Annotated in this window: 46 protein-coding genes; 17 read left to right on the top strand and 29 right to left on the bottom strand. The window is 69.3% G+C overall.

Features of this window, described 5'->3' with window-relative positions:
• Nucleotides 1-23: 23 nt before the first annotated feature.
• Together ligK and P1J78_RS14180 are read right to left on the bottom strand one after the other, a co-directional pair.
• A complete protein-coding gene (gene ligK / locus P1J78_RS14185) occupies nucleotides 24-716 on the bottom strand; it encodes a 4-carboxy-4-hydroxy-2-oxoadipate aldolase/oxaloacetate decarboxylase (RefSeq protein ID WP_275568034.1) in 693 nt (230 codons plus the stop codon).
• The gene (locus P1J78_RS14180; RefSeq protein ID WP_275568033.1) at nucleotides 713-1450 is read right to left on the bottom strand and encodes a PIG-L deacetylase family protein; all 738 of its coding nucleotides are present in this window, start codon (nucleotides 1448-1450) and stop codon (nucleotides 713-715) included. Before P1J78_RS14180 ends, ligK begins: the two co-directional genes overlap by 4 nt.
• Before the next feature lie 148 nt (nucleotides 1451-1598).
• Between P1J78_RS14180 and P1J78_RS14175 the strand changes: the two genes are divergently transcribed.
• From P1J78_RS14175 to P1J78_RS14155, 5 genes are all read left to right on the top strand, one after another.
• Nucleotides 1599-2810: a LysR family transcriptional regulator gene (locus P1J78_RS14175; protein WP_275568032.1), complete on the top strand. Its 1212-nt coding sequence runs from the start codon at nucleotides 1599-1601 to the stop codon at nucleotides 2808-2810.
• Between the two features lie 186 nt (nucleotides 2811-2996).
• Nucleotides 2997-3392, top strand: coding sequence for a protocatechuate 4,5-dioxygenase subunit alpha (gene ligA / locus P1J78_RS14170; protein WP_275568031.1), 396 nt, complete (start codon nucleotides 2997-2999; stop codon nucleotides 3390-3392).
• Nucleotides 3392-4246 (top strand): class III extradiol dioxygenase subunit beta, encoded by an 855-nt coding sequence (locus tag P1J78_RS14165; RefSeq protein ID WP_275568030.1) that lies wholly within the window; start codon nucleotides 3392-3394, stop codon nucleotides 4244-4246. Before ligA ends, P1J78_RS14165 begins: the two co-directional genes overlap by 1 nt.
• A gap of 44 nt (nucleotides 4247-4290) precedes the next feature.
• On the top strand, nucleotides 4291-5235 hold the full coding sequence (locus P1J78_RS14160) for a Gfo/Idh/MocA family oxidoreductase (protein ID WP_275568029.1): 945 nt from the start codon (nucleotides 4291-4293) through the stop codon (nucleotides 5233-5235).
• 188 nt (nucleotides 5236-5423) lie between these two features.
• On the top strand, nucleotides 5424-5717 hold the full coding sequence (locus P1J78_RS14155) for a hypothetical protein (protein ID WP_275568028.1): 294 nt from the start codon (nucleotides 5424-5426) through the stop codon (nucleotides 5715-5717).
• A 34-nt stretch (nucleotides 5718-5751) separates the two neighbouring features.
• Here P1J78_RS14155 and P1J78_RS14150 read toward each other — a convergent pair whose 3' ends face one another.
• The 5 genes from P1J78_RS14150 to P1J78_RS14130 form a co-directional block, all read right to left on the bottom strand.
• A complete protein-coding gene (locus tag P1J78_RS14150) occupies nucleotides 5752-6504 on the bottom strand; it encodes a FadR/GntR family transcriptional regulator (protein ID WP_275568027.1) in 753 nt (250 codons plus the stop codon).
• Complete coding sequence (locus P1J78_RS14145) at nucleotides 6497-7456, bottom strand: ABC transporter ATP-binding protein (protein ID WP_275568026.1); 960 nt, start codon at nucleotides 7454-7456, stop codon at nucleotides 6497-6499. The genes P1J78_RS14150 and P1J78_RS14145 overlap by 8 nt, the downstream gene beginning before the upstream one ends.
• Nucleotides 7453-9339 carry a dipeptide/oligopeptide/nickel ABC transporter permease/ATP-binding protein gene (locus P1J78_RS14140; protein ID WP_275568025.1) on the bottom strand — a complete coding sequence of 629 codons (1887 nt, stop codon included), beginning with the start codon at nucleotides 9337-9339 and terminating at the stop codon, nucleotides 7453-7455. The genes P1J78_RS14145 and P1J78_RS14140 overlap by 4 nt, the downstream gene beginning before the upstream one ends.
• The gene (locus P1J78_RS14135) at nucleotides 9336-10283 is read right to left on the bottom strand and encodes an ABC transporter permease (protein ID WP_275568024.1); all 948 of its coding nucleotides are present in this window, start codon (nucleotides 10281-10283) and stop codon (nucleotides 9336-9338) included. The genes P1J78_RS14140 and P1J78_RS14135 overlap by 4 nt, the downstream gene beginning before the upstream one ends.
• A 142-nt stretch (nucleotides 10284-10425) precedes the next feature.
• Entirely contained in the window at nucleotides 10426-12006 is a 1581-nt protein-coding gene (locus P1J78_RS14130) for an ABC transporter substrate-binding protein (protein ID WP_275568023.1), read from the bottom strand.
• 94 nt (nucleotides 12007-12100) lie between these two features.
• Between P1J78_RS14130 and P1J78_RS14125 the strand changes: the two genes are divergently transcribed.
• Both P1J78_RS14125 and P1J78_RS14120 read left to right on the top strand, forming a co-directional pair.
• The gene (locus P1J78_RS14125; protein WP_275568022.1) at nucleotides 12101-12757 is read left to right on the top strand and encodes a DUF1028 domain-containing protein; all 657 of its coding nucleotides are present in this window, start codon (nucleotides 12101-12103) and stop codon (nucleotides 12755-12757) included.
• A 44-nt stretch (nucleotides 12758-12801) separates the two neighbouring features.
• Nucleotides 12802-13248, top strand: coding sequence for a PPC domain-containing DNA-binding protein (locus P1J78_RS14120; protein ID WP_275568021.1), 447 nt, complete (start codon nucleotides 12802-12804; stop codon nucleotides 13246-13248).
• Between the two features lie 3 nt (nucleotides 13249-13251).
• Here P1J78_RS14120 and P1J78_RS14115 read toward each other — a convergent pair whose 3' ends face one another.
• From P1J78_RS14115 to P1J78_RS14080, 8 genes are all read right to left on the bottom strand, one after another.
• A complete protein-coding gene (locus P1J78_RS14115) occupies nucleotides 13252-14307 on the bottom strand; it encodes an acetate/propionate family kinase (protein WP_275568020.1) in 1056 nt (351 codons plus the stop codon).
• Nucleotides 14307-15260 (bottom strand): phosphate acyltransferase, encoded by a 954-nt coding sequence (locus P1J78_RS14110; RefSeq protein ID WP_275568019.1) that lies wholly within the window; start codon nucleotides 15258-15260, stop codon nucleotides 14307-14309. The genes P1J78_RS14115 and P1J78_RS14110 overlap by 1 nt, the downstream gene beginning before the upstream one ends.
• A 137-nt stretch (nucleotides 15261-15397) precedes the next feature.
• A complete protein-coding gene (gene xsc, locus P1J78_RS14105; protein ID WP_275568018.1) occupies nucleotides 15398-17176 on the bottom strand; it encodes a sulfoacetaldehyde acetyltransferase in 1779 nt (592 codons plus the stop codon).
• Nucleotides 17177-17292: 116 nt separating this feature from the next.
• The gene (locus tag P1J78_RS14100) at nucleotides 17293-18612 is read right to left on the bottom strand and encodes a hypothetical protein (protein ID WP_275568017.1); all 1320 of its coding nucleotides are present in this window, start codon (nucleotides 18610-18612) and stop codon (nucleotides 17293-17295) included.
• Nucleotides 18613-18791: 179 nt separating this feature from the next.
• Complete coding sequence (locus P1J78_RS14095; RefSeq protein ID WP_275568016.1) at nucleotides 18792-19586, bottom strand: outer membrane lipoprotein-sorting protein; 795 nt, start codon at nucleotides 19584-19586, stop codon at nucleotides 18792-18794.
• Complete coding sequence (locus P1J78_RS14090; protein WP_275568015.1) at nucleotides 19586-21853, bottom strand: efflux RND transporter permease subunit; 2268 nt, start codon at nucleotides 21851-21853, stop codon at nucleotides 19586-19588. Before P1J78_RS14090 ends, P1J78_RS14095 begins: the two co-directional genes overlap by 1 nt.
• A gap of 202 nt (nucleotides 21854-22055) precedes the next feature.
• On the bottom strand, nucleotides 22056-22730 hold the full coding sequence (locus P1J78_RS14085) for a hypothetical protein (RefSeq protein ID WP_275568014.1): 675 nt from the start codon (nucleotides 22728-22730) through the stop codon (nucleotides 22056-22058).
• 94 nt (nucleotides 22731-22824) lie between these two features.
• Nucleotides 22825-26100, bottom strand: a complete 3276-nt coding sequence (locus tag P1J78_RS14080) for a chemotaxis protein CheB (RefSeq protein WP_275568013.1) — start codon at nucleotides 26098-26100, stop codon at nucleotides 22825-22827.
• 252 nt (nucleotides 26101-26352) lie between these two features.
• Between P1J78_RS14080 and P1J78_RS14075 the strand changes: the two genes are divergently transcribed.
• Nucleotides 26353-26535: a hypothetical protein gene (locus P1J78_RS14075; RefSeq protein ID WP_275568012.1), complete on the top strand. Its 183-nt coding sequence runs from the start codon at nucleotides 26353-26355 to the stop codon at nucleotides 26533-26535.
• A gap of 104 nt (nucleotides 26536-26639) precedes the next feature.
• On the opposite strand, the gene P1J78_RS14070 is transcribed toward P1J78_RS14075, so the two are convergent.
• A complete protein-coding gene (locus tag P1J78_RS14070) occupies nucleotides 26640-27680 on the bottom strand; it encodes a cytochrome c3 family protein (RefSeq protein ID WP_275568011.1) in 1041 nt (346 codons plus the stop codon).
• Between the two features lie 270 nt (nucleotides 27681-27950).
• Between P1J78_RS14070 and P1J78_RS14065 the strand changes: the two genes are divergently transcribed.
• Genes P1J78_RS14065 through P1J78_RS14025 form a run of 9 tightly spaced genes read left to right on the top strand, consistent with a single transcriptional unit; the run spans nucleotide 27951 to nucleotide 34800 of the window.
• Nucleotides 27951-29222, top strand: a complete 1272-nt coding sequence (locus P1J78_RS14065; RefSeq protein WP_275568010.1) for a Na(+)-translocating NADH-quinone reductase subunit A — start codon at nucleotides 27951-27953, stop codon at nucleotides 29220-29222.
• Nucleotides 29219-29995, top strand: a complete 777-nt coding sequence (locus P1J78_RS14060; protein WP_275568009.1) for an RnfABCDGE type electron transport complex subunit D — start codon at nucleotides 29219-29221, stop codon at nucleotides 29993-29995. The genes P1J78_RS14065 and P1J78_RS14060 overlap by 4 nt, the downstream gene beginning before the upstream one ends.
• On the top strand, nucleotides 29988-30791 hold the full coding sequence (locus tag P1J78_RS14055; protein ID WP_275568008.1) for an FMN-binding protein: 804 nt from the start codon (nucleotides 29988-29990) through the stop codon (nucleotides 30789-30791). Before P1J78_RS14060 ends, P1J78_RS14055 begins: the two co-directional genes overlap by 8 nt.
• 3 nt (nucleotides 30792-30794) lie before the next feature.
• The gene (locus tag P1J78_RS14050; RefSeq protein WP_275568007.1) at nucleotides 30795-31448 is read left to right on the top strand and encodes an NADH:ubiquinone reductase (Na(+)-transporting) subunit D; all 654 of its coding nucleotides are present in this window, start codon (nucleotides 30795-30797) and stop codon (nucleotides 31446-31448) included.
• Nucleotides 31445-32056, top strand: a complete 612-nt coding sequence (nqrE, locus tag P1J78_RS14045) for an NADH:ubiquinone reductase (Na(+)-transporting) subunit E (protein WP_275568006.1) — start codon at nucleotides 31445-31447, stop codon at nucleotides 32054-32056. The genes P1J78_RS14050 and nqrE overlap by 4 nt, the downstream gene beginning before the upstream one ends.
• Entirely contained in the window at nucleotides 32053-33276 is a 1224-nt protein-coding gene (gene nqrF, locus P1J78_RS14040) for an NADH:ubiquinone reductase (Na(+)-transporting) subunit F (protein WP_275568005.1), read from the top strand. Before nqrE ends, nqrF begins: the two co-directional genes overlap by 4 nt.
• A 3-nt stretch (nucleotides 33277-33279) precedes the next feature.
• Nucleotides 33280-34242 (top strand): FAD:protein FMN transferase, encoded by a 963-nt coding sequence (locus P1J78_RS14035; RefSeq protein ID WP_275568004.1) that lies wholly within the window; start codon nucleotides 33280-33282, stop codon nucleotides 34240-34242.
• A 2-nt stretch (nucleotides 34243-34244) separates the two neighbouring features.
• Nucleotides 34245-34415 carry a hypothetical protein gene (locus tag P1J78_RS14030; protein ID WP_275568003.1) on the top strand — a complete coding sequence of 57 codons (171 nt, stop codon included), beginning with the start codon at nucleotides 34245-34247 and terminating at the stop codon, nucleotides 34413-34415.
• Nucleotides 34408-34800, top strand: a complete 393-nt coding sequence (locus tag P1J78_RS14025; RefSeq protein ID WP_275568002.1) for a CBS domain-containing protein — start codon at nucleotides 34408-34410, stop codon at nucleotides 34798-34800. Before P1J78_RS14030 ends, P1J78_RS14025 begins: the two co-directional genes overlap by 8 nt.
• Before the next feature lie 10 nt (nucleotides 34801-34810).
• On the opposite strand, the gene P1J78_RS14020 is transcribed toward P1J78_RS14025, so the two are convergent.
• The 13 genes from P1J78_RS14020 to P1J78_RS13960 form a co-directional block, all read right to left on the bottom strand.
• Complete coding sequence (locus P1J78_RS14020) at nucleotides 34811-35704, bottom strand: dihydrodipicolinate synthase family protein (protein WP_275568001.1); 894 nt, start codon at nucleotides 35702-35704, stop codon at nucleotides 34811-34813.
• 17 nt (nucleotides 35705-35721) lie between these two features.
• Nucleotides 35722-36126, bottom strand: coding sequence for a Na+/H+ antiporter subunit G (locus tag P1J78_RS14015; RefSeq protein ID WP_275568000.1), 405 nt, complete (start codon nucleotides 36124-36126; stop codon nucleotides 35722-35724).
• Nucleotides 36127-36135: 9 nt separating this feature from the next.
• Nucleotides 36136-36405, bottom strand: a complete 270-nt coding sequence (locus P1J78_RS14010) for a K+/H+ antiporter subunit F (protein ID WP_275567999.1) — start codon at nucleotides 36403-36405, stop codon at nucleotides 36136-36138.
• Entirely contained in the window at nucleotides 36402-36896 is a 495-nt protein-coding gene (locus tag P1J78_RS14005; RefSeq protein WP_275567998.1) for a Na+/H+ antiporter subunit E, read from the bottom strand. Before P1J78_RS14005 ends, P1J78_RS14010 begins: the two co-directional genes overlap by 4 nt.
• 3 nt (nucleotides 36897-36899) lie before the next feature.
• A complete protein-coding gene (locus P1J78_RS14000) occupies nucleotides 36900-38600 on the bottom strand; it encodes a monovalent cation/H+ antiporter subunit D (protein ID WP_275567997.1) in 1701 nt (566 codons plus the stop codon).
• Nucleotides 38597-38965 (bottom strand): Na+/H+ antiporter subunit C, encoded by a 369-nt coding sequence (locus P1J78_RS13995; protein ID WP_275567996.1) that lies wholly within the window; start codon nucleotides 38963-38965, stop codon nucleotides 38597-38599. The genes P1J78_RS14000 and P1J78_RS13995 overlap by 4 nt, the downstream gene beginning before the upstream one ends.
• 1 nt (nucleotide 38966) lies before the next feature.
• On the bottom strand, nucleotides 38967-41855 hold the full coding sequence (locus P1J78_RS13990; RefSeq protein WP_275567995.1) for a monovalent cation/H+ antiporter subunit A: 2889 nt from the start codon (nucleotides 41853-41855) through the stop codon (nucleotides 38967-38969).
• Between the two features lie 226 nt (nucleotides 41856-42081).
• On the bottom strand, nucleotides 42082-43185 hold the full coding sequence (locus P1J78_RS13985; RefSeq protein WP_275567994.1) for an NAD(P)/FAD-dependent oxidoreductase: 1104 nt from the start codon (nucleotides 43183-43185) through the stop codon (nucleotides 42082-42084).
• Nucleotides 43182-44207 (bottom strand): histone deacetylase family protein, encoded by a 1026-nt coding sequence (locus tag P1J78_RS13980; RefSeq protein ID WP_275567993.1) that lies wholly within the window; start codon nucleotides 44205-44207, stop codon nucleotides 43182-43184. Before P1J78_RS13980 ends, P1J78_RS13985 begins: the two co-directional genes overlap by 4 nt.
• A complete protein-coding gene (locus P1J78_RS13975; protein WP_275567992.1) occupies nucleotides 44204-44686 on the bottom strand; it encodes a GNAT family N-acetyltransferase in 483 nt (160 codons plus the stop codon). The genes P1J78_RS13980 and P1J78_RS13975 overlap by 4 nt, the downstream gene beginning before the upstream one ends.
• Nucleotides 44683-45609, bottom strand: a complete 927-nt coding sequence (gene kce / locus P1J78_RS13970) for a 3,5-dioxohexanoate:acetyl-CoA acetone transferase (protein WP_275567991.1) — start codon at nucleotides 45607-45609, stop codon at nucleotides 44683-44685. The genes P1J78_RS13975 and kce overlap by 4 nt, the downstream gene beginning before the upstream one ends.
• A gap of 3 nt (nucleotides 45610-45612) precedes the next feature.
• The gene (locus P1J78_RS13965) at nucleotides 45613-46950 is read right to left on the bottom strand and encodes an aminotransferase family protein (protein WP_275567990.1); all 1338 of its coding nucleotides are present in this window, start codon (nucleotides 46948-46950) and stop codon (nucleotides 45613-45615) included.
• A 1-nt stretch (nucleotide 46951) separates the two neighbouring features.
• On the bottom strand, nucleotides 46952-48025 hold the full coding sequence (locus P1J78_RS13960) for an ABC transporter ATP-binding protein (RefSeq protein ID WP_275567989.1): 1074 nt from the start codon (nucleotides 48023-48025) through the stop codon (nucleotides 46952-46954).
• Between the last annotated feature and the right edge of the window lie 50 nt (nucleotides 48026-48075).

Here is a 48075-nt window from a genome sequence, read left to right as displayed (position 1 = left end):
CGCGCGCAGCGCGGCGAAACCCCTCAGACGTATTTCAGCCCCGCCTTCTCCAGCTTCTCGCGCATGCCGTAGATGTCGAGCCCCAGTTCCCCGGCCTCGAACCGCTTGCGCTTCTCCGCCTCGTTGGCCTCCCGTGCCCGCGCCTTCTCCAGCACCTCGGCGGCCTCCTCGCGGCGCACCACGCAGACCCCGTCGTCGTCGGCCACGATCACGTCGCCCGGGTTCACATGCGCGTCGGCGCAGATCACCGGCACGTTCACCGAGCCCAGCGTCTCCTTGATCGTCCCCTGCGCATGCACCGCCTTCGACCACACCGGAAAGCCCATCTCGGTCAGGTCGCGCACGTCGCGCACGCCGCCGTCGATCACCAGCCCCTTGCAGCCGCGCTGCATCGCCGAGGTCGCCAAGAGGTCGCCGAAATAGCCCGCATCCGACGGCGTGATCGTGCCCAGCACCATGATGTCGCCTTCCTGCAGCTGCTCGATGCAGACATGGATCATCCAGTTGTCGCAAGGCGCCGCCAGGATGGTCACGGCAGAGCCCGCCACCCGCGCACCGGTGTAGATCGGCCGCATGTAAGCCGCCAGAAGCCCCTTGCGCCCCTGCGCCTCGTGCACCGTGGCCACGCCGCATTCCGCCAGCCCGTCGATCACCGCCCGGTCGGCGCGCTCGATGGACTGGACGACGATTCCGGTCGTTCCCGGCTGATAGCTCATGACAGCTCGTCCACGGTCTGCGGGAACACCATCTGGAAGCCCTCGGCATAGCGGCAGTCGCGGCCGCCCGCCTGCCCGCCGGAGTTCCGGCGGAAATGGTTGCCCCGGTTCTCGGCCACGTTCTCGTAGAAATGCCACAGGTGCTCCTGCCCCTGCATGCACTGGATCGCGGCCCATTTCTTGTCCCAGACCGGCGTGATGTCGAGGAAGACGTTCGGTTTCCACTCCATCTGCTCGGTCTGGTGCGGCTCGAACAGGTAAAGCTGCGGCGCGCCCAGCACCTTCTGGCCGGGGTTGTGGCCCCAGGCCTGCGCGACCATGCGGGCCTCCAGCGCGAAGTCGGTCGTGCGCATGTGGTCGGTGTTGTAGGGATCCCACTTGGAGTGGCTGAACATGAAGTTCGGCTGCACCTCGCGGATGATGTCGACCATCATGTCCAGCGTCTCGCGGCCCAGATCCAGCGGATAGTCGCCCCGGTCCAGAAACCGGATGTCGGACACGCCCAGCGCGGCGGCGGCGTTGCGCGCCTCTTCCTCGCGCGCGGCCTTCACCTTGTCCAGAGTCATGCCCTCCTGCTTCCACAGCTTGGCGCTCTCGCCGCGCTCGCCGTAGGACAGGCAGACCACCGTGACCTCGTAGCCCCGCGACTGGTGCAGCGCGATGGCGCCGCCCGCGCGCCAGACGAAATCGGCGGAATGCGCGCTGATCACCAGCGCCGTCTTGTTGTCGGCCATGGAGTCCTCCCGGTGTGGTCTTCGGCGCCGTTATTGCCCAGCGGGCCCGGATTGCCTATTTCGAATGGCATCGCCAGGATAAGATTTCGCTATACCCAGCCCCGCGAGTCGCCGGACAATGGACGCCGCTTTTCCGAACATACGTCACATGCGCGTCTTTGCCGAGGCCGTGCGCGCGGGCTCGGTCTCGGTCGCCGCCGGGCGCTGCCACCTGTCGCAGCCCGCCGCCACCCAGGCCATCGCCGGGCTGGAGCGCGATCTCGGCGTCCCGCTGCTGATCCGCCGGGCACGGACGCTGGCGCCGACGCCGGCCGGCGCGCTCTTTGCCCGCCGGGTCCGCACGGCGCTGGACCACCTGGCGCAGGGCGCCCGCGCGGCGCTCAAGACCGGCCGCAGCACCGCGCGCAAGGAGGGGTTCGACCGGCTCGTCACCGCCGCGCAGCTACGCGCCCTGATCGCCATCGCCAATGCCGGCAGCTTCACCGTGGCCGCCCGCACCCTGGGCGTGTCGCAACCCACCATCCACCGCGCCGCCCGCACGCTGGAGGCGCTGTCGGGCCTCACCCTGTTCACCGCCACGCCGGTCGGCGTGGAACTCACCGCCGCGGCGCAGGCCTTCACCCGCGGCGCCAAGCTGGCGCAGGCCGAGATCCGGCAGGGCACCGACGAGATCGCCCACAGCCAGGGCGCGGGCGCGGGCAGCTTCACCATCGGCAGCCTGCCGCTGGCGCGGACCACCATCCTGCCCCGCGCCGTCAACGCGCTGGTCGGCACCGACCCCGGCATGCAGATCCGCGTCGTCGACGGCCGCTACCCACAGCTCTTGCGCGCCCTGCGCGAGGGCGATCTCGACTGCCTGATCGGCGCCCTGCGCGACCCGTCCCCGGCCGAGGACATCGTCCAGGAGCCCTTGTTCGACGACGCGCTGGCGCTCGTCGCCCATCCGTCGCACCCGCTGTTCTCCTACCGCGCGCCGAGCGTCGAGGACACGCTCGCCTACCCCTGGGTCGCCCCGCCGCGCGACACGCCCGCCGGCGGCTACCTGTTCGAGACGCTGCGCATCCAGGAGCGCCCGGCGACCCCGGTGCGCGTGGTCTCCTCGTCGCTGGTCTTCCTGCGCGGGTTGCTGGCGCAGGGGCCCTATGTGTCGATCATCTCGCGCCACCAGATCGCCGAGGAGGAGAAGCGCGGCGATATCGCGCCGCTGCCGATCCCGCTGGAGGGCGGCGCGCGGACCATCGGCCTGACCTATCGCGACGGCTGGCGGCCGACCGAGGGACAGGCCCGATTCATCGAACTCCTGCGCCGCCACGCCCCGCGCGACGCCGCGGAGCCGACCGCGCCCGGCCCGTCGATATAGCATTTTCCAATATCGGCCGGCGGATTCGAATTACAGCCCCCCGCGCGTGCCTGCTAGACAGCGTCGCGTGGCCGGGCGTCCTCCCGGCTGCCGTGTCATGCGTGCGCGCGGCTTGTTCTCGCCCGCGAAAAAGACACATAACAGACAGGCGCCACGCCCGGCGCGCCCGATCCATGGGAGGATGCGATGCCCGAAAAGGACTATGAGGACATTCCCGGTACTTTCGTGTTCGACGCCGACCGCTCGCGCGAAGGCTACCACCTGAACCAGTTCTGCATCTCGCTGCGGCTCCAGAAGAACCGCGACGAGTTCAACGCCGACGAGGAGAAATACCTCGACAAGTACCCGATGACCGCCGAACAGCGCGACGCGGTGCTCAAGCGCGACTGGAACCGCCTGCTCGCGCTCGGCGGCAACATCTACTACACCTCGAAGCTCGCCGCGAATGACGGCATCAACTTCCAGAACCTCGCCGGCCTGATGACCGGCATGGGGGTCGAGAAGTACCGCGAGATGATGCTCCACGGCGGCCGGCCGATCGATGGCAACCGCTACAAGACCGAATGGGGAGACGAAGACTGATGGCCCGTATCACCGCAGGCGTGGGCTGCTCCCACGTGCCCGCCATCGGCGTGGCGATGGACACCAAGATCACCGACCAGCCGTACTGGAAACCCGTGTTCGACGGCTTCGAGTTCTCCCGCAAGTGGATGAAGGAGAACAAGCCCGACGTGATCTTCCTGGTCTACAACGACCACTGCACCGCCTTCGACGCCTCCTGCATCCCGACCTTCGCGCTGGGCGCGGCGGCGGAATTCCAGCCGGCCGACGAAGGCTGGGGCCCGCGCCCCGTGCCGGTGGTGAAGAACCACCAGAAGCTCGCAAGCCACATCGCCCAGTCGCTGATCCTGGACGAGTTCGACATGACCATCATGAACGAGATGGAGGTCGATCACGGCCTGACCGTGCCGCTGTCGGTCATGTTCGGCGAGGTCTCGCCTGAGGACGAATGGCCCTGCCTCGTCATCCCGCTCGCCGTCAATGTGGTGCAGTACCCGGCGCCCACCGGCAACCGCTGCTACCAGCTGGGCAAGGCGGTGCGCCGCGCGATCGAAAGCTACCCCGTGGATCTGAACGTCATGGTCTTCGGCACCGGCGGCATGAGCCACCAGCTGCAGTACAAGCGCGCCGGCCTGATCAACCGCGAATGGGACCAGCGGTTCCTCGACCTGCTGACCGAGGACCCGGTCTTCGCCAGCCAGATTCCGCATGTGGAATATCTGCGCGAGGCCGGCTCCGAAGGCGTCGAGATGGTCATGTGGCACGTCATGCGCGGCGCGCTGGACGACGAGGTCAAGGAAGTGCACCGCCACTACCACGTGCCCGCCTCCAACACCGCCGTCGGCCACATCATCCTGGAAAACGTCGCGGCCTGACCGCGGCGTTTCCCTGCCGAACCAACGACTGAGGGAGTGAAGACATGCGTATCTGTGTCGCCGGCGCCTATGGCGCGTTCGGCAAGAAGCACCTGGAAGCGCTGAGCGCCATCGACGAGATCGAGGTCACCTCCGTCATGGGCCCGACCAAGGAAAAGATCGACGCGCTGGCCGCCGAGCAGGGCATCGGCCACGCCACGACCGACCTGGGCGAGAGCCTGGCCCGCGACGACGTCGACGCCGTCATCCTCGCCACCCCCACGCAGCTCCATGCCGAGCAGGCGATCCAGTGCATGGAGGCCGGCAAGCCGGTGCTGATCGAGATCCCGATGGCCGACAGCCTGGCGGATTCCGAGGCGATCTGCGCCAAGCAGAAGGAGACCGGCGTGCTGGCGATGGCCGGCCAGGTCCGCCGCTTCAACCCGTCGCATCAGTGGATCAACAACAAGATCCAGGCGGGCGAGCTGAAGATCCAGCAGATGGACGTGCAGACCTACTTCTTCCGCCGCGAGAACAAGAACGCCAAGGGCGAGCCGCGCAGCTGGACCGATCACCTGCTGTGGCACCACGCCTGCCACACGGTCGACCTGTTCCAGTACCAGACCGGCGGCCAGGTGAAGGAGGCGTTCGGCCTGCAGGGGCCCAAGCACCCGGAACTCGGCATCGCCATGGACATGGCCATCGGCATGAAGGCGGCCGACGGCGCCATCTGCACCCTGTCGCTGTCGTTCAACAACGACGGGCCGTTCGGCACCTTCTTCCGCTACATCTGCGACAACGGCACCTACATCGCCCGCTACGACGACCTCGTCGACGGCTACGAGAATCCGGTGGACCTGTCGGACGTGGCGGTGTCGAACAACGGCATCGAGCTGATCGACCGCGAGTTCGTCTCGGCCATCAAGGAGGGGCGCGAGCCGAACAGCTCGGTCCACGACGTGCTGTCGGCGATGCAGACGCTGGACCGGATCGAGAAATCCTTCGACTGACGCGCCTGCACAGTCAGACCCTTACCGCGCCGTCCCGCCCCGGGGCGGCGCGCTGCGTTTGGGCCCCTGGTCCGCGCCCGGGCCGAAAGTGACTGGCCAGGCTCCGGCGTGCCGGCTAACGTAGGGGAAGTTATTTCCACCCGCGTCTTCAGCGAAGGCGTTTCATTTCCCCGACAAAGGTCTCTTTCATGCGCCGCTTCCTCCTTGCCCCGTTTCTCGCCCTCGCACTCGCCGCGCCGGCCGCCGCCCTGCCGCAATACGCCAACGACACCGGCGCGCAATGTTCGTTCTGCCATGCCGGGCCGCCCGCGAACCGCAAGTTCACGCGGCAGGGGGTCGAATACTACAACTACCTCAAGGGCCAGAACGCCGGCGGCGGCGGGTCGGAATGCGCGCAGGCCAAGGCGCAATGCTCCGGCGGCAACGACGCGGCCTGCGTCGCCTATATCGCCTGCGAACTGGCAAAGGAGCTGGCCAAGTAGCGGCGCCGGCCGCCGGCCGGGGCGGGACAGCGCGTCACCGCCCCTCCAGGAACCGCCGCTCCATCTCGGCTTCCTGCCGGACCATGAAGTCGCGCGCGGCCTCCATATGCTCTTTCATGATGGCATGGGCGGCCGCCCCGTCGCCCCGCCGCAGCTCGGACAGCAGCGCCTCCTGATGGTCGCGCCCCATGCGCCACAGGTCATAGTTCCGGGGTTCGTAGAGCCGCCGATAGACCGTCAGGTCCGACAGCATCTGCGCCATGAAGCCGATCACGAAACTCAGAAGCGGGTTCTCCGCGTAGCTCGCCAGCAGCGCGTGGAATTCCAGCGACGCCACGTGCTGCGCCCGCTCCTCCTCGGCGCTGCCCGGCGGGTTCTCGTAGTCGGCCAGCTTGTCGGCCAGCGCTCGAAGCTGCTCCTGGTCCAGATTGCCTGCCAGCCCCGCCGCCATCTCCGGCTCCAGCGCGATGCGAAGCTGGTAGATGTCCGAGACGGTCAGATCCTTGAAATAGAAATAGTTCGCCAGAAGCGCCCGCGCCCGCACCTCGCTGACCGCGTGGACGAACGAGCCGCCCCCCGGCCCGGTCCGCGTCTTCACCAGCCCCTGCGCCTCCAGGATCCGCATCGCCTCGCGGATGGTGCCCTTGGCCATGCCGAACCGCTCGATCAGCTCGCCCTCGTTCGGCAGCCGGTCGCCGGGGCCCATGTTCTGCTCGACCACCCAGGTCTTGATCGCCTCGGCCACCTGCGCGGGCCGGCTCAGCCGGTCCGGGCCGGGTTCAGGCATCGAGCGGGTGGTGACAGGCGGCAAACTGATCCTCTCCCATTTGTTCGAGCGGCGGGTCCACGTCGCGGCAGATCTCCGTCGCCTTCGGGCATCGCGGCGCGAAGGGGCAACCGGGCGGCGGATTGAGCGGGTCGGGAAGCTCCGTGCCCTTCGCCTCGGGCGGCGTCAAGGGCCGACCGACCACCGGCGCCGAGCCGGCCAGCAGGTTGGTGTAGGGATGTCGCGGCGCGGCGAAGATCTTTTCCGCCTTGCCGACCTCGACCACGGCGCCGAAATACATCACCGCCACCCGGTCGCTGACCGCCTCCACGACGGCCAGGTCATGGGAGATGAACAGGTAGGTCAGTCCGAACTCCCCCTTCAGCCGCGCCAGAAGGTTCAGCACCTGCGCCTGCACCGACACGTCCAGCGCCGAGACCGGCTCGTCCAGCACCATGATCCGCGCGTTGGCCGCCAGCGCCCGGGCGATGCCGATGCGCTGCGCCTGCCCGCCCGAGAATTCGTGCGGGTAGCGCTCCAGGAATTCCTCGCGCAGGTTGACGGAGGCGAAGATCTCGCTGATCCGCGCGCGCCGCGCCTCCGCGTTCATCCCGTGCAGCCGCTTCAGAGGCACCTCCAGGATCGAGCGGATCGACTTGCGCGGGTTCAGCGAGCTGATCGGGTCCTGGAACACGTACTGGATCGAGCGCCCGAACTCGGCCGGATTGGCGTTGTTCAGCCGATGCCCCTCGATCTTGATCTCCCCGGTCGAGGGCGGCAGCAGCCCCACCAGCATCCGCGCCAGCGTGGACTTGCCGCAGCCGGACTCGCCCACGATGCCCAGCGTCTCGCCCGTCTCGACCTGCAGCGTCACGGGCCGCACGGCGCGCACATGGGCCTTGGCCGGCCCGAACAGCGGCTTGCCGACCGGAAAGGTCTTGGACAGGTCGTCCAGTTGCAGCGCGAGGCTCATGCCGGCTCCTCCTCGACGAGCTTGGTCTCGGGATAGAGGCACCGGACGGCCCGGCCGCCCCCACGGGTCATCTCGATGGGCGCCTTCGTACACTCCGCCTGCGCCTTGTGGCAGCGCGGGGCAAAGGCGCAGCCGGGCGGCAGGTCGTCCACCGCCGGCGGCAGGCCCGGGATCGCCGCAAGCTCGCGCCGGCCGGCGCCCAGCTCGGGCACGCATTCCATCAGCTTCCTGGTGTAGGGATGCGCCGGGTTGGCGAGGATGTCGTCGGTCGTCCCCTGCTCGACGATCTGGCCGCCATACATCACCGCCACGCGGTCGCAGAGCTGCGCCACCACGCCGAAGTCGTGGGTGATGAACATGATCGCCACGTTATGCTCGCGCCTGAGGTCGTCCAGCAGCGACAGCACCTGCGCCTGCACCGTCACGTCCAGCGCCGTCGTGGGCTCGTCCGCGATGATCACCTCCGGCTCGTTGGCCAGCGCCATGGCGATCGCCACCCGCTGCCGCATCCCGCCCGACATCTCGTGCGGATAGCTGTCCACCCGGCTTTCGGCATTGGGGATGCGCACGTCGTTCAGCAGGTCGATGGCCCGCTGCCGCAGCTCCGCCTTGCCGACCGGATGGTGCACCCGGATCGCCTCGGCCAGCTGCTCGCCGACGCGGATCAGCGGGTGCAGCGTCGACAGCGGATCCTGGAAGATATACGCCACCTTGTCCCCGCGCAGCCGCCGCAGCGTCGAATACCGCGCGCCGACGAGGTCCTGCCCGCCATGGAACACCGCGCCGCCGGTGATGACCCCGGGTGGCGAGGCCACCAGTCCCATCACCGACAGCGCCGTGACCGACTTGCCCGAGCCGCTCTCGCCGATCACGCCCAGGCATTCGCCGGGCTCGATGTTCAGGCTCACCTGGTTCACCGCCTTGAACACGCGCTTGCCCACGTGGAACTGCGTCTCCAGCTCGCGGATGTCCAGCACCCCCTCGCCCGGCCCGTGCGGCGGCGAGGATTGCCGCGCCACGGTGGTCGTCGGCTTCGGCCGGCTCAGCGCGCCCGAGCGCAGCCGCGGGTCCAAAGCGTCGCGCACGCCGTCGCCCAGCAGGTTGATCGACATCACGATGATGAAGATCATCAGGCCCGGCACGACCGAGGTATGCGGGTTGGTGATCAGCGCCGAGCGCGCCTCGCCCAGCATCGAGCCGAGATCCGCCTGCGGCGGCTGCGAGCCCAGCCCGAGGAACGAGAGCCCCGCCGTCTCCAGGATCATCCAGCCGATGGTGGTCGACATGGCGATCACGATGACCGGCACCACGTTCGGCAGGATCTCTGTCGTCAGGATCGTCAGGTGCCCCTTGCCCGCGAGCTTCGCCGCGTCCACGAATTCCTTGTGCGCGATGCCCACGGTGATGCCGCGGATGTTCCGCGCGAAGAACGGGATGTTGACGGCCGCCACGGCGATCAGCGCGTTCATCAGCCCCGGCCCCAGCGCCGCGACGATGGCCAGTGCCAAGAGGATGTAGGGAAAAGCCATCAGCATGTCGACGCCGCGCATGATGACGTTGTCCGTCGTGCCGCCGAAATACCCCGCGACGATCCCGATGGCCGAGCCGATGACGGCCGCCACGATGGCCGCCGCCGCGCCCACGGCCAGGCTCAGCCGGGTGCCCCAGAGAAGCCGCGACAGCAGATCGCGGCCCAGGTGGTCGGTGCCCAGCCAATGGCCTTCGCTGAACGGCGCCATGAAGCGGTCTGCGGTATTGGTCACGTCGGGCGGCTGCAGGGGCAGGATCGGCACCAGGATCGACACCAGCACCACGATGGACAGGATGATCCCGCCGGCAAGCGCCAGCTGGTTCCGGGCGAGGAGCTTGATGAACTGGGTCATGTCTTGATCCTCGGGTCCAGCAGGCTCTGCGCCACGTCCACGGCGATGTTGAACAGCACGTAGCAGGCCGCGACGAAGACCACGCCGCCCTGCACCAGCAGGATGTCGCGCTGCAGGATCGCGTTCACCAGCATCCGGCCGACGCCGGGCCACTGGAACACGATCTCGATATAGACCGCCCCGGACAGGACGAAGCCCGCCTGGATGCCGAGGACCGGGATGATCGACACCATCGCCGCCTTCAGCGCATGGGTCCAGATCACGCGGCGCTCATGCACGCCCTTGGCCCGCGCGGTGCGGATATAGTCCTGCCGCAGCACCTCCAGCATCGCCGAGCGCGACAGCCGCGCGATGACGCCGGTGGCCACCACCGCCAGCGCGATGGCCGGCATCACCAGGTGCCAGGCGAGATCCGCCAGATCGCCGCCGCCATAGATCGCGTACATCCCCGAGACCGGAAACCAGCGCCGTTCCACCGCGAAGGCCAGGATCATCATCATGCCGAGGAAGAAGGACGGGATCGAGATGCCGATCAGCACCGCGAAGGTGATCGCCTTGTCCGCCAGCCCGTACTGCCGCGCGGCCGAGATCACGCCCGCGATGATCCCGAAGATCGTGCAGATGATAAAGGCCGTGCCAGCCAGCACCAGCGTCGCCCCGAACCGCTCCAGCACCTCGTCGATGACCGGCCGGTTGAGCGAGAAGGAGCGCCCGAAATCCCCGGTCAGCATGTTGCCGAGCCAGATGAAGTACCGCGCCACCAGCGGCTTGTCGAGCCCGAGGTCGCGGTTGATCTTCTCGACGTTTTCCGGCGTCGCGTAGCTGCCCAGGATCGCCGTGGCCGGGTCGCCCGGGATCAGCGCCATGATCAGGAACACGATGACCGTGATGCCCAGCAGGACGGGAATCGCGGAGAGAAGGCGTTTGACGATATAGCCCCCCATGGGCGCCCTCCTTTCGGGATGCGGGTCCGGCCGGGCCGAAGCGCCCCATCTTCATCTTGGCGGAAATACTCCCGCCGGAGGCACGCGCCGCCCGGCACGGGCGGCGCGCGGGTCGGGCCGGGTGCAAGCCCGGCCCGAACCTTCAGTTCTTCACGACGTCCTTCAACAGCAGGAAGAACGACGGCTCCAGCTGGAAGTTCTCCACCGCGTCCGAGGTCACCGCGTTCTGCTTCCAGTTCGCCACGAAGACCCAGGGCGCGTCTTCCTGCACGATCTCCTGCATCTCCTTGTAGAGCTCCGCGCGCTCCTCCTGCGAGGTCGACACGCGGGCCTTTTCCAGAAGCTCGTCCACCTCGGGGTTGGAATAATAGCCCGAGTTGAACCCGCCCTCCGACGGCCAGGCATCGGTGCGCAGCGCCAGGTAGGGCAGCGTGTCGGGGTCGTTGGTCATCCAGGCCATCTCGGCCATGTCCGCCTTGCCCTCCAGCCCCGGATTCACCTCGCCCAGGAAGGTGTTCCACTCGTAGGTCTCGATGGTCACGTCGAAGCCCACGGCCTCCAGATCGGCCTGGATCGCGGTGCCCATGGCCACCGGGTCCAGCATACCCGAGCCGCCCTCGGTGACGTAGAAGGTCAGCTCCGGGTTCTCGACGCCGGCCTCGTCCAGCAATTCGCGGGCCTTCTCCGGATCGTAGGGATAGGGCTCCAGCTCCTCGTTATAGGCCCAGGCGAAGGCCGGCGGCGTCGGGCCGGCGGCGACCTCGGCGGTGCCCTCCAGCACATCGTTGACCAGCGCCGACTTGTTGATCGCGTAGTTCGCGGCCTGGCGCACCAGCTTCTCGGCGAACGGGCCCTCCTTGAGGTTCAGGATCAGGAACCAGACATGCGGGCCGGACTGCTCGTGCACCGTGAACTCGTCGCCCTCGAACTCCGAAAGCGCCACCGGCGGCACCTCGACCATCAGGTCGATCCCGCCCGCCAGCATCTCGGCCACGCGGGTGTTGGCGTCGGTGATCGGGCGGTAGATCACCGCCTCAAGCGCCGGCGCGCCGTCCCAGTAATCGGCATTCTTCTCGACCACGACCGCCTCGTTCGAGCGCCACTCGACGAAGTGGAACGGGCCTGTGCCCGACGGGTTGCGGCCGAAATCCTCGCCGTGCTGCTCCACCGCGGCGGGCGAGACGATCAGGCCCGTGGGATAGGCCAGGTTCGACAGGAACGGCGCGTAGGGCGCCGACAGGGTGAACTTCACCGTCAGGTCGTCCACCGCCTCGACCGTGTCGACCGACGAGAAGAAGAAGGCCAGCGGGAACGGGCCGGTGTCGTGATAGGGATGGTCCTCGTCCAGCATCCGCTCGAAGTTGAAGACCACCGCCTCGGCGTTGAACGGCGTGCCGTCGTGAAAGCTCACGCCGTCGCGCAGGTTGAACGTGTACTCGGTGCCGTCCTCGCTGATCTCCCAGCTCTCGGCCAGCGCCGGCTCGACCTCCAGCGTGCCGGACTTGTAGCGCACCAGCCCGTCATAGATGTTCATCAGGATACGGAAGTCGTTGACCGCGGTGACGGCGGCGGGGTCGAGCGACTTGGGCTCGGCGATCTGGCCGACGACCAGCACGCCCGGCGGCGTCTGCGCCTGGGCCGGCAGGCTGCCGACCGTCCCCGCAGCCAGAAGCGCGCCGGCGGCAGCGAAGACGGCCCGGCGCGTCCAGGTGATGAGTTGCATGGATTTCCCTCCGTTGGACTGTTCCGCTAAATTATCATGATAATTCTCGTGAATCAAAATTTTCATGATAAATATGGGCAAGGAGGGAGAAACCATGACATTTTCAATCCTTGCGCTCGATCGTGACACGGGTTGGGTCGGCGGGGCCGCCACGACGGGCAGTCTTTGCGTCGGCGGCTGGGTTCTGCGCGCGAATCCCCGCGGCGGCGCCTCGGCCTCGCAGGGGGCCGCGCCCAGCACCTTCTGGGGCGAGGATGTCCTGACCGAGATGGCCCGGGGAGCCTCCGCGCCCGAGGCGCTGCCCCGCGTCGTCGACGCGGACGCCGGGCGCGCGGCGCGCCAGCTCGCGGTGCTGGACCTGCAGGGCCGGACGGCGGTGCATACCGGCCACGACAACACCGATGTGAAGGGCAGCCGCGAGGGGCCGGATTTCGTCGCCTCCGGCAATCTCCTGTCGAGCGAAGCAGTCCTCGACGCGATCGCCGACGGCTACCGCGCGGCCGAGGGCAACCTGCCCGACCGCCTGCTCGCCGCGATCCGCGCGGGCGAGCGGGCCGGCGGCGACAGCCGGGGGCTTCTGTCGGCCGCGCTGCTGGTCGTCGGTCCCGACATCCCGCCGCTGACCCTGCGGGTGGATTACAGCGAAACGCCCGTCGACGACCTTCTGTCGCTGCACGCCCGCGCCACCAGCGGCGATTACGGCGACTGGGTGAAGACGGTGCCGGTGCTGGACGATCCGTATCGGAGCTGACCCGCGGGCAGACATCCCGCGCGTCCCGATCTAGGCTGCCGCGCATGTCCGATGCCGACCTCTCCGCCAGCTGGCCCGCCGCCGCGACGCGCTTCGTCGCGCTGCGCCTGCAACCGGGCGACGACCTGCGCCGCGCGCTGGAGGCCGCCTTCGCCGCCGCGCCCGAGACCGCCGGCTTCGTCGCGGCCTGCATCGGCAGCCTGACCGGGGCCCGCCTGCGCCCCGCCGGCCGCGACGACCCGCTGGCGGTGCCGGGGCCGCTGGAGATCGTGGCGCTGTCCGGCACCCTCTCGGCCGAGGGGCCGCACCTGCACCTGGCCGTATCGGACGCCGAGGGCCGGATGACCGGCGGCCACCTGCTGCCGGGTTGCACGGTGCGGACGACGGCGGAGATCGTGCTCGGGCTGACCTCCGCCGTAGCCTTCCGCCGTGCGGACGACCCGCGCACCGGCTACAAGGAGCTGTTCCTGCACCCGAACGATACCCGCTGAGGCTCAGCCCATCAGCGCAAAGGCATCCCGGGCGATCTGGCGCTCCTCCTCGGCCGGAACGACGTGAACCGGCAGCTCGCCCAGCCAGGCCAGCCGCGCCATCACCCGGTCCCGAATCTCGCCGGCGTTCTCGCCGATGCCGCCGGTGAAGGCCACCGCGTCCACCCCGTCCATCGCGGCGATCAGCCGGCCGGCCTGCTCGACCACGGTCCAGACGAAGTGATCGACGGCGAACCGCGCCTCCGGGGCGTCGCTCGCCAGCAGACGGCGCATGTCCGCGGTGCCGCCCAGGCCCTTCAGCCCCGAGTCGCGGTTCAGCACGCGGCCCGCCTCCTCGATGCCCGTCTCCTCGGCCAGCCGCAGCACGGCCATCCCGTCGATGTCGCCCGACCGCGTCGCCATGGTCGGCCCGGAGAGCGGCGAGTAGCCCATCGTCGTGGCCACCGACCGCCCCTCGCGGATCGCGCACAGGCTGACCCCTGCGCCCAGATGCAGCGCCAGCAGGCGGCGCGGCAGGGCGGCGCCGAACTGCGCCACCATCCCGGCATAGCTCAGCCCGTGGAAGCCGTAGCGGCGGATACCCTTGTCGCGCAGCGCCTTCGGGATCGCATAGGCCGTGGCGACCTCCGACTGGGTGGCGTGAAAGGCGGTGTCGAAGCTGGCGAATTGCGGCAGGTCGGGGCGGGCGTCGCGCATCGCCTCGATCCCGGCCAGCCCGGGCGGGTTGTGCAGCGGCGCGAGCGGCACGTTCGCCTCGATCACCCGGATCGCCTCGGGCGTCAGCCGCACCGGCGCCGTCAGCTCGGCCCCGCCATGCACCACCCGGTGCGCGGCCGCCGTGACCTCGCCGGCGCCGGCCTCCTCCAGCGCCGACAGGAACGCGGCGAGCGCGGCCTTGTGATCCGGCGCCGCCACCGCGCGCGACGTCTCGCCCAGCGCCAGCTCGGCCCCCTGCTTCTGGCCGATGCCGGCGACATGGCCTGACAGCACCTCGGTCAGGTCCGGCCGGAACAGCGCCGCCTTGATCGAGGAGGAGCCGGTGTTCAGCACCAGCAGCATCAGGCCGCCATCGCCCGTTTCTGCGCGTCCGCCACGATCACCCCCAGCGCGGCCGAGGCGATGCGGTCCGGCGCCTCCTGGCTGCGCGAGGTCAGCAGGATCGGCACCCGGCAGCCCATCACCAGCCCGCCGGCGCAGCAGCCCATGCCCATCACCATAAGCTTGAACACCGCGTTGCCGGTGGTGATGTTCGGCGTCAGGATGATGTCGGCGTCCCCCGCGACGGGGCTGTGGTAATGCTTTATCTCGGCCGCGCGCTTCGACAGGATCAGGTCCATCGCGATCGGCCCCGCGACGTCGGCATCGGGCAGATGGTCTTTCGCCCAGGTCGCGATGGCCGCGCTTTCCATCGTGTTCGGCACCGTCGGGATCGGGTCCTCCGTCGGCGCCAGCAGCCCGGCGCGCGGCCGCTCCACGCCGAGGATCTCGGCCAGCCGCACCGCGTGGGTCAGGCAGGCCTGCCGGGTCTCGACATCCGGGTCTACGTTGAGCGCCGCGTCGGTCAGCAGAAGCGGCCGGTCGTGCCCCGGCGCGGTGATGTGGAAGACGTGGCCGCAGCGCGTCCCCTTGTCCCTGAGCCCCGCCTTCGACGGCAACAGCCCCTTGAGAAAGGTCGAGGTATGCACCTGCCCCTTCATGATCGCGTCCGCCTCGCCGTGGCGGGCCAGCTCCGCCGCCTTCGCCGAGGCCTCGGCATGCGGGGCGTGGATCAGCCGGAACGGCGCGATGTCGTATCCGATCTCTTCGGCCGCGGCGCGGATCTTGGCCTCGTCGCCGATCAGCACCGGCTCGGCCAGCCCCTCCTCCGCCGCCTCGCGGATGCCGGCCAGCGGGTTGGCCGCACCGGCATTGACCAGCGCCACGCGCGGCACGGGGCGCGCGCGCGCCTGCGCCATCAGGCGGGCCGGGACGGTGGGCGTCGCGGTGGAGAGAAACGGATAGGGGTCCGGCATGGGGGCTCCTGTTCGGCTCGGTGCACTCGGGGCACTCGGGGCAAGTGTCTCCGGATCACATCACGGGGCGACGACAGGCGCCAGTTGCCCCGCCGGGATTTGCGTATTTTTCAACGAGAAGAAGCAGCAGGTGGCGCTCAGACGGGCAATTGCGGGCGCATGTCGGCCGGGTCGATGCCCGCCACCTCCACCGGCTTCTTCATCGCGTCGCGGCGGAACGGCTCGCCCAGCTCCTGGTTGATCATTGCCTCGATCAGCGTGGTCACGCCATTCTCCATCTGGTCCCGGATCGCCCGGTCCAACGCCTCGGTCAGCTCCTCCATCGTGCGCGCGACCACGCCCTTCAGCCCGCAGGCCTCGGCGAGCCGAGCATAGGACACGCCCTCGCCCAGTTCGGTGCCGACGAAATTGTCGTCGTACCAGAGCGTCGAGTTCCGCTTCTCCGCGCCCCACTGGTAGTTGCGGAACACGATCTGGGTGATCGCGGGCCATTCCGGCCGGCCGATGGCGGTGAGTTCGGTGACAGCAATGCCGAAGGCGCCGTCGCCGGCGAAGCCCACGACCGGCGTGTCCGGGCAGGCGATCTTGGCGCCGACGATGGCGGGCAGGCCGTAGCCGCAGGGGCCGAACAGCCCGGGTGCGAGATACTTCCGCCCCGCTTCGAAGGATGGGTAGGCGTTGCCGATGGCGCAGTTGTTGCCGATGTCCGACGAGATGATCGCCTCGCGCGGGAGCGCCGCCTGGATCGCGCGCCACGCCTTGCGCGGGCTCAGCCAGTCGGGTTTCGCGGCGCGGGCGCGTTCGTTCCAGGTGGTGCCGGGGTCGTCCTCCTCGTGGTCCATCGAGGACAGCTCCTGCGCCCAGGCGGACTTGATCTGCGCGATGGCGCCCGCGCGCTTGTCGCGGTCGGTGTCGCCGGCGCCGTCGGAGAGCTTGGCCAAGAGCGTCCGTGCCACCTTCTTCGCGTCGCCGACGATGCCGACCGAGATCGCCTTGGTCAGCCCGATCCGGTCGGGGTTGATGTCGACCTGGATGATCCTGGCCTGCTTCGGCCAGTAGTCGATGCCGTAGCCCGGCAGCGTCGAGAACGGGTTGAGACGTGTGCCGAGCGCCAGCACCACATCGGCGCGCTTGATCAGCTCCATCGCCGCCTTGGAGCCGTTATAGCCCAGGGGCCCGGCGAAGAGCGGGTGCGAGCCCGGGAAGGCGTCGTTGTGCTGGTAGCCGACGCAGACCGGGGCCGACAGCCGTTCGGCCAGCTCGATCGTGTCCGGGATCGCGCCGGCCAGCACCACGCCGGCGCCGTTCAGGATCACCGGGAAGGTCGCGTCCGACAGCAGCGCCGCCGCCTCGGCCAGCGCCGTCTCGCCGCCGCCCGGCCGCTCGAACTCCACCGGTTCGGGGATCTCGATGTCCACGACCTGGGTCCAGACGTCGCGGGGGATGTTGATCTGCGCGGGCGCCGAGGCGCGGCGGGCGTTGACGATGACGCGGTTCAGCACCTCGGCCACGCGGGAGGGATCGCGCACCTCCTCCTGGTAGGCGACCATGTCGCGGAAGGCGGCCATCTGCTCCACCTCCTGGAACCCGCCCTGCCCGATGGTCCGGTTCGCCGCCTGCGGGGTGACCAGCAGCAGCGGCGTGTGGTTCCAGTAGGCCGTCTTCACGGCCGTCACGAAGTTGGTGATGCCGGGGCCGTTCTGGGCGATCATCATGCACATCCTGCCGGAGGCGCGGGTGAAGCCGTCGGCCATCATCCCGCCCGAGCCTTCATGCGCGCAGTCCCAGAAGGTGATGCCGGCCTTCGGGAACAGGTCGGAGATCGGCATGAAGGCCGAGCCGATGATGCCGAAGGCATGTTCGATCCCGTGGCGCTGCAGCCCCTTCACGAAGGCTTCTTCGGTCGTCATCCGCATCGGTCGCTCTCCTACAGCCCGCGTGGATACTGAAAGAAGAGGCCGCCGTGGCTGTCAAGCCGCGGCGGCCTCTCCGGGTGCGTCCCCAGGCGCGACGAGCGCGCGTCAGGGGCGCGTCAGAAGTAGGTGGAGATCTTCAGCTCGACGAAATTGTCGTTGTCGATGAAGGACAGCGGGTCCGACCAGCCGTCGGCCTCGACATGCATCGCGTTCAGCTCGATCCGCGTGCTGTCGTTCACCCGGGTGGAGGCGGAGAGCTGGAACAGCTGCGCCTGGGTGTCGAGGTCGTGGAAGCCGCCGATCCGGAACCGCGTGTCGCGGGTGTCGTTCAGAAGGAAGTTCGCTCCGAGGAACACGTCGTTGTCGAAGATCGAGCCGGGATGCCGGGTGGAGCGGTCGTGCCACAGATACTCGGCCACCAGCGTCAGCGACGCCCCCGTGCGGCCGATCCCCGAGAAGGTGTAGTCGCCGCCGACCACCCCGGCGAAGAAGCCGTCCTCGCCCGAGGGCACCGTATAGGCCAGCTCGCCCCGGAGCTGCGCATCGCCGTGGACGTAGACGGCGCTCAGCCCGCCGTGCTGGACCTTCTGGTAATACGGCACGAACCCGACGGCCGGCAGCCCCGAGGCAAGCGCCATGGCCGCGTCCACCACCCCTTCGGGCAGCGTGTCGAGCGCGTCGAACAGATCCTGCGGATCGCTCGCCGCCGGGAAGCCGCCCTCGAAGGCGCCGACGATGGCATCGTTCACGGCCGAGCAGATCGCTTCGGTCACCGGCCCGACCGAGGTGATGCAGCCCGGAAGCGCCAGGGGCGACCGGCTGGTGCCGTTGAAATAGGACGCGGCCAGGTCCAGCCCGCCGCCGCCGACCGACAGCGTCTTGGTCCAGCGGAAGGCGAAGTCGAAATTGCGCCCGTCGCCTTCCTGGTAATAGGCGCGGCTCTCCGCCGTCGGCCACAGCGCGCGCTGACGCGACGCCGCGTCCGGCAGGTTGGGCTGCACGAAGCCCAGCAGCGCATAGGCGCTGAACGTACCGGCCGCGGTCGGGACGTTGGCGTTGATCATCGGCGTGCCGATGAACTCGCCGCCATAGATCATGTCGGTCTCGTCGCGCGGGTTGATGACGTTCAGCACCGAATGGCTGTCGGCCACGCCCCAGTTCTCGGTGTTCACCCCGATCAGCAGATCCCAGTTGTCGAAGACCTGCGTGTAATACGCCCGCTTCAGGTTGAGGATCGACCGCGCCCCGTCGGTATCCTCGCGTCCCTTGATCTGGAACGTGAACCGCCCCGGCCCGGCATCCATCTCGGCGTTCAGAGTGGCGCCCATGAAGAACTGGCCGCCGGCCGCGTCCTGCCCGGCATAAAGCCCGTCGTCGAAATAGAACCGCGCGCCGAAATCGATCTGACCGGAGACGTCGACTGCCGTCTCTGCCATCGCTGCGGTGCTCGGAATGGCAACGGCCAGGCACAGCGCCGACCCCGTGCGGCCCAATAATTTATTCAACATCACTATTCCCCCGAAAGCGTACCGGAACGCTTACCGCTGCCGCGGCGTCAGTCAATCCTGCCGAGGCGGATTCCTGGGGGACAGTGGCCGCCTTGCGACGCTTCGGCTCAGCGAATCCGCTTCAGCGCATTCGGGGTCAGCACGTTGGGGTTCACGCCGGTGTCGAAGCGGTAGTTCGACCAGGTCAGCGTGGTCGCCTTGCCGGTCAGGTGATTCTGCATATCCATCCGGCCTGCGCGCCAGAAGCGCCCCTGGTACAGCCGGTAGCCGCTCACTCGCAGCGTCTTCAGATGCGCGCCGCGGCGGTCGAAATACTGCACCTGCTGCACCCGCAGATGCTGCCGGTCGAACCACACGCGCTGCAGGCTGTAGCCCGAGGCCGATTTCGGCCGCCGGTCGACGATATGGCAGGCGATGCCGCCCGGCCCGGCGCCGTCCTGCACCCAGGTATGGGTAAACTCCTCGACCTCCTGGTCGGTCATGTCCTCGTAGGCGAACTCGCTGCCCACGAAGGACCCGCTGCGCCCCGACGACGAGATCCGCCGCACCTTGTTGAGCGAGGGCAGCCACAGCCACTGGTCGTCGCTGCGGCCCTCGTAGCTGTGGGTCAGGAGCGCCGTGTTGCGGATGTCGCCGGGCCAGTTGAACACCAGCAGCGAGCGCGAGGCGCCGCCGCCGGTCTCGACCCATTTCACGTCGAATCGCCGGGTGCTCGTCTGGCCGCCCGCGCTCTTCAGGATCATCTCGCCCGTGGCCGAGAGATCGCCGTAGCCCTCGGTCCGCGCGGCGGCCTCGCGCGCGATGCGCTCGCCCTTCTCGCGCGCGCTCTGGGCGGCGACGGCGGACGGGACCAGGGCCGCGGCGGCCGCGCCGGTCAGCAGGACTCTCCGGGTGAGGTGCATCAGTCTTTCCCCCTGAAGGCGTAAAGAAGGGCCGGCAGGAACAGCAAATCCGCCAGCACGGCGAAGCCAACCACGAATACGGTCAGTGCGCCAATATGTTGGTTGATCACGAAGCCTGACAAGGTCATGACCGCAAATCCCGCCATCAGCGCCAGCGTCGTGATCACGATTGCCGCGCCGACGACCGAGAAGGTGTCGCGCAGCGCCGCCGCGGCGTCCAGGCCCGCCCGTTTTCGCCGCAGATAGTGCATCAGGAAATGCACCGTGTCGTCCACCACGATGCCGAAGGTCATCGTCGTCACCACGGTGGAGCCCAGGTTCACGTCGCGGAAGGTCCAGCCCCACAGCCCGAAGGCCAGCACCGCGGGCACCAGGTTCGGCGCCAGGCTGATCGCGCCGTATTTCACGCTGCGCAGCGTCACCACCATCGTGCCCGAGATCAAGATCAGCACCGCCCCCAGCCCCAGCAGCATCTGCTGGTTGTTGCGCTGGCTGAGCCGCGCGAAGGCCACCGACAGCCCCGAGGCCGGCGCGTCCAGCAGCGGCTCGTTCTCGGCCAGCCACGCCTCCGCCGCGTCGGCCAGCGCGCGGGTCTCGTTCGAATCCGCCACCCTGAGCGACGCGATCAGCCGGGTCTGGGTGCGGCTGACGTCGATGGTCGAGGTCAGGTCCATCCCCACCGGCAGCGAGAACTCGTAGAACATCATCAGCTGCGCATTCGCCTCGCGGCTGTCGGGAATCGTCCGGAACGCCGCGTCGCCGCCGTTCATCGATTCGTTCAGCCGCTTCAGGATCGCCGCGATGGACGAGACCGACACGACCTCCGGCTGGTCCTCCAGCCAGGCCGAGAACCGGTCGATCGCGCGCAGGAACTCGGGGTCGAAGACGTTGGCCCCTTCCGGCGCGTGGAACGAGAACTGCATCGATTCCAGCCCCGACAGCTTCTCGGTGATCGCGTCGGCAGCCCGGCGGAACTCGTAGCGGTCGTCGAAATAGCGGTAGATGCTGTCGTCGTAGCCGATCCGCGCGATGCCGGTCAGCGCCACGACGACGGCCAGCGGAAAGCCCCACAGCCACCACCGCCAGCGGCGCAGGATGCCCCCGGCCAGCCGCTCCATCAGCGCCGCGCTGATCGGGATGCGCCCGGCATGCTCGCGCCGGTCGAAGCGCAGCCCCGCCGGCAGCATCACGAATGTCGCCGCCAGCCCCACCATCAGCCCGAAGGCGATGATGTTGCCCATGTCGCGCAGGGGCGGCGACTCGCTGAAGTTCAGGCACAGAAATCCGAAGGCCGTCGTCAGGTTCGTCACCGTGACCGCGCCCAGGTTCTCTGCCAGCGCTTCTTCCGCGGCGGCGTCCGGCCCCGCCGCCTCGCGCTTGCGCATCCAGCTCAGCATGACATGGATGCTGGACGCCGTGATCAGCACCGTCACCGACAAGGGGCTGATCGCCGTCCCCGCGGTCAGCACCACGCCCGTCCAGCCCGCGAAGCCCAGCGTCGCCACGGTGCCCGACAGAACGACCGCCAGCGTCACCGCCGCCCCGACCAACGTGCGCATCAGAAAGACCAGCAACAGCAGCACGATGGCGGCCGAGGCGGGCACCAGCCGCAACAGGTCGTCGAGCGCCACCTGTTCCAGCGTCAGGCCGCCCAGCATGCCGCCCGTCACCCGGAACTCCCAGCCCGGATAATCGGCGCGCCAGTCCTCGATCATCGCGCGGACGTGGCCGACCACTTCCTCGGTCGTGCCCTCCGCCTCGGGCAGCACCACCTGCACGCTCATGCCATAGGCGCTGCCGTCCTCGGCGACCAGCCGGCCGACGGCCTCCTCCAGCCCCATCAGCCGCTCCTCGAACCGCGCCGCGGCCTCGGGCGTGACCTCCTCCAGCAGCGGCTCGACGATGATCTCGTCGCCTTCCGCGCGCGAGACGGACTGGTTCGCGGCGCTGTCGACGCGCAGGACATACGGGATCTGCCAGGCGGCGTCGGTGAACCGGCGCAACGCCTCCAGGGCGGCGGGCTCGAAGGCCGTGCCTTCCGGCGGCACCATCAGGAACAACAGCCCGCTGCTGTCGGCATAGGTCGCGTCCAGCGCCAGGAGCTGGCGGTATTCCTCGTTCTCCCGCCCGAAGAAGGCGCGGTTGTCCGACGAAACCTCCAGCCGCGGCAGGCCGGCGGCCAGCCCCGCCAGCACCGCCAGAAGCAGCGCCAGCCACAGCCGGTTGCGCCGCAGGATCAGCCGCGCGATGCGCTCCGACGCCGTCATGACCGGCGCTCCGTCCCCGGGCACGGAGCCGCCCGGCGTCTCGTCCACCCCATCGCGTCTACCCGACATTCCCCGCGACATTCCCCCAAAGGGCCCAGCCATGAACCATGCCAGAACGCGCGCGGTTCACAAGAGCGCGGAGGCGACAAAACCGCGCCCGGTCAGACGGCTGATGGAAAGGGGAAAGGGGCGCGGCGCCGCCTCAGCGCGCCATCGCCGCCGCCAGGTTGTGCCGGCGCATATGCTCCAGCGCCGGCGCCCGCGCATCGGCATCGGGCAGGTTCTCGATGTAGCGCTTCAGGAGATAGGAGAAGAAGGCCAGTTCCTCCTTGTTCTCCGACAGCATCTCCAGCCGCTCGGCCACCTGCCGGCCGATCCGTTCGTCCGACGGGTCGATGCCGTCGACCGTGGCCAGGTCGATGCAGGGCCGCAGCAGGTTCAGAAGCGCCTCCCCCGCCGATTGCTCCAGCGCCGTCAGCGTGGCCGATTCGAGCCGGTGCTTGGGGCGCAGGACCGACTGGGCGAGCCCCAGCGCCTTGCGGAACCGGATCACGACATGCTGGATTCCGTGCATCGGCTGATGCGCCGCGACCCGGATGCTGCCCAGCACGAGGCGCGGTGTCTCCAGTACCGCGTTCGAATCGACCAGCATCGTCGCCTCCGCGCTGTCCGGCAGGAACGGCGTCAGTTCCTCGATGAATTCGGCCGAGAAGACGCTGGCGATCGGCGTCGGCCGCGAAAACGAGGTCACGTTGCGCGCATCGCCGAGATCCAGCTCGATACGGTCCGCGAACCACGCGCCGGTCTCCATGTCGCGCGTCAGCGAGATCGACAGCTTGCAGCGTGCGTTCGGCTCTTCTCCGCGGTCAGCAATCACTTGGAAAATCCTTTCGCGGGTTTTCGGCAATTTTTTATACAGGTTTTAGTTTATAGAGTGTTAATTTGCGCCGCCGCCGGGATCCGCCCGGCAATCATCCGCCGACGTCTGTCTCGTCATCCACGACCTGGAACGTGCCATAGACATGCGTCGGCCTTCCGTCTTCGCCCAGTTCGATTCGCCCCGTTCCGCGGCAGCGGAGGTGCGTGCCGTCGGGCCGGACGATCTCTTCAGTGTACTCGAACGGCTCGTTTCTTTCGATAGCATTCTGCAGCATCGCCGCAACCCGCGCCCGCGCCTCCGGCGCGAAGCGGTCCAGCGCGACCGCGATCCGCGGCGGCGTCTCGGGGTCGATCCCCAGGATCTCGTAAAGCCGCGGGCTCCAGTAGAGAAGGTCGTTCACCACGTCGAGCGAATAGAACCCGATGCCCTCGTCGGTGGCGACCTGGTTGTAATGCTTGACCAGCAGATGGTCGTTGCGCAGCCGGGTATAGTCCCGGAACACGCCGGTCAGCGCGACGGCCTGCCCCTCCTCGTCCTGCACCGGCGCGCCGGCCGATTCCACGACGATGGTCTTGCCGTCGGCCCGGTTCAGCCGCGCCAGGAAATGGAACGGCTCGCCCTCTTCCAGCGACCGGTCCAGCGCCGCCCGCACCATCGCCCGGTCGTCGGGGTGATAGAAGGCCAGCCCGTCCTCCAGGCTGCGCAGCTTCCAGTCCGGCTCCAGCCCGTGGATCGCATAGACCTCCTCCGACCAGGACAGCTGGCCGGTCCACAGGTTGGCCCGCCAGGTGCCGACCTGACCGAACCGGCGCAGCGTCTTGTTTAGCAGCGTGTCGGCCATCAGATCGACCGTGTCGATCACCAGGATCAGCCCGATCAGCTCGTCGCCCCCGGTGAACAGCGGGGTCACCGTCAGCGACTTCAGTTTCCAGAATATCTCGAACTGCTGGCTGATCCGCTTGCGGTCCACCAGCGCCCGCGAACAGATCTCGACGAGCGGCGGATAGCCGGCCGGGATGCGGCACTGCGACAGATGCCCCAGCGCCTGGCCGCGCTCGCGGATGTCGAAGGTCTCCACCGCGCTTTCCGAGGCGTGCCGGATCAGCAGCCCCGGATCCAGCATCATCATGTCGGTGGGCAGCCCCTTGATCAGCCCGTTCAGCTCCGCCGAGGTCCGCTCCAGCTGCGCCGCGTTGACCAGGAGCTCCTCGTTGACGGTGATCAGCTCCTCGTTCGTGGATTGCAGCTCCTCGTTCGAGGTCTCCAGTTCCTCGTTGGTCGATTGCAGCTCCTCGTTCGACGACTGCAGCTCCTCGTTCAGCGACTGCAGCTCCTCGTTCGACGCCTGAAGCTGCTCGATGGCGACCTGCAGCGTGTCGCGCGTGCGCCCGAGCTCGGTCTCCAGATAGTCGACGTAATCCGTCCGCTCCACCTCTGCGGGGTCCGGGGCCGAGCGCGACTCGGTCTCGAACCCGATCAGCACCAGCGGCTCCGCGTCGCCGGTGACGATCGGATAGGCCGTCATCCGCACGGTGTTGAAGCCGCGCCCGTCGAAGGCGTGCCACTGGCCCGAGCGCACCTCGCGATGGCGCAGCGCCACCAGCACCATGGAACCAGCGTCGAAGGCGAGCGTCTTGTGCAGGACCGACAGCGTCATGCTGCCATGCACCGGCGCCGTCATCTCGACGAAGGGCGCGATGTCGCCGTAGATCCGCAGGATCTGCTTGTTCGCGTCAGTCAGGATGCCGGTCGACACGAAGGACCGCGCCAGCGCGTCGAACCGCTGCCGGTCCTCGCTGGGCGCGGGCCGGCCGGACAGCTCGGGCGGCGCCGGGGCGCGCCCGCTCAGCCCCGCCGGCAGGCTGGCATTCAGGTTCGGCACCGGCGGCAGCTGCGCGGCCCGCTTGCCGAAGATCCTGGCGCCGGTGGTTGGGCCCATATCCGGCCCCGTATCCGGCCCCATATCCGGCCCTGGGCCGGCGCTCGTGAAATACGCCTCCATGCCGCCCACGCTCTCGGACGTGCCCAGAAACAACAGCCCGTCGGGCTTCAGCGCGTACTGGATGCGGGTCAGAACCCGTTCCTGTAGCCGCGTCTCGAAATAGATCAGCACGTTGCGGAGGCTGACCAGGTCGATCGACATGAACGGCGCGTCCTGGACCACGTTGTGCCGGGTGAACATCACGAAGCTGCGCAGCCGCGCGCTCACCTCGATGGTCTCTTCGCCGAGGCTGAAATAGCGCTGGAGATACGGCTTGGGAATGTCGGTGACGGCCGAGGCCGGGTAGCGGCCGCGCCGGCCGGTCTCCAGCGCCCGCTCGTCGATATCCGTGGCGAAGACCTGCAGCCGCTCCTTGTCGACCTGGTCCAGCCCGCCCATCGCCTCGACCACCAGGATCGCGATGGAATAGGCTTCCTCGCCGGTGGCGCAGCCCGGGATCCAGACGCGCATCGGCGCGTCCGGCGCCGCCGCCGCCCGGGCGGCCACCGCCTTGGCCAGCGCCCCGAACTGCTCGGGGTCGCGGAAGAAGCTGGTGACCGAGATCAGCAGGTCGCGATACAGCGCCTCGACCTCCTCCACCGACAGCCGGCACAGCTCCACGTAGTCGCGGAAATCCTCGATCCCCTTGGCCACCATCCGGCGGTGGATGCGCCGGTTGATCGTGGTCGCCTTGTAGTGCCGGAAATCGACCCGCGTATGCGCCAGCAGGATCTGGAACAGGTCGGAGTTCTTCGAGTCCCGGTCGTACAGCGCCTTCAGCCCCGACAGATCGCGCGGCGTCTCCAGGATCTTGGCCAGGTGCTGGCCGATCTGCTGCGGCGTCAGCGTCAGGTCGACGCAGCCGGTGCGCGTGGCCGAGATCGGCATGCTGTCGTATTTCGACGAATTCGGCTCCTGCGCGATGGTGATGCCGCCGGCCTCGCGGATCGCCTGCACGCCATAGCTGCCGTCGCTGCCGGTGCCGGACAGGACGATCCCCACCGCGGTCTCGGCCGCCTCCTGCGCCAGCGACTTGAACAGCCGGTCGGCCGAGGGTTTCGGCGTGGCCGCGTGCCCCTCGGGTTGCTCCAGGACCAGCTCGCCCCCCGCAAAGACCACGTCCGAGCCCGGCGGCGGCACATAGATCGTCTCCGGTCGCGGCACGGTGGGGCCCACGATCTCGGCCACGTCGAGCTCGGTCTCCTGCGCCAGAAGCGAGGCCATCATGCTCTTGTGGCTGGGCGACATGTGCTGGGCCAGGACATAGACGCAGTTCAGCGCCGGCGGCAGGTGCCGGACCAGAAGCGAGATCGCCTCGAGCCCGCCGGCCGAGGCGGCGACCCCGACCATCACGCTCGTCTCGGCGGCGCGCGTCTCCTCACTCAATACTCACTCTCCCCCACAGCCGGGGGTCCGGTCGCGCACGCCCGCAAGGATGCAACCAAAAGTCGTACCCCGTCGGCCGTGCCGGGCCGGACGGTCCTGTTCGCGTCCTTCCTCCATAGCCGTCGCCCGCGGCCCGTGACAAGGACCGTGACAAGGACCGTGACAAGGACCGTGGAGGCAACGATTGCCCTGTTAAGGATATGTTAGGCTTGGTTGCGTAGGCGTGAACGGCCACATTTCCCGCGAGACAGCATGACCAAATCATCGACAACCGAAGCGTGCGCCGGTGCCGCTCCGGCCGCGTCCGGCGGCCGGGCTCCGAAGGACGCGGACGCCCTGGACCTCCCGGACCTGCCCTATCCCGCCGACCCGCGCGACGTCGGCCTCTGGCTGTCGCGGCTCGCCCTGCGCCTGCGCGCCGCCGGCCGCTCGTGAAACGCGCATAAGACGCCCGGCACGAAAAGGGCGGCGCGGGATCGCCCCGCGCCGCCCCCGTTCCGTCGGCAAGAGCCCCGCGCGCCCGACGGGCGCGGACGCTCTCAGCGCAACAGGCCCATCGCCTCGAAGTCGGTCCCCGTGGTGCTCGCCAGGTCCTCGATCGAGTCGTACAGGAGCTCCAGCGCGTAATGCGGGTTATGCGCATGCACGCCCGGATCGGCCGTCACGAACTTCCAGTTGAACGCCGCCTTCAAAAGCCGCGGCGTCCAGGCATTGTAGGACACCGACCGCCCGTCCGCCTCGTCCGCGACCCCGTCGCCGTTCGCGTCGGCGAAGAAGTACGGATAATGCGCCTCGTACAGGATCGGCGTGCCCGCGACCTCGGCCGCATAGGTCTCGATCTCGTCCAGCAGTTTGGCCGCATTGGCGTCGATGTCGGCGCGGATGCCCTTGGTGGTGTCGCCGCTGCCGTCATAGCTGACCCGGCTGATGCGGATGTCCTTCGGCGCCGCGTCGAAATGGCAGACCTCGCAGGCCTCCTCCGCGACCTCCAGGCTGTGCGGCTCGTGGCACGAGGCACAGCTGGCCACCGGCTGCGCATGCAGGAACCGGCCCGAATAGCTCTTGCCCGGATAGTGATAGCCGGACTCGCCGTAGCCGCCCAGCCAGGTCGCCGCGGCCTGGTTGTAATGCGGGTTCACGAAGCGGAACTCGGGGTTCGGCTCGTCCTCGGGCATGTCGCCCACCGCTTCGGACACCGTCGCGCCCGCGGCGCGGCCCTGGTGGCAGGTGAAGCACGCGGCCTCGCCGCCCTGCACCGGGTGCTCGACCCCCGAAGGCAGGGTGATCTCGGCCACCTGCGACAGGCCCGGATGGTGGCAGGTCTCGCAATCCACGACCCCGCCGATCGGGAAGGGCTCTTCCCGCACGCCGGGCTCGCTGCCGTCCAGCCCGTGGAACGACCGGAACCCGGCGCCCGCATGGCAGGTGGCACAGACCGCCGGCACCTCGCCGTCCTCGTCCCAATGTGAGAACGATTCGGACGCCCGGTCGGAATGGCCCGACCGCGCCCAGTTGCCGATGGCGACGGCGTTCTTGATCTCGATGGTCTCGGGAGAGAACGGGCCGCTGTCCGGCAGCACGAAAGTGGTGACGTTTTCCGCGTCCGTGCCGCTTTCCGCGGCATCCGTGTCCGCGGTTTGTGCATTTGCGGAAAAAGCCCCCGCCGACAGGGCGGCGACGGCGAGTACGGCAGGAAAAGATGATATCCGGCCGAAGGTTTTCTTCGAAAGAATCATGGCGTTAGACCTTGATGCCTCTGGGAATAACGATAATCTGACGCTAGCAGAGCGAGCCTCTCCCGACAATGTGATCGGTGGCCGCAAAGGCGATTTTCTGAGAGGGGAGCAGGCATGCCCTGGCTCTTTCGAAGCGGTCTGGAGGTCAGCCTCGCTGACACGCCTCCCGCGCCCGGGACCGTGGAGCGCGCCATTACCGAAGAGGCCGCGCTGACCGCCACGCCCGAGGAGGATTTCCGCGTCGAGCCGCTCGTCGCGAAGGACGATTTCGTCGCCCAGGGGGCGCCGGTCCTGCGCTCGCGCCGCGACCCGCGCGTCGTCGTGACAGCCCCGATGCCCGCCCGCGTCGCCGGCATCGACCTCGGCCCCGGCCACCGGCTGACCCGGATGCGGTTCTTCCACGAGGACAGCGCCGGCCGCCACACGCACGAGGTGGGCGACGCTGCGGGCGACTCGGACGCCCTGCGCGCCCTGCTCCTCGGCTCCGGCCTCTGGACGCAGATACGCTCGCGCCCCTTCGGCCGCTTCCCCGACCCCGACGAAGAGCCCGCCGCGATCTTCGTCATGGCCGTCGACACCCGCCCGCTCGCGCCCGACCCGCGCCGCGCGCTCGACCACGAGTTCGGCGCGCTGGAACGCGGGCTGCGGGCGCTCACGCTCCTGACGGGCGGTCCGATCCACCTGTGCCAGCCGCCGGGCGAGGATCTCGTCGGCCCGGCCCGCGTGTCGCAGCGGCTGAAAGTCGTCAAGGTGGCCGGCGCCCATCCCTGGGGCCTCGCCGGCTTCCAGATCCACCGCCACTTCCCGGCCGAGATCGGCCGGCCGGTCTGGGAGCTTCACGCCGAGGACGTGGCCGCCATCGGCGACCTGCTCGCCACCGGCCTTGTCAACGACACCCGGCTCGTCTCGGTCTCCGGCCCGGCGATGCGCAGCGCGCGGCTGGTCCGCTGCCAGCCCGGCGCCGACCTGCGCGGCCTGACCTGGCACGACGTGAAACCCGGCCCGCACGCCATCCTCTCCGGCTCCGCGCTGGAGGGGCGGGAATCGCAATGGCTCACCGGCCGGGACCGGCAGGTCACGGTCATCGACCCCGACCGCCACGGCCCCCGGCCGCACTGGTTCCTCTCGGCCCTGAAACGCGCCTCGCGCCCGCTGCCGCTGATCCCCAGCGCCGCGCTGGAACAGGCCACCGGCGGCGCCCTGCCCGCGATGAGCCTCCTGCGCGCGCTGTCCGCCGGCGACAGCGAAACGGCGGTGAAACTCGGCGCCCTGTCGCTTCTGTCCGAGGATCTCACCCTCGCCGATTACGTCAGCGGCGCCGACCCCTCGCTCTCGCGGCTGCTCGATGCCATGCTGGCGCGGATCGCAGCGGAGGAAGCCATATGATCCGGGGCCTGTGGGACCGCGAAACCGTCGCGCTGATGCTGCTCGCGGCGATCCTGCCCGTCGCCGTCACCTGGCTGGTGATCGAGGGGCCCTGGGCGCTGGCGCGGCTGGGCTTCTTCCTGCTGGTCGCCGGCCTCTGGCACGTCCTGTGGATGCTGGCGCGCGCGCAGCCGCCCTCCTTCGCCGGCGCGCTCACGGCGCTGGCGCTGGCGATGCTGGCGCCCGAGGATCTGGGGATCTTCGCGCTGGTCCTCGGCACCTCCTTCGGCGTGGTGATGGCGGAGCTTGCCTTCGGCGGCTGGGGCCGGAACATCCTGAACCCCGCCACCGTCGCGCTGGCCTTCCTGGGCTTCAGCTTCCCCGCCTCGGGCTGGCCCGGCCTCGCGATCCCGGTGGGCTGGGCGGTGATCCCCGCCGCGCTGATCGGCGCCGCCTTCGGGGTGATCTCCGCCCGCCTGCTGCTGGGCGCGCTGGCCGTCATGGCCCTCGCCGCGCTCGCGGGCATCCCGTTTCCCGACAAGCTGGCGATCTACGGCGTCGTGCTGGTCCTTCTGGTCGCCGACCCGGTCACCAGCGCGACCACCGCGCTCGGCCGCTGGCTGAACGGCGCGCTCTACGCCGCGCTGGCGCTGATGTTCGCGGCCTACTGGACCGGCGCGCACCCGGTTCAGCTGGCGGTCTCGGCGGCGCTTCTGACCTCGCTCGCCGCGCCGCTCTTGGACGAGATCGCCATCGCCCTCTGGCTCACCCTCAGGAGAAGACGCCTTGGCTGACACCGGACCCTTCGCCGCCTGGAAACGCTTCCTCGCGCTGCCGAACGACAGCCGGGGCAAGACCATCGCCGTGGCCTTCGCCGTCGCCACCGCCTGCGCCGTGGCGGTCACCGGCGCCACCGCCATCCTGCGCCCGATCCAGGCCGCCAACCGCGCCGCCGAAGAGCAGCTGCGCCTGGAATCGCTGATCGCCGCGATCCCCGGCATGACTGACCTGCTCGCCCAGTCCGAGGACGGCGCCATCTCGACCGTCGTGGTCGACCTCGAAGAGGGCGCCGCGGCCGAAGGCGTCGACCCCGCCTCGCTCGACACCGCGCTCGCCGACGCCGCCAACTGGACCGAGCTCAGCCCGGCCGAGGATATCGCCGGCCTCGGCGCCCGCCCCGACTACGCCCAGATCTACATCCTGCGCGACGCGGACGGGGCGCTGCAGCTCGTGATCCTGCCGATCGCCGGGCAGGGCTATAACGGCACGATCCAGGCGATGCTGGCGCTGCACGGCGACATGCGCACCATCGCCGGCATGACCGTGACCCAGCAGCAGGAAACGCCGGGCCTCGGCGCCCGGATCGAGGAACCCGCCTGGCAGGCCAGCTTCGCCGGCAAGCAGTTCATCGACGACCTCGGCAACCTGCGCTTCGCCGTCGCCAAGGGCGTCGCCACCTCGCCCTACGAGGTCGACGGCATCACCGGCGCCACCCGCACCTCCACCGCCATGACCCGGATCGTCCGCTTCTGGCTCGGCCCCGACGGCTACGGCCCCGTCATCGAGGCGATGCGCGACGGGGAGTTCTGATCCATGGCGCTCTGGACCACCCTGACGACGCCGCTGATCCGGCAGAACCCGATCACGCTGCAGATCCTCGGGCTCTGCTCGGCGCTGGCGGTGACGACCAAGCTCGACACGGCGCTGACCATGTCGGTGGCGCTGACCGTGGTGCTGGTGCTCTCGGCCTTCGCGGTCAGCCTGATACGCCGCCACATCCCCGGCACCATCCGCCTGATCGTGCAGATCATCATCGTCGCCTCGCTGGTGATCGTCATCGACCAGGTGCTGCAGGCCTATTTCTTCGACATCTCGCAGCGGCTGTCGGTCTTCGTCGCGCTGATAACCACCAACTGCCTGGTCCTCGGCCGGACCGAGAGCTTCGCCCGCTCCAACCCGCCGCTGCCGTCCATGGTCGACGCGCTCGGCAACGGGCTGGGCTATTCGCTGATCCTCGTCATCATCGGCTCGCTGCGCGAGTTCCTCGGCACCGGCGCGCTCCTCGGCTACCAGATCCTGCGCACCACCGATCAGGGCGGCTGGTTCCAGCCGCTGTCGCTGATGCAGCTCGCGCCCTCGGCCTTCTTCCTGCTGGGCCTTCTCGTCTGGGCGATCCGCTCGATCCGCACCGAACAGACCGAGCCGACCGAGCACGAGGCGCCCCGCGTCACGGAGCCCGCGGAATGACCGGCTTCGGCGCCCTCTTCCTCGAAGCGATGTTCGTCGAGAACATGCCGCTCACCCTGTTCCTCGGGCTGTGTACCTTCCTGGCGCTGTCGCGGCGGCTGGAGACGGCGGTGGGCCTCGGCATCGCCGTCACCTTCGTGCTCGGCGTGACGGTGCCGCTGAACCAGCTGATCTATACCGCCGTCCTCGCCCCCGGCGCCTGGGACTGGGCCGGCCGGCCCGAGCTCGACCTGTCCTACCTGTCGCTTCTGGCCTTCATCGGCGTCATCGCCGCCACGGTGCAGCTGATCGAGATGGTGCTGGAGCGTTTCTTCCCCGCCATCCACGGCGCCTTCGGGGTCTTCCTGCCGCTCCTGACGGTGCAATGCGCCATCCTCGCGGGCAGCCTGTTCATGGTGGAACGCAGCTACAGCTTCACCGACTCCGTCGCCTACGGCCTCGGCAGCGGCGCGGGCTTCGCGCTCGCCGTGATCCTCCTGTCGGCGATCCGCACCCGCATGGCCTATGCCGACCTGCCGGCGGGCCTGCGCGGCCTCGGCATCGCCTTCGTCGTGGCGGGGATGATGTCACTCGGCTTTTCCTCCTTCGCACAGATGGTGGGCCCGTGATTGCGGAAATCCTCATAGGCTCGGGCGTCATCGTCGCCCTCGTGCTGCTGCTGACCTTCGGGCTTCTGGGCGCGCGCCGGTCGCTGGTGCCGCAGGGCGCCATCGAGGTCACGGTGAACGAAAGCCAGACGATCCCCGCGAAACGCGGCGACACGCTGCTGTCGGTCCTGCACGGCGCCGGCATCCCGATCCCCGCGGGCTGCGGCGGCTCGGGCACCTGCGGTCTCTGCCGCGTCACCGCCGGCGGCCCCGGCGCGGGCGAGGCGCAGGCGACCGAGAAGGGCATCCTGTCCGCCGCCGAGCGCAAGGCCGGCGTCCGTCTCGCCTGCCAGACCACCCTGCGCGGCCCCGCCACGGTCGAGGTGCCCGCCGACATCCTCTCGGCCGAAACCGTCTCGGCCCGCGTGATCTCAAACACCATGCTGGCGCCCCTGATCCGCGAACTGGTCCTCGACTTGCCCGAAGGCTTCGACATGAACTACCGCGCCGGCATGTTCATGCAGCTCTCGGCGCCGGCCTACACGCTCGACTTCGCCACCATCGAGGTGCCCGAGCCATTCCGCGAGACCTGGCAGGTCAACGGCTGGTTCGGCCTCAAGGCCCGCTCCGACGCCAAGGTCACCCGCGCCTACTCCATCGCCAACCGGCCCGAGGACGCCGGGCGGGCGGTGTTCAACATCCGCCTCGCCGCGCCCCCGCCGGGGCACGAACAGGACATCCCGCCCGGCATCGTCTCGTCCTACCTGTTCGCCTGCCAGCCCGGCGACGACCTCGACATCTCCGGGCCCTTCGGCGAGTTCGGCGTGCAGGACACCGACCGCGAAATGGTGTTCATCGGCGGCGGCGTCGGCATGGCCCCGCTGCGCGCCATGATCCACGAGCAGATCGGCCTCGGGACGCACCGCAAGATGTCCTTCTTCTACGGCGCCCGCTCGGCGGGCGATCTGTTCTACGTCGACGAGCTGGACGGCATCGCCGCCGCGCACGACAACTTCACCTGGACCCCCGCCCTGTCCGACCCGGCGCCGGGCGACCGCTGGACCGGCGCCACCGGCTTCATCCACGAGATCGTGCGCAAGACATTGTCGCAGCACCCTGCGCCGGAGGATTGCGAGTACTATCTCTGTGGTCCGCCGGTGATGATCGCCGCCGTCCTGACCACCCTGCGCAAGCTGGGGGTGGAGCGGCACATGATCCATAACGACGATTTCGGAGCCTGAGCCATGCGCCTGACCCGCCGCCGCCTGCTGACCGCCACTGCCGCGACGCTCGCCGCGCCCCGCCTCGCGCTTGGCGCGTCCCCCGTCGAGACGCTGGACGGCGCCGCCTTCGGCACCGGCTGGCGCGTCGTCCTGCCCGCGGGCGCGGGCGCCGCCCGCCTGCGCGCGCCGCTCAAGGCGCTGCTGGCGGAGATCGACGCCGAGCAAAGCCCCTGGCGCCCCGACAGCCTGATCACCGCCTTCAACCGCGCCCCCGCCGGCCCGGTCGAGGCGACGCCCGAGACGGCCCGCGTCGCCGCCGCCGCCCTGGCGCTGGCCGGCACCACGCACGGCGCCTTCGACCCGTCGGTCGGCCCGCTGGTCGCCCGCTGGGGCTTCGGGCCCATCGAGGGCACGCCCGGCGGCTGGCGCGGCCTCGGCGCCGGGGACGGCATGCTGGAGAAGGCCGAGGACGGGCTGACCCTGGACCTCTGCGGCATCGCCAAGGGCCGCGCGCTCGACCGCATGGCCGAGACGCTGCGGGCCGCGGGCCACGACGACTTCCTGATCGACCTCGGCGGCGAGCTGACCGCCCGGGGCCGCCACCCGACCGGCCGCCCCTGGCATGCCGGCATCGAGGATCCGCGCCCCGGCATCGCCGCGCTGGCCGGCGCCGTCACGCTCGACGGCACCGCCATCGCCACCTCCGGCACCCGCGCGAACAGCTACAGCGCGGGCGACCGGCTCTACAGCCACATCATCGACCCCGCCGCGCGCGAACCGATCACCGGCGCCCTCGCCTCGGTCTCGGTCCTCGCCCCCACGGCGATGGAGGCCGACGGCTGGGCCACCGCCCTGATGGCCGCCGGCGAGACCCGCGGCCCCGCACTCGCCACTCGCCACGGCATCGCCGCGCTGTTCCTGTCGGCCACGCCCGACGGTCTGACCGCCACCCGCACCGGCGGCTTCGACGCGGCGGAGCTCTGAGCATGGAACTCCTCCTCGCCATCGTCATCACCGCCCTGGCCGCCGGCGGCCTCGCCCTCGGCCTCGCGCTCCGGGGCAAGCCGCCGCAGACCGCCTGCGAGGGCACCGCCTGCGCCGGCGGCGAGCGCTGTGCCGGCTGCCCGAACCGTGAAAAGGACGCCGCGCATGGATGAAAGCCGCATCGCCTCGGTCATGCAGCGCGACTTCCTGCGCCTGCGCCCCGACGAACCGATCCGCGCCGCCGTGGCCCAGCTCGTCCGCACCCAGAGCGGCGCGGCGGCCGTCGTGAACCACTCCGGCGGGCTCGCGGGCATCCTGACCCAGAAGGACTGCTTCCGCTCCGCCCTCGGCGCCAGCTACTACCGGCAATGGCAGGGCACCGTGGCCGACCACGCCACGCCGGACGTCGAGACGCTGGACATCGAGACCGACCTCGTCACTGCCGCCGAGGCGTTCATCGAGAAACCGTTCCGCGTCTACCCCGTCACCGACGGCGGTCGGCTCGTCGGCATGCTCACCCGCACCGACCTCCTGGCCGCCTTCCTGCAATACGGCTGAGACGCCGGCGCTAGCCCCGCCACCCGCGTTCCGTCTCCAGCGCGATCGCCAGGTCGACCAGCTCGTCCATGATCCGCGCCTGGTAGACGTCGGGCACCGCCGCCTTCATCCGCAGCGCCTCTGTCGGATAGATCGCCTGCCGCCACAGCAGCCGCTTGAAGAACCGGATCGACAGCGGCAGGCTCTGGTTGGAGAACGCCAGAACCGGCAAGAGCGCGCGGAACGCCGCCGTCGCCCCGTCCCGGTCGCCGGCCAGATAGGCCCGCACGATCCCGCAATAGCTGAAATGCAGCGCCGTCGGCATGAAGGCATCGACGCCCCGGTCCAGCGCCTCGATCAGCTGCTGCACCGCCCAGCCGCCCGAGACATGCATCTCGCCGCCCGTCGCCGCCTTCAGCGCGGTGTATTTCGGCCCGGCATCCGCCGTCTCGACCTTCAGGCAGCGAAACGCCTCGACCGTCTCGAAGAGCTCGACGAGCACCGGCACCGGAATGCCGCCGCCGGCCGCGTCCCAGTCCTGCACCATCACCGGCAGGCCGGCCGCGTCGGCCACGTCGCGGATCTCGGCGGCCAGCGCCGCTCTGTCCTGTCCGCTGAGACTGACCAAGAGGTAGTCGGCCCCCAGCGCCCCGACCCGCCGCGCATTGGCCACCCGCGCCGCGGCCGTCCCGGCCGAGGCGCCGCCGATCACCGGCACCCGGCCGCCCGCAGCCGCCACCACCGTCCGCAGCATGCCGTCGCGCTCCGCCGGCGTCAGCACGTCGACCTCGGCCGCCATGGCCGGCACGAGAAACCCCGCCACGCCGGCCGCCAGCGCATAGCGCACATGCCGCTCCAGCGCCGCGAGATCCACCGCCCCCGCGGCGTCGAAGGGGGTGTTCAGAACCGTGACGATGCCGCGCATGGCGCGCCGGCCCCGGCTCAGTTCCGCCCCTTGCGCTCGCGCTCGTGGAAGTCTTCCTCTGCCCGGCCCGGCGGATCGTCGTAGACGGCCCAGCCGTACTCCCGCTCGCTCGCGGGCAGCTCCTCGGGCTTGATATTGCGCGCCATGTAGGTCTTGGCGATGAAGTTCGCCGTCACCGGCGCGGTCAAAAACAGGAAGATCGTGATCAGCAGCTCGTGGAACGACACCTGCGCCTTGCCCAGCCCGAAATACAGCATCGAGGCGATCAGCACGCCGCCCACGCCCAGCGTCGTCGCCTTGGTCGGCGCGTGCAGCCGCTGCATCGTGTCCGTCAGCTTCAGCATCCCGAACGAGCCGACCAGCCCGAAGATCCCCGCGACGACGAGGAAGAAGGACACCAGGATTTCCGTGTACATCTCCATGACCGCCCCCTACTCGATGATGTCGCCGCGCAGCACGAAGCGGCAATAGGCGACGGTCGAGATGAACCCGACCATCGCGATCAGCAGCGACGCCTCGAAATAGACCGCCGTGCCGCGCCAGATGCCGTACAGCACCATCAGCGCGATTGCGTTGATCACCATCGTGTCCAGCGCCAGGATCCGGTCGGCCACGTCCGGCCCGACGGCGATGCGCCACAGGTTGAACAACAGACCCGCCCCGAAACAGGCAAAGGCGAAAAGAAGCGCGTAGGTGATCACTGGAATATCTCCTTCAGCCGGCGCTCGTAGCGGTTCTTGATCTGGGCGCGCACCCCGTCGGGATCGTCGGTATGCAGGCAATGCACCAGGATCGCCTGGCCGTCCGCCGCCAGCGTCGCCGACACGGTGCCCGGCGTCATCGTGATCGTGCCCGCCAGCACCGTGATCGCCTCGGGCGAGGTCAGTTCCAGCGGCACGCAGATGAAATGCGACCGGATGTTCGCGTTGCGCTTGAACAGGATGATCAGCGCCACCTCGACATTCGCCACCACGATGTCCCAAAGCACGATCAGCGCGTATTCGATCACCCGGAACGGGTAGTGGATCTTCGCCCGGTCCGGCCAGTAGGGCGCGGTCAGAAGCGGCACCACGATGCCGACGGCGAATCCCAGGATCAGGTTGCCCAGCGTCACCGTGCTGACCAGCGCCAGCCAGACGAAGGTCAGCACCAGCGTCAGCAGGGGATGCGGAAAGATGCGTTTCAACGCCATGGCTCAGTGCCCCTCCCCTGCCGCGCCGTCGTGCGCCTCTTCCTCGGCCGCCGCGCCCTCGGCGTCGCCATGCTCGTCGTCACCAGCCTCGTCGGTCTCGTCGCCGTGCCCGTCATCTTGATCGTCGCCGTGGCCCATGGTCTCCATCTTCGACGTCTCGTTCTCGGGCGCGTGCAGCACCGCGTCGACATAGTCGCTGGAATCGTGCAGCTGCCCCGCCGTCGCCTCAAGATAGGACGACACCGGCCCCGCCGCGACCGACAGCAAAGCCAGCAGCGCGATCGCCACCATCACCGGCGCCACGTTCAGCGGCCCGGCCGGCGTGACCTCCGGCGCCAGCGGCGCCGCCGCGCCGCCCGGCGCGATGTCCAGGTCGGGGATCGCCGTCGACTTCCAGAACAGCGCGCTGCCCGCCCGCGCGAAGCCCACGATGGTCATCAGCGACCCCGCCAGCACCGCCGCCCAGGCCCAGCCGATCTCGGCCGGGTCGCGCAGCGCGTCCAGCACCAGAAGCTTGCCCAGGAACCCGCTCAAGGGCGGCATCCCCGCCATGCCGATGGCCGCGGCGAAGAAGATCGCGGCGAACAGCCCGTTCTGGATCGTCTGCGGCGCCGCGTGCAGCAGATCGCCCGAGGCCCGCCGCGACAGCAGCAGGTCGGCGAACAGAAACAGCGCCGCCGCCGCGAAGGTCGAATGCAGCATGTAGTAGAGCGCCGCCAGCGCCGAGTCCGGCGTGAAGGCCGAGATTGCCAGCATCAGCGTCCCCATCGAGCCGACGACGGCAAAGGACAGCATCGGCATCAGCCGCCTCGCCCCCAGCACGCCGACGGCGCCCACCGCCACCGTCACCACCGCCGCCGGGAACAGCCAGTCGCCCGGCAGTCCCTCCAGCGACTCGACATGCGGCCCGAAGACGACCGTATGCACCCGCAGGATCGCGTAGGCCCCGACCTTGGTCATGATCGCGAACAGCGCGGCGACGGGCGCCGGCGCATTGGCATAGGTGTTGGGCAGCCAGAACTGCACCGGGAACAGCGCCGCCTTGATCGCGAAGACGATCATCAGCAGCATCGCCGCCACCCGCAGCAGCGCCGCGTCCTCCGCCGGGATCTCCTGCACCTTCACCGCCAGGTCCGCGATGTTCAGCGTGCCGGTGACGGCATAGAGCGTGCCCACCGCGAACAGGAACAGCGTCGAGCCGGCAAGGTTCATCACCACGTATTGCAGCCCCGCGCGCAGCCGCACCTTGCCGCCGGAATGGATCATCAGCCCGTAGCTGGCGATCAGCAGCACCTCGAAGAAGACGAACAGGTTGAAGACGTCGCCGGTCAGGAAGGCGCCGCAGATGCCCATCAGCTGGAACTGGAACAGCGCGTGGAAATGCCAGCCCCGCGCGTCCCAGCCGCTCGCCACCGCATGGACCAGCGCGATCAGCGCCAGGATCGCCGTCACCAGCACCATCATCGCCGACAGCCGGTCCAGCACCAGCACGATCCCGAACGGCGCAGGCCAGTCGCCCAGCCGGTAGACATGCACCGTCCCGTCCAGCGCCGCGCCGGTCAGCCCGATGGAAATGACCAGCAGCGCCACGGTCCCCGCGATCGACGCCGTCCGCGCCAGCAGCATGTCGTGGCGCATCACGAAGGCGATCAGCGGCGCCAGCAGCGCCGGCAGCACGACGGGGGCGATGATCCAGTGGCTCATCCCTCGCGCTCCGTTCCGGCCGCGTCTTCCTCGTCGGGCTCGCCCGTCATGTCGATCCGGTCATGCGCCGCCTCCAGGAAGGCGCCCAGCGCGATCATCACCAAGACGGCGGTCATCCCGAACGAGATCACGATGGCCGTCAGCACCAGCGCCTGCGGCAGCGGGTCGGTATAGGGCACGTCGGCGTAGTTGTTCAGGATCGGCGGCGCGTCGATGGCGATGCGGCCGGTCGAGAACAGGAAGATGTTCACCGCGTAGGACAGAAACGCCATCCCCAGGATCACCGGGAACGCCCTGAGCCGCAGCATCAGATAGACGCCCCCGGCGGTCAGCACGCCCACCGCGCTCGCAACCACGATCTCCACCTCAGCCCTCCTCTTCTCGTCTCTCGGCCTCTTCGCGGGCCATTTCCTCGGGCGGCTGCGACGGGTCGTAGTCCATCGGCCCGATATTCACCGTCTCGCCGGCATAGCGTGCGATCCGCGACAGGCTGTAGAGCGTCAGCATCACCGCCCCCAGCACCGCCAGGAACACGCCCAGGTCGAACAACGCCGCGGTGGCCAGCTCGAACTCCTCGATGGGCGGCAGATGCACGTAGCCGAAGGCGCTGGTCAGGAACGGCTGCCCGGCGAACCACGCGCCCACCCCGGTCAGCCCGGCGATGACGACGCCCGAGCCGATCATCGAGTGATACTCGATCCGCTGGCGGCCCTGCGTCCAGGCAAAGCCCGACGCCATGTACTGCATCAGAAGCGCGATGGAGATCACCAGCCCGGCCACGAAGCCGCCCCCCGGCTGGTTGTGCCCGCGCAGGAAGATGTAGAGGCCCACGACCGCGGCGATCGGCATCATCACCCGCGTCGCCACCACCATCATCAGCGGGTGCCGGTCGCGCGAGCGGTCGCGGCTGAAATCCCAGTTGCGCAGCCGCCGCGAGGCCGGCCCGGCCAGCAGCGCCTCCATCAGCGCATAGATCGTCAGCCCCGCGATCCCCAGCACGATGATCTCGCCGAACGTGTCGTAGCCCCGGAAGTCCACCAGGATCACGTTGACCACGTTGGTGCCGCCCCCGCCGCTATAGGAATTCTCCAGGTGGAAATCCGAGATCGTCGAGAAGTCGCGCCTCAGGAACGCATAGGTCAGCATCGCCACCCCGCCGCCGGCGCCCAGCGCGATGACCGCGTCGCGCAGGCGCAGCGCCGGGCCGCTTTCCCGCGGGGTCTCCTTCGGCATGAAGTGCAGCGCCAGAAGCAGCAGGATGATGGTGACCGTCTCCACCGAGATCTGCGTCAGCGCCAGGTCCGGCGCCGACATATAGACGAAGCCGGCCGAGATCATCAGCCCGATGATCCCGATCAGCACCAGCGCCCGGAACCGGTTGCGGTGCATCACCACCACGGCCAGCGTGGCGCCCAGCAGCATCACCCAGCCGACGCCCACTACCGGCGGGATCGGCAGCATCTCGCGCGTCGCGGGCGCCATGCCGCCGCCGGCCCAGGCGAGATAGCCCAGCACCACCGTCGCCGCGGTGAAGATCGCCAGATACCGGCTGATCGCCCCGTTATGCGTGCCCTCGGCGATCCGGCCCGACACAGTCGCCGCCTGCCGCACGATCCAGTCGAAGATCACCTTCGCCTCGGGCCGCGGCATGGCGATCCACAGCCGGTCCAGCGGCCGGTGCAGCCCCAGCAGGATCGCGCCGCCCACCACCGCGATGACCGACATGAACAGCGCCGGCGTCACGCCGTGCCAGAGCTTCAGATGCATGTGCATCTCCTGGCCCGTCACCGCCCCGGCCGTCAGGTTCACCAGCGGCTCCACCGTCGCCGCCGGGAACACGCCGATCAGCACCACCAGCACCGCCAACAGCGCCGGCGCCGCGTACATCCCGAAGGGCGGGTCGTGCGGCTTGTGCGGATAGTCGTCGCGCACCGGCCCCAGGAAGACATGCGCCACGAAGCGGAACGAATAGGCCACCGACAGCAGCGCCCCGATGGTCGCCACAATACCGACGATCTGCGGGTTGCCGGCCCAGGTCGTATGCGCCGCCTCCTCCAGCATCAGCTCCTTCGACAGAAAGCCGTTGAACAGCGGGATGCCCGCCATGGACAGCGCCGCGACCGTCGAGATCGCGAAGGTCACCGGCATCAGGCTCGCCAGCCCGCCCAGCCGCTTGATGTCGCGGGTATGTGCCTCGTGGTCGACGATGCCGGCGCACATGAACAGCGACGCCTTGAAGGTCAGGTGGTTGATGATGTGGAACACCGCCACGCCTGCCGCAACCGGCGTGCCGAAGCCCAGAAGCATCGTCAGAAGCCCCAGATGCGACACGGTCGAGAACGCCAGAAGCGCCTTCAGGTCGTCCTTGAACAGCGCGATCAGCGCACCGATCACCATGGTGACAAGGCCCGTGGTCGCCACGATGTAGAACCACGCATCGGTGCCCGCCAGCACCGGCCACAGCCGCGCCATCAGGAACACGCCCGCCTTCACCATGGTCGCGCTGTGCAGATAGGCCGAGACCGGCGTCGGGGCGGCCATCGCGTGCGGCAGCCAGAAATGGAACGGGAACTGCGCCGACTTGGTGAAGGTGCCCAAGAGGATCAGGATCAGCGCCGGCAGATACCAGTCGCTCGCCTGGATCGCCTCGGTCTCGGCGAGGATCTCGGTCAGCTCGTAGCTGCCCGCGATATTGCCCAGGATCAGCATCCCGCCGATCATCGCCAGCCCGCCGCCGCCGGTGACCGCGAGCGCCATGCGGGCGCCCTGCCGACCCTCGGGCAGGTGCTTCCAGTAGCCGATCAGCAGGAAGGACGACAGGCTCGTCAGCTCCCAGAAGATAAGCAAAAGCAATATGTTGTCCGAGATCACGATGCCCAGCATCGCGCCCTGGAACAGCAGCAGATAGGTGTAGAACACCCCCATCGGGTCTTCGCCCGCCAGGTAGAACCGCGCATAGAGCGTGATCAGCAGCCCGACGCCCAGGATCATCCCCGCGAACAGCAGCCCCAGCCCGTCGAGGAAGAACGACGCCTTCAGCCCCAGCGCCGGCAGCCAGGCGATCTCGGCCTCGATCACCTCGCCCGAGAACACCGAGGGCGCCAGGATCGCCAGCATCACCAGCGCCAGGATCGTCGGCATCGCGGTCGTCACGGCGCAGACATTGCGCCCCGCGCGTATCATCAGCCCCGGCAGCAACGCGCCCAGAAACGGCAGCATCGCGATTATCGGAAGAAAGCCCCCGCCTTCGGTCATCCCGCGTCCTTCATCCCGTCCCGTCGCGCCATTATACGTCCGGCGGCGCGTGCCGGGATGAAACTAGATTATTCGTCGGCAAGCACAAACCGATTTCCCGACTCCCTGACGCGGATTTCATCGCGCGTGCCCCGCCGGGCCGGGAGCGGCGCCGCCGGCGCCGCCGCGCGGTGCGTTAACTATCTGGTAATAAACCGAAAATGTTTCGCGCGCGAAACATTTGCCCTCAGACCATCAGCCGCGACGGGTCCAGCGCGGTCACCACGTCCGGCGCCAGCGCCGGCGCCTCGCCGGCCACCAGCGCCGCGGTCAGCGCCGCCAGCGCCGGCGCGGTCTGCACGCCGTAGCCGCCCTGCCCCGCCAGCCAGAAGAACCCCGGCTCCCAGGCGTCGAAGCCCACCAGCGGCGTGCGGTCGTTCGCGAAGGTCCTCAGCCCCGCCCAGGAGGTCTCGACCCGCGTCAGCGGCACCGTGACCGCGCGTTCGTAGCGGTCCAGCCCCTCGGCCAGCACCATGTCGTCGGCCCAGGCGTCGTGCGGGTCGACCTCGTCCTCGTCGGCGGGGCTGACCATCAGCTTGCCGGCCTCGGGCTTGGCGTACCAGTTTTCCGCGGCCGAGCCGAACAGCGGCCAGGCCGACACGTCGTGCCCGTCCGGCGCGGGCAGGATCGCCGCCGACCGCCGCAGCGCCTGCAGCGGGATCGGTTTCGCACCGGCCAGATGCGCCACATCCGCCGCCCAGGCGCCGGCCGCGTTCACCACCACCGGCGCCGCCAGCCGGTCGCGGCGGGTCTCGACCTTCCACAGCCCGTCGCCATGCCGCATCCGCCGCACCTGCGCGCCGGTGCGGATCTCGCCGCCCGCGCGCCGCAGCATCTTGGCGAAGCCCGACAGCATCCGGTCGACGTCGATGTCCTGCGCATCCCGCTCGATCACCGCGCCCGCGATGGCCTCGCGCCGCAGGATCGGCACCAGGTCCACCGCCTCGTCGGGCGTCAGCCGGTCGAGCCCCGACGACCCGGCCGCGTATTTGTCCAGCGCCGGCATCTCGTCTTCGGTGGCCACCAGCAACTCGCCCCGCGGCGACAGCAACGAGGTCTCCGATACGCCCTCGGGCGCCTCCATGAACGGCGCGGCGGCGGCGTTCAGCGCGCGCAGCGTGGCGTTGCCGTAGTTCCGGATGAAGATCGCCGCCGAGCGCCCGGTGGAGTGATAGCCGAGCTGGTCCTCGCCTTCGAGCACCACAACGGTCATCCCGCGTTCCGCGATCCGCGCCGCAGCACTGATCCCGGCGATTCCGCCGCCGATGACGATCACGTCGGCCGTGGTCATTTCCCCTCCTCGAATCCGGTCAGCACCCGGGTCAGGTTCGCGCCGAGACTGTCCGACAGGTAGCCGCCCTCCTGCACGAAGACGCAAGGCAACCCCGTCGCTGCGAAAGCGGCCCCGATCCGGGCGAATCCGTCCTGCGTCACCGCGAAGCCCTGGAACGGATCGTCGACCGAGGCATCGAGCCCCAACGCAACGACGACGACATCGGTTCCAAACGCCGCCACCCGCTGCAGCGCCGTCTCCAGCGCGGCGAGATAGGCCGCATCGTCGGTCCCGCGCGGCAGCGGCAGGTTCAGGTTGTAGCCCATGCCGCGGCCCGCGCCCCGCTCCTGCGCGTGGCCCCAGAAGAACGGGTAGAACCGCACCGGGTCGGCGTGGATCGACACGGTCAGCACGTCGTCGCGGTCGTAGAATAGGCCTTGCGTGCCGTTGCCGTGATGCACGTCCACGTCCACGATGGCGGGCCGGAGCCCCTTCGCCCGCAGCCGCTCTGCCGCGATGCCGGCGTTGTTCAGGAAACAAAAGCCCCCCGCCAGGTCGCCGAAGGCATGGTGCCCCGGCGGCCGCGACAGCGCATAGACCGCCCTTTCGCCGCCCGCCACCGCGTCGGCCCCGGCCACCGCCGTCTGCGCCGACCAGTAGGCGGCCTGCCACGTGCCGTCGGCGATGGGACAGGCCGTGTCCGCCTGGTGATAGCCCGCCTGCCCCACGGCCGAGCGCGGGTAGCCGTCGCTGCGCGCGGCGGGGTGGATGTTCGGGATCACCTCGGCGCCCGCGCCCTCGATCCGCTGCCAGCGTTTCACGATGGTCTGCAGGAACACCAGGTAGTCCGGCGAGTGCAGCGCCGCGATCGGGCCCATGCCGGCATCGGCGGGCGCCGCGAAACCGCAGCCCGCCGCCTCGGCCGCCGCCTTCAGCACCGCGATGCGCTCGGGCTGTTCGGGGTTCGGCAGGATCGCCCCGTTCGCCATGAAATGCCTGGGGTCGTGCGCCCATTGCCGGTCGTCGAAGATCGTCTTCATGCCTCTCCTTTCAGCGCCGCGCCGCCCGCGGCGCCCAGCACCATTTCCTGCACGTCGTCCATGGCGGCAAAGCCCAGCCGCTCGTAGAACGCCCGCGCCCCTGCGCTGTGGTGGTAGACGTTCAGCTTCAGAAACCGCGCCGCCCAGACCTGTTCGGCATCCGCCCAGACCCGCGCCAGCAGCTTCCTGCCGATGCCCTGCCCGCGAAATCCGGGCGCGGTCCAGAGGTCGGAGACATAGATCCCCGCCCCGCCGCGCACCGTCGAGAAGCACGGCGAATAGAGCGCGGCGCCGGCCAGGTCGGCGCCCGCCTCGGCCAGCACGGCGCGAAACGCCGGCGCCCCGCCCCAGCCGGCGCGGCGCAGATCCGCCTCGGTCGCCGCGTGCGCATCGCCCAGGTCGTCCGACAGCCGCTGCAGCGCGTCCTGCAGGCGCGGGACGTCCTGCGCCTCGGCGATACGCAGCGCCAGCGCGGTCATATCGCCGTCCGGTCCGCGCCCTTGAGCCCCAGCATCTCGCGCGCCTCCGCCGGGCCCGCGACCTCGCGGCCCAGCCCCTCGACGATGCCGCGCACCTTCGCGACCTGCTCGGCGTTGCTGCGGGCCAGCTGCCCGCGCGCGATCATCAGGCTGTCCTCCAGCCCGACGCGCACATGCCCGCCCATCGCCGCCGCCATCGCCGCCATCGGCATCTGGTGGCGCCCGGCGGCCAGCACGGAAAACGCATAGGCGTCGCCGAAGAGCTTGTCGGCGATGCGCACCATGTGGGTCAGGTTCTCCGGGTCCGGCCCGATGCCGCCCAGCACGCCGAATACGAACTGGATGAAAACCGGCGCCTCGACCAGCCCGCGATCCATGAAGTGGCGCAGCATGTAGAGATGGCCCACCTCGTAGCATTCGAATTCGAACCGGGCGCCGCGCTCCCGGCCCATCTCGGTCAGGATGCGGGCGATGTCGCGGGGGGTATTCTTGAAGACGAGGTCGTCGGAGTTTTCCAGGAACGGCTTTTCCCAGTCGTGTTTCCATTCCGTGATCCGCTCCGCCGCCGGGTAAATGGCGAAGTTCATCGACCCCATGTTGAGCGAGCACATCTCGGGCTCGGCCCGTTTCGGTGCGGCCAGCCGGTCGTCGAGCGTCATGATCGCGCTGCCGCCGGTGGTCAGGTTCAGCACCGCATCCGTCGCCTGCTTCAGCCGCGGCAGGAAGGCCATGAAATGATCCGCGCTGGCCGAGGGCCGCCCGTCGTCGGGGTCGCGCGCGTGCAGGTGTAGGATCGAGGCGCCGGCCTCGGCCGCGCCCAGGGCGCTTTCGGTGATCTCGTCCGGCGTGACCGGCAGGTAGGGCGACATCGACGGCGTGTGGATCGAGCCGGTGACGGCGCAGGTGATGACAATACGCGACATGGCTCAGCCCGGCTCCGGCACCGAGGCGAGTTCCGCCGCGAACTGCGAAAGCGAGATATCCAGCCCCTCGACGATCTCGTCGAGATGGGTGTCGGTCAGGATCAGCGGCGGGCAGACCAGGATATGGTCGCCCTCGACCCCGTCGCGGGTGCGGCGGGAATAGACAATGAGGCCGTTGGCATAGGCGATGTCGACGAAGCGCTGATGCGCGTTCAGCGCCTTGGGCAGCGGCGCCTTGCTGTCGCGGTCGGCCATGAACTCGAAGGCGGTCAGCAGGCCCTTGCCGCGGACGTCGCCGACGATCTCGTGCTTCTGCATGAGCCCGTGCAGGCGCGCGATCAGCTTTTCGCCCATTGTCCTTGCATTTTCGCAAAGCCCCTGCCGCTCGATCTCGTCCACCACGGCCAGCCCCGCGGCGCAGGCCAAGGGGTTGCCGGCATAGGTGAAGCCGTGCGCGAAACCGCCCGCTTCCAGCACCGGGTCGACCAGCCGCTCGTCGGCGATCATCGCGCCCAGCGGCGCATAGCCGGCACCCAGCCCCTTGGACATCACCACGATGTCGGGGCGCGTGCCCCAGTGCTCGCAGCCGAGAAACGCGCCGGTGCGGCCGGCGCCGGTCATCACCTCGTCCATGATCAACAGGACGCCGTGGCGGTCGCAGACCTCGCGGACGGCCTCCATGTAGCCTTCGGGCGGCACCAGCGCGCCGGTGGAGGCGCCGCCGACGGGCTCCAGCAGGAAGGCCAGCACCGTCTCCGGCCCCTCGGCCCGGATCTGCGCCTCCAGCGTGTCGGCGTAATGCCGCCCCGTCGCCGGGTCGTCCGGGTCCAGCCCGTCGAGATAGGCGCGCGGGGCGGGCACCTTGGGCATCGGCCGCAGCATCGCCTCGAACGGCACGGTCAGGGGGCCGTAGGAGGTGGTCGCCAGCGCGCCCAAAGTGCAGCCGTGATAGGAGGGCGCGCGGCTGATCACCTTCCAGCGCGTGCCCTGCCCGACGGCCAGCGCGTATTGCCGCGCCAGCTTCATGCCGCTTTCCACCGCCTCGGAGCCGCCGGAGACGAAGAACACCTTCGACAGCCCCTCGGGCATCAGCCCGACGAGCCGCGAGGCCAGTTTCTCGGACGCCTCGGTCTCGAAATGCAGGCGGTAGCCGAAGGTGGACTTCTCCATCTGCCGTTGCATCGCGGCCAGCACATGCGGGTTGGAATGGCCGATATTGCAGACCATCGCGCCTGACGAGCCGTCGAGGTAGCGCCGCCCGTCCTTGTCCCACATGTAGACGCCGCGCGCCTGGTCGAGCACCGGCTTGCGCCCGCGGCCCTGGTAGAACAGGTGGCTCATCTCATCCCCCCGGCAGCGCCGCGCAGTCCTTGGGCCGGAAGCCCACCGTGACCGACGTGCCCTCGGCGAAGGGATGCCCGTCGATCAGGTTGATCGCCTGGAACTGCGTCTCGCCGGCGCGGACGAAATAGCGGACGGTCTGGCCCTGGTAGTCGACGGTCTCGACCGTCGCCTCGGCCGTCACCAGCCCCTCGGGCGCGGTGTCTTTCGCATAAAGCGTCAGCTTCTCGGCGCGGAGCACCAGCTTGGCCGGCCCCTGGCCGACGCCCTTCGCCTTCTCGGGCGGGACCTGGACCGTGCCGAACAGCGGCACCTCCAGCGTGGCGCCGTCGCCGGCGGCCTTGCAGGTGCCGTCGAGGATGTTCGAGGCGCCCAGGAAGTTCGCCACGAATTCCGAGGCGGGGGTGTTGTAGACCTCCTCGGGGGTGCCGACCTGCTCGACGCGGCCGTTCGACATCACCACGATCTCGTCGGACATCGCCAGCGCCTCGGACTGGTCGTGGGTGACGAAGACGGTGGTCACGCCGATCTGGTCCTGGATGCGCTTCAGCTCCACGCGCATGTCCTCGCGCAGGTTGGCGTCGAGCGCCGAGAGCGGCTCGTCCAGCAGCAGCACGTCGGGTTCCACCACGATGGCGCGGGCCAGCGCGATGCGCTGCTGCTGGCCGCCGGACAGCGCCTTGGGATAGCGGTCGCCCACCTGCGGCAGCTGCACCAGTTCCAGCGCCTCGCGCACCTTCTTCTCGGCGTCCGCCTTCGACACGTTGCGGTATTTCAGCCCGAAGGCCACGTTGTCGGCCACGGTCTTGTGCGGGAACAGCGCGTAGTTCTGGAACACGATGCCGAGGTTGCGCTTGTGGATCGGCACGTCGTTGACCCGCTTGCCGCCGATCCGGATTTCGCCCTCGGTCGGGTCCAGAAGCCCCGCGATCATGCGCAGGTTCGTCGTCTTGCCGCAGCCGGACGGCCCCAGCAGGGTGACGAAGGCGCCTTCGGACACTTCCAGGTTCGTCTGGTGCACGGCGGTGAAGCTGCCGAAGCGCTTGACGATGTTGTCGAGGGTGACGGAACTCATGCGGCGATCCTCGCGAGGCAGCGGGCGGAGGGGGCGGCCGCCCCCTCCCC

The sequence above is a fragment of the Psychromarinibacter sediminicola genome (genome assembly GCF_029168335.1).
Lineage (GTDB): Bacteria > Pseudomonadota > Alphaproteobacteria > Rhodobacterales > Rhodobacteraceae > Psychromarinibacter > Psychromarinibacter sediminicola.
Note: the sequence above shows the minus strand (reverse complement) of the source record. Positions and strands in the feature narration are given on the sequence as shown.

Excerpts from the sequence above, each read along its gene's own strand:
- ligK (WP_275568034.1), bottom strand. The coding sequence starts at position 716 with ATGAGCTATCAGCCGGGAACGACCGGAATCGTCGTCCAGTCCATCGAG.
- P1J78_RS14180 (WP_275568033.1), bottom strand. The coding sequence starts at position 1,450 with ATGGCCGACAACAAGACGGCGCTGGTGATCAGCGCGCATTCCGCCGAT.
- P1J78_RS14175 (WP_275568032.1), top strand. The coding sequence starts at position 1,599 with ATGCGCGTCTTTGCCGAGGCCGTGCGCGCGGGCTCGGTCTCGGTCGCC.
- ligA (WP_275568031.1), top strand. The coding sequence starts at position 2,997 with ATGCCCGAAAAGGACTATGAGGACATTCCCGGTACTTTCGTGTTCGAC.
- P1J78_RS14165 (WP_275568030.1), top strand. The coding sequence starts at position 3,392 with ATGGCCCGTATCACCGCAGGCGTGGGCTGCTCCCACGTGCCCGCCATC.
- P1J78_RS14160 (WP_275568029.1), top strand. The coding sequence starts at position 4,291 with ATGCGTATCTGTGTCGCCGGCGCCTATGGCGCGTTCGGCAAGAAGCAC.
- P1J78_RS14155 (WP_275568028.1), top strand. The coding sequence starts at position 5,424 with ATGCGCCGCTTCCTCCTTGCCCCGTTTCTCGCCCTCGCACTCGCCGCG.
- P1J78_RS14150 (WP_275568027.1), bottom strand. The coding sequence starts at position 6,504 with ATGCCTGAACCCGGCCCGGACCGGCTGAGCCGGCCCGCGCAGGTGGCC.
- P1J78_RS14145 (WP_275568026.1), bottom strand. The coding sequence starts at position 7,456 with ATGAGCCTCGCGCTGCAACTGGACGACCTGTCCAAGACCTTTCCGGTC.
- P1J78_RS14140 (WP_275568025.1), bottom strand. The coding sequence starts at position 9,339 with ATGACCCAGTTCATCAAGCTCCTCGCCCGGAACCAGCTGGCGCTTGCC.
- P1J78_RS14135 (WP_275568024.1), bottom strand. The coding sequence starts at position 10,283 with ATGGGGGGCTATATCGTCAAACGCCTTCTCTCCGCGATTCCCGTCCTG.
- P1J78_RS14130 (WP_275568023.1), bottom strand. The coding sequence starts at position 12,006 with ATGCAACTCATCACCTGGACGCGCCGGGCCGTCTTCGCTGCCGCCGGC.
- P1J78_RS14125 (WP_275568022.1), top strand. The coding sequence starts at position 12,101 with ATGACATTTTCAATCCTTGCGCTCGATCGTGACACGGGTTGGGTCGGC.
- P1J78_RS14120 (WP_275568021.1), top strand. The coding sequence starts at position 12,802 with ATGTCCGATGCCGACCTCTCCGCCAGCTGGCCCGCCGCCGCGACGCGC.
- P1J78_RS14115 (WP_275568020.1), bottom strand. The coding sequence starts at position 14,307 with ATGCTGCTGGTGCTGAACACCGGCTCCTCCTCGATCAAGGCGGCGCTG.
- P1J78_RS14110 (WP_275568019.1), bottom strand. The coding sequence starts at position 15,260 with ATGCCGGACCCCTATCCGTTTCTCTCCACCGCGACGCCCACCGTCCCG.
- xsc (WP_275568018.1), bottom strand. The coding sequence starts at position 17,176 with ATGCGGATGACGACCGAAGAAGCCTTCGTGAAGGGGCTGCAGCGCCAC.
- P1J78_RS14100 (WP_275568017.1), bottom strand. The coding sequence starts at position 18,612 with ATGGCAGAGACGGCAGTCGACGTCTCCGGTCAGATCGATTTCGGCGCG.
- P1J78_RS14095 (WP_275568016.1), bottom strand. The coding sequence starts at position 19,586 with ATGCACCTCACCCGGAGAGTCCTGCTGACCGGCGCGGCCGCCGCGGCC.
- P1J78_RS14090 (WP_275568015.1), bottom strand. The coding sequence starts at position 21,853 with ATGACGGCGTCGGAGCGCATCGCGCGGCTGATCCTGCGGCGCAACCGG.
- P1J78_RS14075 (WP_275568012.1), top strand. The coding sequence starts at position 26,353 with ATGACCAAATCATCGACAACCGAAGCGTGCGCCGGTGCCGCTCCGGCC.
- P1J78_RS14065 (WP_275568010.1), top strand. The coding sequence starts at position 27,951 with ATGCCCTGGCTCTTTCGAAGCGGTCTGGAGGTCAGCCTCGCTGACACG.
- P1J78_RS14060 (WP_275568009.1), top strand. The coding sequence starts at position 29,219 with ATGATCCGGGGCCTGTGGGACCGCGAAACCGTCGCGCTGATGCTGCTC.
- P1J78_RS14050 (WP_275568007.1), top strand. The coding sequence starts at position 30,795 with ATGGCGCTCTGGACCACCCTGACGACGCCGCTGATCCGGCAGAACCCG.
- nqrE (WP_275568006.1), top strand. The coding sequence starts at position 31,445 with ATGACCGGCTTCGGCGCCCTCTTCCTCGAAGCGATGTTCGTCGAGAAC.
- P1J78_RS14035 (WP_275568004.1), top strand. The coding sequence starts at position 33,280 with ATGCGCCTGACCCGCCGCCGCCTGCTGACCGCCACTGCCGCGACGCTC.
- P1J78_RS14030 (WP_275568003.1), top strand. The coding sequence starts at position 34,245 with ATGGAACTCCTCCTCGCCATCGTCATCACCGCCCTGGCCGCCGGCGGC.
- P1J78_RS14025 (WP_275568002.1), top strand. The coding sequence starts at position 34,408 with ATGGATGAAAGCCGCATCGCCTCGGTCATGCAGCGCGACTTCCTGCGC.
- P1J78_RS14020 (WP_275568001.1), bottom strand. The coding sequence starts at position 35,704 with ATGCGCGGCATCGTCACGGTTCTGAACACCCCCTTCGACGCCGCGGGG.
- P1J78_RS14015 (WP_275568000.1), bottom strand. The coding sequence starts at position 36,126 with ATGGAGATGTACACGGAAATCCTGGTGTCCTTCTTCCTCGTCGTCGCG.
- P1J78_RS14005 (WP_275567998.1), bottom strand. The coding sequence starts at position 36,896 with ATGGCGTTGAAACGCATCTTTCCGCATCCCCTGCTGACGCTGGTGCTG.
- P1J78_RS14000 (WP_275567997.1), bottom strand. The coding sequence starts at position 38,600 with ATGAGCCACTGGATCATCGCCCCCGTCGTGCTGCCGGCGCTGCTGGCG.
- P1J78_RS13990 (WP_275567995.1), bottom strand. The coding sequence starts at position 41,855 with ATGACCGAAGGCGGGGGCTTTCTTCCGATAATCGCGATGCTGCCGTTT.
- P1J78_RS13985 (WP_275567994.1), bottom strand. The coding sequence starts at position 43,185 with ATGACCACGGCCGACGTGATCGTCATCGGCGGCGGAATCGCCGGGATC.
- P1J78_RS13980 (WP_275567993.1), bottom strand. The coding sequence starts at position 44,207 with ATGAAGACGATCTTCGACGACCGGCAATGGGCGCACGACCCCAGGCAT.
- P1J78_RS13975 (WP_275567992.1), bottom strand. The coding sequence starts at position 44,686 with ATGACCGCGCTGGCGCTGCGTATCGCCGAGGCGCAGGACGTCCCGCGC.
- kce (WP_275567991.1), bottom strand. The coding sequence starts at position 45,609 with ATGTCGCGTATTGTCATCACCTGCGCCGTCACCGGCTCGATCCACACG.
- P1J78_RS13965 (WP_275567990.1), bottom strand. The coding sequence starts at position 46,950 with ATGAGCCACCTGTTCTACCAGGGCCGCGGGCGCAAGCCGGTGCTCGAC.
- P1J78_RS13960 (WP_275567989.1), bottom strand. The coding sequence starts at position 48,025 with ATGAGTTCCGTCACCCTCGACAACATCGTCAAGCGCTTCGGCAGCTTC.